Origin of the sequence: Fodinibius sp. Rm-B-1B1-1, assembly GCF_038594945.1 — a bacterium.
Lineage (GTDB): Bacteria > Bacteroidota > Rhodothermia > Balneolales > Balneolaceae > Fodinibius > Fodinibius alkaliphilus.
Genome location: NZ_JBCFYD010000002.1, coordinates 807,402 through 865,072, shown reverse-complemented (window position 1 = coordinate 865,072; position 57,671 = coordinate 807,402). Strand labels below are relative to the sequence as shown.

The following is a 57,671-nucleotide window of genomic DNA, read 5'->3' as shown; positions in this document are numbered from 1 at the left end:
CACGCTGCGATCGGCAATCGCATAAGGAATTTCCGGTTGTCCCTCATCCGGCGTTCCAAACACCGCCTCAATCATCGGACTATACCTTTCGATATCTGGTGTCATAATCAGAATATCCTCTGGATCAAGCGATGGATTTTTATCGAGCAAGGCCAGAAGCTGATCGTAAAGCACTTCTACCTCTCGCATGGGACTGTGGCAGTTATGTACCTGAATAGAGCTATCAATATGTTCAAGTTCCTCCTTTCCTTTTGATGGAGGATGGTCCTTAGTTACATCCTTCTGTATAACCTCAAATAAGGTATCTGTAGAATCTTTGGTATTTCCAACCTGAGTCCATTGTCTATTATCAGCTACCTTTTGCTCCGCCTTTACATATTTCGAAAACAGCGACATAAAATGTACGCCCTCTGTCCCGAATGACTGTAGTAATGGATTTTGAAAATCCTCGCTTGCTTTAGCTTTTGGATTGATAGCTAAATGGTAGAAATGGACTTCGGTACATTTCGACAGCTTAACCATCGTTTTAATAAAAGCCGGCGATGCTGATGAGACCCCAAAAACCGAAATGCGATCGGGTATACTGTCAGTGCCTAAATTACCATTATCAATTTTGTCCCAAAGTTCTTGTAACAGCTGTGCCCGATGCAAGGCATCGCCTTCATAATTATTTTCCCAGTAGGTCATTAACCGACACCACAACTGGGCCTGCCATTTTTCGGCCGTACTATTTTGAGTCGTATCTTTTCCCTCTTCCCAACCCAAAATCATTTGGGGACGATACATTAGATACTGATCGAAAACATCCGCAATTTTGGAAGCTAATTTCCAGGATCGCATCGCCTGCTGCTCCGGGTCTTCAGATCTGATATAATGGTGCAATTTCTCGAATTCATCCAAAAAATCGGGATCGCTCAATAAGTTCATCAGCGTCCACGTCATGGGACCACGATCCGACGGAAGATCTTCGGGGATGTCGGGATTACACTGCCGAATGAGACTCCATATTCGCTCGGAAGGAAATTCAAATGTTAGATTCGCTGCAATACCCTCCTGCCTGGCCATTCGCAGTGATAACCACTGACCAATACCATTATTCTGGACCACAAATGTCTCTTTGGCAAGTGGATTTTGAGGCTTTTGGTCATCCAGCTCATTAAAAAGCTTGTCGGCCAATTTTTCGAGTTCTGTTCCGTAATAGAATTTGAGCATGTAGCCTCGCTTGATCCAAAAATATCAGGGGTTAAAGTGCTATCAAAAACCGAAAAAACCGTACAAAAGTAAACCCAAAAGAGTAACCTTGTTTATGATCTTATCCTGTTATTAAATCCTTTTACCTACCTTCAATAAAAATCTCAAAATCCATAAACCAACCGGCTAAAAATAACCAGCAAATCAATACATTTTCCGCAGAAGGAGATTCCCTTGAAAAGCATATATAAACCTTCCTTGCTCTCCTATCATCTATTGGTTAATCTACTTTTATAAAACACTTATATACAGCATGTAAAAAGTAAGGGAGGAACCAGATTATGGAATCTGAAGAACAGAATAGAATTTTAGACTTTGGTGGTTTTCCCGGTCGATGGGAAATTATCCATTCGACCGCAGAAACTGATGGTGAGTATTTGGAGATGCGTTTTGAGATTAATTCAACAACTGGAGATTCACCCCCGGTGCACATCCATCCCAAAGCTGAAGAGAGTTATGAAGTATTATCTGGCACATTGGAGGTAAAAGTTAAAGGTGAATGGAAACAGGTACATACCGGCGAAAAGCACAGTGTATCTCCAGGCACTCCACATACATTTAGAAACAAAGAACCTGTGGAATTAATAAATGTGCACCAGCCTGCCCTTGAATACGAACGTTTTTTTCGAAGATTTCAAAAACTTGTTACCGAACAGGGCGTGAACTTACCTCCAAATAATTTTAAGTCATTCCTGCTATTGGGTATGCTATTTTCAGCCCACGAACAAGAGGTTATTTCCGTAAAACCACCACAGTTCGTTATGAGAATATTGTCAGGATTAGGTAAATCGCTGGGGTATCAACTCCCTAAGTAAATATTCATTTTAAATTTAAAGTTGAAGCAACTTATAATTTCATCATTTAAAATATACCAACGGGGCAATTGGCTCGACCCGTTGGTATATTTAATCTCAAGCTCACACAATTATTCAACCATAAAGACTTCAGCTGCTCCAGGAATAAGGGCATTTCTTGTGGCCCAAAGCGTGCCGTCATTTCCAAAGGTGATCGCAGTCAGTATGGGAATTCCTGAAGCTACTTCAACGCAGGTTCCTGCTTCTAAATCACACTTATTGATTGTCCCTCCTGCGAGAATCCCTGATCCTATCTCAAGTGCAAACCAGCTATTCTCATCAAGTTCTACTACATATAAATTTCCCTGATCGTCGAATGACATATCAATAATAGAAGTGAAACCTCCATCAAAAGCCTTCATACAATCCGGACCGGCACCGCACATAACATCCGAAGCATCAGGTGAAATCCGCCAGATATTAGACTCACCGGTTGGAGCGGGGAATCCTTTGAGTTCTCCAATATAATAAGAGCCGTCAGGTCCCACTGCTATACTGGTTGGAACAGGTTGTGCAGAGATTTCATCCGGTAATCCACAAATACCTGCAGGACCCATTGGACAACCTACAAGACTTTTGACATTGGATGTCGAAACCAGCTCGTTTGGAAATACAGCAACAACTTCAATATGACCCTGATTATCTATCCTGAGCAAATCATTACCTGCAGCATCTACTACCAATGCAGTCTGCCCATCGAAAGAATGGACATCAAAAGGATTGGAATCAATAAGTGTGGCACCGTCAGGATTATACTCCTGTTCAAAAGCAAAAAGATCAGCGATTACTCTATTTTTACCTTGTGAAACCCTGTAAAGGGCCTGTCCGGTTTCCTCACCTGGCTCTCCAGTCAATCCCTTTATAGCCCACATTGATCCGCGTCCGATTGGACTCATATCAGTAACTCCGGGCAGCGGTATATCGTCAGTACCATCAAGTGTTATTATACCCGCACCGGCATCTGCAACCAGTATGTCTCCGTTTGGCGCCGTAGTCAAGCTAAACAGCGGAGATACGAATCCTTCACTTTTTATCTTTTGTGAAGATCTGACTGGGGACTTATTTGTTTTACTTGCTAATCCACTAAAATTCCCACTACTCAAGAAACTGTTATGGTCTATCTTATTCAACGAAACCAGTTTTTCAGTATGAGAAGCGGTTTCAGCAGTATTTACCGTACTGTCAGAACATGATATCAGCAACAAAAAAAGACAGGAAAATATCAGAGATATTAAAAATTTCCCTCTCGTTCTATTTCGATAGTCATTCTCAGATGTTAGTTCACTCATAGTCAACCTCTCGTTCATTTGATTGTTATTATTTGAGGGGTGATAACAATCTGAATAGATGACTTAAGCACAGGCAGAACCCTTCATTACCATATAAATCTATTTTTGAATATATAATTTTGCTCTAAGTATAAAAAAATTAATGTCTTAGGCTTTAATTATACCTGCACTCATATTGCCCTAATAGAGATTTTATTCCAATAAGAACTACGGAATGAAGTTAACTCATAGATAAGAGTAGTTTTACACTATCGATTTCGTACTGCTTGGAGGTAATTCCGAATGCGATGGGCATTGACGCCAATATCACCACGGCCAATGCGTGATACTGAACGTACATCAATTTTACTTTCACTATTCGTTTGTGCAGTATCAACACGAATAACCACATCATCAATAAAACCAAACCACGGCAGCTTATCGTATGCTTCAATAATTCCAGCTTCTCGATCCTGTGCCACGATTTCTTCCCACGGCATCTGCTGTGCAGCAGTGAGGGCGCGATCAAAGGCCTCATTATATCCAACATCCAGGTATAACGTTTCGATATCAGGATAAGCTTCCCGCTGTATGTTTGCTTTTTCTGCGTCGCCGTAGGTAGTATCGTTGGACGCATCGGCACGCAATGGTACAATCGCTTTAAAGGTAGGGGGATTTTCAATATCCGTACTGATGTCATGGATAGGCGGATATTTCTGAGCCTCGGTGAACCAGTAGCCGATCGTTCCCATTACCCCAATGCTAAGAATCACCCCCAGTGCCACAAGTCCGGCCCCACCCATTTTGGGCTCATTCCTGCGGGCAAATCCAAATATCACTGCCAGTGAAAAACCGATAAGAGCTAATACTCCACTACCGGGCAGCAGCCACGTAAAGGCAGTGCCCAGTCCCCACCAATTCCACTGGTATCCATATCCCGCAAGTATTATTGTTATTGCAGCTGCGATGCTAAATCCAACACTTGCCAACGCCCATTTTGAAGTTGATTGCTGATACATACACTTATTATTGATTAGTTAATATTGTTTTAAATCTGCTTTTACTCTACCCCTAAACTGAACCAACACAACGGCAGATAATACGAAAAGCATTCCGATAATCTGGAAGCTGGTCAGAACATCATTAAAGATCCAAACACCCAGTAACGTTGCCACCAAGGGTTCTACAGTGGCGGCAATGGAAGCCCGGCCGCTTTCAACCATTGATAGTCCCACAGTGTATAAATAATACGCCAGTGCTGTAGGAAAGAATCCCAACCCCAAAATTTGCAGCCAAACATCTACAGATGCCAGCTGCTTTATTTCTATGGTAATTCCACTCGTTGGTAACATCACTATGGAAGCAAATACAAAAGTATAGGTGATGACGGTGAGTGGATGATACTTTTGGAGCGCGTGTTTGCCAAAAATGCTGTAAAACGCATAGCCAAAACCTGACCCCAGCCCTACTAACAGTCCATACCACGAAAGGCGATCTGCCGTAATGGGGAAAACCTTAATAACCAGTACACATCCCAATAGTGTTAAAACAAGCGCCCCAACCTTGCGCCCTGTCATTGGTTCACCAAAGAAAATACGTGACAAAATTATCACAAAAGCAGGTCCGGTATATAGTAAGATAACGGCTATTGAAAGAGACACCTCTTCAATAGCTGTAAAATAGGCCCAGTTAAAAAAGACGATGCTGAAAATCCCCGTCCCAATAAAGCTCATCGAATCTTTGAGATCTATTTTTAATAGTTTCGCATCTTTAAATCCGACAAACATCATAAGCATGGCTGAGGCGCTAACCACCCGAAGCGTTACGATTTGCAAAGCAGAAAAATCAGCTTGTGCAAGACGATCAATAAAAAGCCCAATAACACCCCATAGTGCGGCCCCCAAAAAGACGTAGAAATAAGCTAAGCGGTTTTTAGATAGAAACAATGATTTATTGATATTGTCCAGCAGTTTAAAAGTTGCACAGAGGATACACACTCTTGAACGAAGAATCCAACCGCACTTTTAATATTGTTACCTTTTGTTCTGTCCTTTAATCTCTGAATACAATTAAATAATGCTAAACAATTCCTGAAAAGTTTGATCTTATGAGTTGCAATTATAAATAAACTGCTGCATGTTTGCCTTTACTAAAAATTTAAACCTATACCGTATCAGAGTTCGTTAATGATTCAGCCGAAAACGGAAACTTCCGACGATCAAGCCCTCACTCTTTATAAAAACCTGCTTCTTCCCCGCCGTATTGAAGAGCGCATGCTTAAGCTACTGCGACAGAATAAAATCAGTAAGTGGTTTTCTGGTATGGGACAAGAGGCTATATCAGTAGGCGTCACCTCTGCCCTTTCCGATCAGGATTACCTGTTGCCTATGCACCGTAATCTGGGACTTTTTACTACTCGTGGTGTCGACCTATATACACTTTTTTGTCAACTTTTGGGAAAGGCCGATGGCTTTACGGGCGGACGTGATCGCTCGTTCCACTTTGGTGTGCCCGAAAAGCGCATTGTGGGAATGATCTCGCATCTCGCAGCCACCATGCCTGTTGCAGATGGATTGGCCCTTGCCTCGAAACTCCGCAACGAAGAATTTGTAGCCGCCAGCTTTTGTGGGGATGGTGGGACCAGCGAGGCCGATTTCCACGAAGCCTTAAATCTGGCAGCGGTGTGGGAACTCCCGGCTATATTTGTAATCGAAAATAATGGATATGGGCTCTCAACGCCCACCAGCGAACAATATGCCTGTGATGATTTGGTAGATCGTGCTAAAGGGTACGGCATGCATGGCGTAAAAATTGACGGCAATGACGTTTTTGAAGTTATGGATGCAGTTGCTGATGCTCGCAATCATGCCTTAAACAACGGTCCGGTATTTATCGAGGCCAAGACCTTTCGGATGCGCGGACACGAAGAAGCCTCCGGGACTTTTTACGTGCCCGATGAAAAGTTTGAACGTTGGGGCGAAAAAGATCCTATCGACCGTTTGGCCAGATGGCTAACATCAGAACAGGTTGTTTCGGGGGATGATGAGTTAGCTGCTATCCAGGATGAAGTTGATGAATCGTTTCTTCCCGAATTAGATCGGGCTCTTGAGGCTGATGAACCTACTTTTGATTTAGAAGAACAAACCGGACGAATTTTTACTCCAGTTCAACTACCGGATAAAACAGCTAATAGCGATTCTACTTCTGAAAAACGCTTTGTGGATGCAATCCAGTTTTCGCTGCGCCAAGCATTTGAGGAGAATGAAGACTTCCTCATTATGGGTCAGGATATTGCCGAGTATGGCGGCGTTTTTAAGATTACTGAGGGGTTTACTGAGCAGTTTGGCAAAGATCGAATCCGCAACACTCCTATTATTGAATCGGGCGCTCTCGGGGCTGCGCTGGGATTAGCCATGGAAGGATTTAAACCAATTGTAGAAATGCAGTTTGCCGATTTTATCTCCTGTGGATTTAATCAGATCATCAACAACATAGCCAAGGGACAGTATCGTTGGATGCCGCCTCTCAACATCACGATCCGGGCGCCTCATGGTGCGGGCGTTGGCGCAGGTCCGTTTCACTCACAGTCACCCGAAAGCTGGTTTATGCAACATCCGGGACTAAAAATTGTCGTTCCTTCTTCAGTGGATGATGCTCAAAACCTATTGTATAGCGCACTACACGATCCCAATCCTGTGCTGTTTTTCGAGCATAAAAAGCTCTATCGCAGTATTCGAGAGATTACACCTGATCACTGTATCCCAGAAGAACTCGGTAAAGCTAAGATTGTCCGTAAAGGAACCGATGCTACCATTATCACCTACGGAATGGGCGTACACTGGGCGCAGGAGATAGTCGATGAATACCAAGACCAAGGAGTTGATATTGAAATTGTTGATTTGCGATGCCTGGCTCCGCTGGATATGGAAACCATCAGCCGATCAGTAGCCAAAACCAATAAGGTACTGCTTCTGCAAGAGCCCTCGACTAAACTGGGACCTATGAGCGAAATTTCTTCCTTAATTACCGAAGAATGCTTCGAAGAATTGGATGCTCCGGTTATGCGCTGTTCATCACTGGATATGCCTGTGCCCTTTAGTCCCAAGCTGGAAAAACATTATTTGGCAGATAACCGGTTGAAAGATACTTTGAGCCAGCTAATCCAGTATTAAAAAAAGGAAGTATTTGCCCCTTTGGAAGTGGTGGATACTTAAAGATGACTTATTCGTCTTCTCCTTTAATTTGGTTAACAACTTTTCTGGCTTCTTCCTTAGAGTCGAAAAGTAGTAAAAACCGACCACCGGGTATTTTTGCTTTTATTACTGGAAAACTTGGGGATAGTATTTCCCCATCCTGTTTAACACCCAAAAAGTTATCAATGTTTTCCTCTGTTAGCTGTTCAAATTTAGAATGATATTCTTTTTTGAGTCGCACCAGTACTCGATACTTATCTACCTGTACTTCATCCTCTACTATTCTTGTTTGGACTATCATGTCAGGTTTAATCTCATAAAAAACCGTATCTCGTTCAGTTTGAGCCTGCGATTGAAATGAAATTATCATTAAAAATAAAAACAGTATTGATATGGCTTTTTGTCCCATAACTCTCCTTTTCGTTTTTAGTTGCTTTAACAGATTTTGACAGTGATAACCTCATAGCCTAAGACCAGTGCATCAACATCATTTATTAATCAATATGATGTGATATAATCTATAAAAAACGATCTCCAAACAAAAGAAGAGCTTATAAATAACGAATGCGACCACTATAGAAAAAGTAATCACCTACTACGATAAAGCAGAAGAGATATCAATTTCTCGGCACTCTTCAAACATCGAATCAAAGGCTTCGATGCGGTTAGACCAATCCAGATGACTGTTAATTTTTTGGAGGGATTCCTTAGGTAGAGGCTTGCTTTCTCCCGTAAGAAGATCCTTTAGATAGTGAAAAAGATCGTCTTCAGTATCATATAACACCGGAGCGTGTAATAGTGGTTTATGGAGGCTTTCAGGAATAAGTTCAGGATAATGTAAGCGATTGGGCACCAACGGATGGCAACCGCAATAGATGGCTTCCATAATAGCTACGCAAAAAAATTCATAGGTCGCTGTAGAGACAACGATATCACCGTTGTGCAATAATCGACTGTAGTTTTCCCGATCCTCGACATATCCAAAATGCGTAATATGGCGGCCGTATCGCTGCCAGGCTTTTTCGAATTCTTCGGGCTTTTCGTGTTGGGTATCCCCTGCCAAAATAAGATCAAAAGTAAGATCTATGTCATTTAATCGATTTAACACGCGAAAAAACATAGCCGGATTGCGATCGAACTGCCAGCGTTGATTCCACACGATAACCGGGTTGTTATTCTCTTCTCGATTATCGGCCTCTTGATCAAAGCGTTTTAAATCAAGCCCGGGATACAATACTACACTCTTTTCGGCAATCTTATCAACGGGATAGTAATATTTGTCGTCAGGATAATTCTCTAAAAAATCCGGAAGGGCTTTTAAAAAATCGTTCCGATGGAATTTCGAGGAGAAAATAAGCCGATCAGCCGAAAGCATACTCAAATAATTGAGATAGCAATAGGTTTGGTCGCGCTCCTCCCCCTCGGGCATGGGCTGAGTAAACTGATTCTCGTGCATGTACATCACCTTGGGAATATTAGCAAAGCGAGGATTCGTCAACGAGAGAAAAGCCGGTAAATTCGTCATACTACTTACTAAAAGCAGGTCAATTTCTTCCTCAATCTCCTGTGCCATTCCGGCCAGTACCACCGAATTACCGTGCATGCGCCACTTTCGTCCCTTATAACTTAGGTTAACCGGGATAATATTATGCTGAGAATACTGTTCCAATCCCTTTAAAAATGCTTTATGGGAACCGCTAAAAAACGGCTCTACAGCCAGAATATTCATTAGAATAAATAATTTATGAACTCAAGTAACTTTCTATTTGAGTTCTAATATGAAGTTATTCAGATCCTGAAACAAGTTCAGGATGACACGATAATAAAATATAAACAGTTACTTTTGATAATTATCGAAAGCGAGCTTCGATATCTTCAAGTGGAATGTATTCGAGTGCCGGTTTACCAAGGGGATCTTTATAGGGCTCATCGCAAGCAAAAAGCTGATCAAGTAGATTCTCCATTTCCATATCCGTAAGCTTTTTCCCCTTTGGAATAGCCGTCTTTGATGCAAAAGCGATTGCTAATTTACGGCGCTCATCAAACTCAAATTTTCCATCCAGCTCCCGGTATTGCTGCAACATGGACTTTAAAACGGATTGTTCATCCCCGACATCAATATCGGCTGGCACACCGCTAATCATTGCTGTGTTACCGCTCATCAGCTGAATGTTAAAACCCATACGCTGAATAATAGGATGCAGCTCTTCTAAAAGCGAAAATTCTGATGCTGAAAACTCCAGAGTTTGAGCAAAAAGCAGTTGCTGTGTACTGGGAATAGCAGCCTCTGTTGCACTCAATGCTTTCTCAAAAATAATACGTTTGTGGGCCGCATGCTGATCTATCATACACAATCCCGAGCGCGTCTGCGTTAAAATATAGCGATCATGAAGCTGCCAAAACCCCCTGTCCCGCATCCGTTTGGGTCGATCATCTTGATCACTTTTTGACTGCCTGTCTTTTGATGATTCTTCAAAATCATAGAGTTGCTGCGAAAAATTATTTTGATCTCCTTTCTGCGGCTTGGAGCGATCAAAGTTAATACGAGATGGAAATTTTACCGGTTTCTTTTTGCCTTTATTCTGCTGGGTATTCTTTGCCCCACCAAAATTAAAATCAGAAGAAAAACCTTTTGAAGATGAAAAGCTGCGATCACGATCTTCTCCCTCCGACACATCAGGCACCATAAATTCTTCGTGCAGTGCCTTTTTGACCACCGATTTCGTCAGTTTGATCACACTGCGTTCATCCTCAAATTTAACTTCCTCCTTGGCAGGATGAACATTTACATCCACCTGTTTAGGATCAATATCCAAGAAAATAGCATAAAAGGGATAATCTTTATCTCCTGTCCATGCATCATAAATATTGAGGATGACATGCGTTAAGTAGCGGTGCTGAATAGGTCGGCCGTTGACAAACAAAAACTGCTCCCCGCGACTGCGTTTGGTAAGCTTGGGATCGGCCAGCACCCCATGAACAGTCAAATAACTGGTCTCCTCCCGAAAGTGAATGAGGCTGGCCTTGTAGCTCTTGCCAAACATTTCGGTAATACGATCTTTAATACTCTGCTCTTTCGGCAGATCGTAGATAGTATCGGTATCGGCAATCAGGGTAAATCCTAAATCGGGATTGGCCAGGGCAGCTTGCTGAACCGTTTTGAGGATATGACGAAACTCGGTAGCATCCGTCTTTAAAAACTGTCGCCGGGCACGGACATTAAAAAAAAGATTTCGAACCTCAACCGACGTCCCATTTTCTACAGCTGCAGGCTCCATTGATTTTTCTTCGCTACCCCAAATTTCATATTTATAGCCCATCTCATCGCCGGGGCGTTTGGTCTTGAGGGTAACCTGGGCCACCGAAGCAATGGACGCCATCGCCTCCCCGCGAAACCCCAGTGTTCTTACTCTGAAAAGATCATTTACATCCTGAATTTTGGACGTGGCATGCTGCTCAAAACAAAGACGAATATCCTCCTTTCCCATACCACAGCCGTTATCAATAACTTGTATGAGTGTACGTCCCGCATTCTGGATGACGATCTTTAACTGGTCTGCACCAGCATCAATAGCGTTATCCAACAACTCTTTAACCACAGAGCTGGGACGTTGAATAACTTCACCAGCGGCAATTTTATTGGAGATTTCGGGAGGAAGTTGCCGTATTATAGACTGTTCAGATTCCGTTTGCTGACTCAAATGTCTGCGTTTCTTTTATTGATTTTGGGATTGGCGTGATGATACGAAAATATCGGCCTCGATGTAAGAATGATTTAGATCTACCGATGCATCCTACAAGAGGTACATAATGTAGATTACCAAACAAAGTCCTAAAGCATATAACATTACTGATCGACCCTGATGGTATTTTTTTCGAGTTCGTCGAATTTTGATGCGTTCACGGCGACTCATCTCTTTTTCAGGATCATAGTACCGGTATTGGTACTTGAATTTTTTGTTCTTGGGCCGGTATCCAAACATTCCTTTAATCATAACAGCAACCTTTTCTTATCTGGCGTTGTTTTATCAGAACATAATATAACCAGAATTTCATTCAATTTTTATCCGTTTCACCTCGGTTTGATAGCATGCAGATGGGGATTTTTTTTACTATACTTATCAATCCAAATTTAATCCGAACATTATTCCCTAAGTATTCATGAGTTACGAGAAAATCACAGCTCCCGAGAACGGTACAAAAATTAAAGTGGAATCCGACGGATCACTTGTAGTCGGAGATAATCCTATTATTCCCTTTATACAGGGTGATGGAATTGGTATTGACATTACCCCAACCATGCGCAAAGTGTTAGATAGTGCCGTGGAAAAAGCCTACAACGGTCAAAAGAAAATTGAATGGTTCGAAGTTTATGCCGGTGAAAAGGCAGTTGATTTCTATGGCGAAGGTGAATGGTTGCCTCAAGATACGCTTAATGCCATTGAAGATTATAAGGTAGCTATTAAAGGACCCTTAACCACTCCTGTTGGCGGAGGTATCCGATCGTTAAACGTTGCTATTCGTCAAGAAAAGGATCTTTTCGCTTGTGTACGTCCTGTTAAGTATTACAATGGTACGCCAAGTCCCGTAAAGCATCCCGAAAAAACAGATATGGTGATCTTCCGTGAAAATACTGAAGATATTTATGCAGGGATTGAATATCAGACGGGCACACCCGAAAACAAGAAGTTAAAGGACTTTTTAATAAATGATATGGGGGTTGACCAAATTCGATTCCCCGATACCACTTCGCTGGGAATCAAACCTATTTCTGAGGAAGGAACGAAGCGATTAGTTCGTTCTGCTATTGATTATGCTATCGAAGAAGGACGTGACAGCGTGACGCTCGTTCATAAAGGAAATATCATGAAATTTACCGAAGGTAGCTTCAAAGATTGGGGATATGAAGTAGCCCGTGAAGAATACGATGCTGAAGTGATTGGTGAAGGTCCGTGGTGTAAGTTGCCTAATGGAATTGTTGTTAAGGATGCCATTGCGGATGCCTTCTTGCAACAGATTTTAACACGTCCGGCAGAATACGACGTGATTGCAACGATGAACCTCAACGGTGATTACGTCTCTGACGCCCTTGCTGCCTGTGTAGGTGGTATTGGTATCGCTCCCGGTGCCAACATTAATTACAACACCGGATTAGCGGTATTTGAAGCAACACACGGCACCGCACCAAAGTATACCGGGCAAGATAAGGTAAATCCGGGATCACTCATTCTTTCAGGGGTTATTATGCTTAATTACCTGGGATGGGGCGAAGCTGCTGACCTTATTGAAAAAGGACTTGAAGCGGCAATATCAAGTAAGCGTGTAACTTATGACTTTGAACGACTTATGGATGATGCTACACTCCTGAAGTGTTCAGAGTTTGGTGATGAGATTATTGAAAATATGTAGTCTCTTGACCCTCATTCTTTATAGCCCACAAGGTCCCCCCGACTTTGTGGGTTTTTATTTTGTAATGCTTGCCATAACTAAGGAATAACTGAATACAGTCAAGGTTTAGTAACTCTCAATAGACTGGATACTTATCTTAGCTATATTAAAAAAGCCCACTGCTCTTTCGAACAGCGGGCTTTAATCAATCTGGTAGTAAACCTTTAGTTAAACTCGTAACGTAATCCGAACTGAATCTGCCATCTGGAGGCCAGGTTAAACTGATCGGTGTAGGTGTTTTGTAAGTCAGTATCAAAACTATAGGTTGGATTTTGACTTCCATCCACAGAAATACCAACAGGCTGCGTGTTAACCGGTGCCTGCCGCACGCCCCAATCTGAGTTAATCAGGTTACCCACGTTGAGAACGTCCATGCTAAATTTGAGCGCATTATTTCCAAGATTTAGGGCCTGCAATACGCGCAGATCCCACCGGCTGTTCCAGGGGCTTAAGATTGCATATTTTTCCATATACTCACCCCGGTGACTGCTCAGGTAATCATCCTGTTCAATATATTCATTGAATGCACTGCGCTGCGCTTCTTGTTGAGTAGCATCTCCACTGAAGTTATAGCTGGTAAGCTCAGACTCTGTAGGGATATACATAAGGTCATTGAGATCTGAACCATCGCCGTTGGCATCCCCGGAATAGGTGTAGCTGTATCGGCCGCCTTGGTTATATTCAAAAAACAGTGAAACGGTAGTTGCCCACATGCCATCGCCGTAGTTAAAGGTTTTGTTAAGCTGACCTACAAAACGATGTTTATTTCCATATAGTGATGGTGCCAATTCTGGTTTGTTTACATTACCAAATGCGGGATTACGGTCAAAAGCATCACTTGAAATTTCAGCCTCAATCGAGCTCAAATCCTTGGAATCCAGATAGTTATATGCTAATGAAGCAAAAAGTCCATTATCGAACCGTTTCTTTACCTCGGCCGTCCAGTTAAAACTGTAGCCTTTGTTGGTGTTTGTAAACACATAGGCATTTTGAGCCGGCCCCCCAAAGGCTCCTACCCTATTACCATCTGGGTCTTCAGCATAATCAGAAGGCAAATAATAAGCCCGGTTATCTGGTCCGTTAAGGTTTCCTGATGGAGGTCGGAAGCCATAATTTCGGACAATGGCTCCGTTAACATCTTTGGTATAGATTATGTCGGTCGATAGTAACCATCCACCTTCAAGCGTTTTTTCTATACCCAGGTTGCTTCTCCATACCTGTGGGAAATCAAAGTCGGGCGAAGTTACCTGGTAGAAACCGGCGCCTGGATTTGCTACCTGGTTTCCAATCCACACAAATGGCAGACGTCCTGCAAACAGTCCTGAACCACCACGAAGCTGAAGGGTTTGGTCACTAAAGACATCCCAATTAAAGCCAAACCGAGGCGAAAACAACGGATCCTGATCAGGTAGCTTTGTATGATCAAACTGAATGGGGTTTCCATCTTCATCGTAATACGTAAGGTCGGGGGCATAACCACCAACTCTTTCGATATTTTCCCGGATTTTTTCTTTGGTATTAAAGTATAAAGGCAGATCCATTCGCAAACCGAACGTAAGGGTAAGGTTATCTTTTACCGCCCATTTATCCTGAGCATAAACAGCCCATTGCCCAACGTTGGTTTCAGCTAAGGCCCAGCTGTCGTTGGCGTTATTTGTTTCAAACACATCGCGAGCATTTTGTACGGCTGGATCGAGGGCTCCATTATTAATTACACTTTGGAAATCCTCAATTGGAATTCCAGCTCCTGAAAATGTACCTCCGGGTTGACCAATATAATAGGCACCTAAGTTGAATGAATTATCAAACAAAAAAGCCTCGAAAGAACTACCTATCGTTATCGTATGGTCATTGGCAAAAATATCGAAGTTATTGGTAGCCTGGAAGACTTTTTGATCCAGACGATTGTGGATAGAAAATGGCTCATGCCCGGCAACAATATATCGAGAACCATCTTTAGAAATATTTACCACCGGAAATGGCTCACTAAACGGATCGCGGCTGTCATCAAAATGGGTATAACCAACCTGAAGCTTGTTGGAATACTTGTTGCCAAAAAGCGAACGAAGCTCTACGATACCTGACTGAATATCATTGTTGATCCGGTAACCGGAGTTATAAAACTGGAGTGTTGTCGCGTCCGGCCCCCGGCGTCCTATGGCAGAAGGGTGGGCATTCTGCTCCCGGAAAGCATCCAAAAAATTATACGTAGCAGTAAGGGAATGCTTTTTGTTAATATTCCAGTCGAACTTTAAAATTCCTTTGTTATTATCGGTATCGTGCGAGTATCGTTGTGCTGGCCCGGTTTGATAACCATAACGAGACTCCAGTAGATTGCTCACCATCTCAAGATCACTCTCAAGCACTCGTGAGACATTTCCCGTTCCAATTGCACTTGGACTGTCAGCCGCCAGGAAGTTTGTGCCTAAGTCTCCTCGTCGTTCCAATTCAAAATTGGCAAAGAAAAAGAGTTTGTCTTCAACGATAGGTCCACTCAGGCTTATTCCTGACTGTAACTGGGTTAAATCGGGCACAAAAATATCATTTCCACTTACGGTACCACCGGTAAAATCTTCATTTCGGTAATAGCTAAATGCAGAAGCTTTAAAAGTGTTGGTACCACTTTTTGTTACGGCATTAACAGCCGCACCGGTAAAACCAGACTGTGTTACATCATAAGGAGCAACCGATACCTGAATTTGATCGATAGCATCCAGCGAAATGGGCTGAGCGTTTGACTGTCCGCCCGGCGTAGCGGCATCCAACCCAAAGGGATTATTAAAGATAGAGCCATCCAACGAAAAATTATTATACTGATCATTACGCCCCGCAAAAGAATTACCATCCGATGACGGAGATAACCGGTAGATATCTTGCGCAGAGCGTGTAATCGTAGGCAAATTTTGTAGCTCCGCATTATCAATGGTTGTGGCCGCACCCGTACGGCTGTCATTAATATCTTCGGTCCCCGCTGTGACTACTACTTCTTCAAGTCCTTCAACATTTTCAACAAGCTGAAAGCGTACGCTATGGGTTTTGCCGAGCGTCAACGTTATTTCATCCTGTCGTTGAGGCTCAAATCCAACAAAGCTTGCTGTTACAGTATAAGGCCCACCAACTCGTAAGTTATTCAGGGTGAACCGTCCATTTGTCCGAGTAGAGACTCCACGTTCGGTACCCGAAGGTTCGTGGATGGCGATAACATTTGCTCCAGGCAAAGGTTCGCCATTCTGATCAACAACAATTCCCTCAATAGAAGCGGTCGTAACCTGTGCATGCACGCTATCAGTGACGGATAACATCACCAATCCGCATATAGCAAGCGGCATTAAAACATGTAGAAGTTTCTTCATTTGTAAAGGCTATTAATTAGAGTTAAGAAATATGATGAGATGTAAAATCTCTTAAAAATAAGGGAGGTGAGATAAAATTAACAATAATTTAATCTCTAAATTTCTACAGAAAATAGAAAAGAAAGGCGATCTTAAATGAAAAGAGAAATAAGAACCTTGCTTAAAACACAAGGTCCTTTAGAAAAAAAGATTAGAATTTTGCGAAAGCTTTAGAATTTTTCATCAAATTCCAGGCCTTTTCATGTCCCCCCAATCGTTTGCCGATTCGTTCAATAAGCTGATCTTTGGGAACGCTGATTTCTGTAAATCCACGAACACTTTCATATCCTTCGACCGTTTGAGTATCAATATTTTTGGTTTTAACCAACGGTTGCACTGCCCTGGGTGCCTTTCGTAAAGCCATCAAAAATCGTGCTTCTTCTAATCCTGATCCACTACCTTCCTCAACAGCAACTTCGGAGCGTATTTCTTCCAGCTTATCCGATACTGACGATTCTAACTGTTTTATCGCCCAAGATTTTGCTTTTTGAACGGCAGCAGCAGAATCAGTATCAATAGCTGTAGCATAAGCCAAGAGCTCCGTATCATTGGATACAAATTCTTGCTGAGGATACCAGTTGGGATATTGAGATACCTCTTGTTGCTTATTCTCTTGTTGCTGAGAAACCTCACCCGTCCCAGAACACGAAATCAGTAACCCAGATAGTGATAAAATGACTAAGAAATAAAAAATACGTTGCATTGAATAAAACTTAATCTATTGGAATTGTAATGTTTTTATTTTTCCGCTCTGAGTTTGTATTTCAATAGTTAATTTATTCTCAGACTCAGAATTTTGGACTATAAGATGCTTCAAAGATTCCAGATCTTCAACTTCTTGATTGTTTACTTTTAATATTTGTTGTCCCTCTGTAATACCGATTCGAGCCGCTGTTGAACCATCAACAACATCCGTGACCAATATCTTATATTTATTACTCTTATCCTTCTCTCCTATCGCCATGGCCCGAAAACCTAAATCAAATTCGGCAAACGAAACATCATTCAGCTTCTTTCGATCCTGACTACTTTTATTATCCTTTTCAAAATTTTGTCGTTCGGGTTTAACGGAATCTTGATCATTAGGAGGGCTTTCGGACCTGTTGGCCAACTCCTCTTCATTACGCTCCAACATTCCCAGTACTACCTGCTTACTCATTTCTTTCCCATCCCGTAATATTGCCAAGTCAACAATCGCACCGGGATTTAACACAGCAATTTTCTGCTGAAGTTGATTCGATTCATTAACAGTCTCACCATTCACCCGCAATATTACGTCATCACTGCGGATATCATGCTTTGCAGCCGCACTGCCCGTAGCAACTCCTGATACATATACTCCACGTATACTATCCATATCCAGCATTTCCGCCATTTCAGCATCAACACTAACAATAGTAACCCCCAGTAATGCACGGCGCACGTGTCCATATTCGATAATATCCTCGGCCACTTTCGAGGCCAAGTTAGACGGCACTGCAAAACCATAGCCCTGGTAATTGCCGCTTTGGGATGCTATAGCCGTGTTAACACCAATGAGCTCTCCGCTTGTATTTACCAAGGCACCACCACTATTTCCCTTATTAATGGCGGCATCCGTTTGAATAAAACTTTCTACCCGCATTTGATCATTAATAATTTGAACATCTCGGCTAAGCGCACTCACAATACCCGCAGTAACGGTAGATCTGAGTCTAAACGGATTGCCAATAGCTAATACCCACTCTCCTACTCTTACCTCATCAGAATTTCCAATAGTAATAGCTGGTAATCCTCGAGCATCTATTTTAAGAACTGCTAAATCCGTCGTAGGATCCTGTCCTACAATTCGTCCCTGAAATGTTCGCTTATCGTTAAGTACAACTTCAATGTTATCCGCTTCTGCCCCATCAATAACATGATTATTGGTCAAAATATAACCATCCGTACTAATGACGATACCAGAACCAACCGTTCGGGCTCTTCGCGGAATAATATCTCCCCAAAAACTATCCTCATCATGAAACTCATCATCTGGCATATCGCTCTTTGAAAATGGCACACTGGCCTCAATGTAAACAACCATCGGAGTAACCCGCTCGGCCACCTGTTTAAAAAGAAATCGGGCATCTAACTTTCCCAGTTCTTCATCGGTAAATAGTGGCTGTGAACTATGTTTTACTTCCGTAACCTCTACATCGGCTCGATCATCTACCGGATTATAAAAGCTAAATATTGCAAATAAACTGCCAATAATAATACCAATAAGGATTAGCAGAATCCCTGTTAAATAACGATTACTTTTTTTCATAATCACTCCTGCAGTATTTGTTCAAAAATAGCATCCGATTTTCGAGCTTTGAGGCCCTCTACATGATACTTTAAATAGCGATCAAGGTAATTAATAAGCTGTTTTAGTTCTCCGGTATCAAAATTTATCTCAAATAATTTAGAACTTTTGGCCATCAACGCAATTTTTATAAATCTGAACTGCTTAGGGGTCAGCTTATAAGAATGCGAAGAAACCTGTTTGTTAGTAATTAAACCCGATTCGAGGTTTAAATAGTTCGTTTCATCCTTCTGGGGATTAACTTCCAATTGTAATCCAATCCCTGTAAGCTCGGCCAATCGAATTTGAATGTAGGGAAAAACTTTGGGGGGATGTAGTTGAGCCGAATCCAACCAACACAACAGGTTTTTAGAAAAATCAAACAGTGGTTTATTGATTTCATTGTCGTGCAATAGCTGACTAATTAACTCAATAGCCGAGGTCATCGTTGCCATTTTCTCAAAATCGGCACGTAGATTTTTGTTTTTAACCGCGTAACTGGCTTCAGAAAGGATTTGAACCGACCTTGATGACTTATAGTAATAAACAACATCCAGAATATTCCCGATCTCGATAAGTCCGGAAAATTTACTTTTGGGCTTTTTAACACCACGAACCATCAGGGCTATTTTGCCATGTTCATGGGTAAAAGCGGTAACAATTTTACTGGATTCCTGGTAATCAACAGATTTAAATATAATAGCTTCGGTATGGGTAATCATTCTCTATCCATTATAATCGTAACGTTGGATAAAGAAGTATAGAAGCTTTATAACTTGAATACCAGTTTTATTAATTCCCAGATCCCGTTAGTTGAATAGAATTAACCCGGTTATTTTGGAATGTTGATTCCTGAATTAACTGTAACTTCTGTGTGGATTGCTGAAGAATTGTTTGAAATTGAGAATCCTGATTGGAGAACTGATCTTCAAAATGCAAAATATCGTCGCGATCAATCCAAGGATCAACAGAACTACGCTGTGGTGCTGACGTTGATGGGGATTGTCTTTCTACATTGCTGCCAGCAAACTGTGTGGCAGAAACTTCAGTATTAGCTGATCCTCCTGTTGCACCGGCACTAACTTGATTGATGCCTTGTGTGGATGTCGGCGTAGTAGCAGATGCCGGTGATGAAGCTGTCATTGTGGTCGTGGTCTGCTGTGAATCAACCTTTTCCTCTCCAATAAACAACCAAGCACCACCCGCCGAAACAGTAAGGGCAAGCGTCGCAGCAACAGCATACTTAAATATAGGTTTTACAGAGCTGTTATTACTCCGATTCTTTTCCGCCTGTTCGGCAGCTTTTTGCATTATAGATTCCTGAACATGAGATGGAGGCTCGACCTCGGGCAGCCGGTCGAGTTTTTTGAGCGTCTGACGCATACTTTCGACTTCAATAAGGAGATCCTCATCCTCCATCATCTCCCGTTCCATAAGTAGTTCTTCAGAAGGATCCATCTCCTTCATCAGATACCGAATACAATCATTATCCTCGTTCCGCATAACTGTTTTCTTCTTGTTCTTTTTCTTTATCAAAAAGTTTTCGAAGATTTATTAACGCATACCGCATACGTCCCAGTGCAGTATTAATGGAAACATCTGTAAGTTCTGCAATTTCTTTAAACGGCATTTCATAATAATGTCGCAACATAACTACTTGACGTTGTTCCTTTGGAAGCTCGTCAATATGACGCATTAAACTGCTTTTTGCCTCATCTTTTTCGAGCTGTTCCTGTGCGCTGACCAAATCTTCATCAGGCAAACGATCATAGAAATCAGTGTTTGATTCCTTATCGTAGTTAGAACTAACGTCTACAAACCGTTTTTGTTTTCTTAAATAATCGATTGTTGCATTATGAGCTATACGCATCACCCAGGCAATCCATTTGCCCTGTTCATTATACGTGTCATCCATTTTGGTGATGACTTTCGTAAACGTTTCCTGGAAAATATCATCAGCCGTCCCGCCATCCTTTACCATACTGTATATATAGGAATATATCTTCGTCTGATGACGATTCATTAACTCGCTGAATGCCTGTTCATCACCATTTTGGCGATAAAAACGAACAAGATCTTTGTCATCCAGCTGTTGATATTTCTTACTTATGTGGTTTGACTGTTCGAGCTTCATAATAACCTCGTTCCTGATTTAAGAAATATTAGTCATCGATGCAACAAGTATTTATCTACTCCCTGCATTTTGACCTTATCCATCAATCAGAACAAAATTTTAATTAATAAGAGTTCATGTCCTCGTGTTAGTAGGTACTAACAATTACAATAAAAGTTTGTTCCTCATCGGTTAAGGTCTGTTTCTCATCCATGCTATTTCTATGGTAATTGTTGGCCTGCCGATGATCTATAACATGTTAATGTTACATGGTAATTTTATCGCAATTATTATGCCGTAACCCAAATATCTGACAGAATGCATTAGTAAAACTAATAATGAGCAGTTTTCCTAACCGAGTATATATTTTTTACACTTCTTCAGTCTCATGAAAGTAAGCATAAATCTTTTGCCCCGTCTTATCCCCTATCTCGTGTTGGAGCTGCTCTAATGGGGCTTCTCGCACTGACTTTACCGAGCCGAATTCTTTGAGCAGCTGCTGAGCTTTTTTCTGTCCGATGCCCTCAATTTGAGTGAGCTCTGTTTTGATAGTCCTTTTAGAACGTTTCTTACGGTGGAAAGAAACCGCAAACCGGTGCGCTTCATCCCGTACTTGCTGCAACAACTTCAGTGCCGACGATTTTTTGGGGATCATAATGGGATTAGACTTGCCAGGGACAAACACCTCTTCAAGACGCTTTGCCAAACCAATAATCTCACATTCTCCATAAAAACCGATCTCTTTCAGTGCTTCAATTGCGCTGCTGAGCTGTCCTTTCCCCCCATCCACCACAATTAAATCAGGAATTTGTTGTTTCTCATCCATCACTCTTTTATAGCGACGACTGAGCACTTCTTTCATCGAAGCAAAATCATCAGGCCCCTCCACCGTTTTAATATGGAATCGCTTATACTCACTTTTCTTGGCACGTGCATCCACAAAACAAACCATTGAGGCTACCGGATCGCTACCCTGCAAGTTTGAGTTATCAAAACATTCTATACGACGAGGCAGCCGCTGCAAGTTAAGTTGTTCTTTAAGCTCTTTAACAGAATGTGGAATACGCTTTTGAGCAGCCTTCTCTTTTTCAAGCTTCCGTTCTCCGAGCAGATATTTAGCGTTGGAAAGGGCCATGCGAATCATCTTGGCTTTGTCCCCGCGTTGTGGACGATGAATTCGAACTTTCTTGCCCCGTTCTTCCCAAAGATATTGTGCCAGGGGCTCTTCATTGACTAATTCATCACTTACATACACTTCATCGGGAATTCCACCAGCATGTTGTCCCGTGTAATAATCCTCTACAAACGATTGCAACATCTCTCCTTTTTCAAGATGCTTAATGTTTTTCAAAAATCGATGAAATTTACTAATGAGTTTTCCTTCCCGCACTTTAAATAACACGCCGCAGGCTTCGTTGATCTCTTCATCTACTTTAACAGCAAAAAGATCACGATCCACCTTTTTATCGGCCACCATTTTCATTTTTTTGCTATATTTTTTGACCGCTTCATAGCTATCGCGAATACGAGCTGCTTTTTCAAAGGCAAGCGCATCAGATGCTATCGACATCTCTTCTTTTAAATCCCGAATAAGCGCATCAGTGCGCCCGTTAAGCATGCGCTCAACTTTATCAATAGTCGACTGATATTCTTCCAGATCCCAATCACCAGAACAGCTCTCAAGGTAATCATCAAAACAGGAATGCCACTTCGGCGCCCCCTTTTCGCGATTCACATTCTTACGAGACACCGCACAGGTACATAAATCAAATGCCTTACGGATAGTATCGAGCATGCGCTTCATGTGGGTAACGCTGTCATACGGACCATAATATTTGCTACCATCGTTAATAACCGTTCTTGTGGGATAAACCCGTGGACGCTCATCATTTGTCACACAGATATAGGGATAGGTTTTATCATCCCTATATAAAATATTATACCGCGGATGATGTTTTTTGATGAGATTATTTTCGAGGATAAGCGCCTCAGCCTCCGAGTCCGTAACAATTACTTCCAGGTCATCAATCTTGCGAATCATCACGCGAATACGTCCATCGTGATCGCTGGAGTCTTGAAAATATGACCGCACCCGATGCCGCAGACGTTTGGCCTTACCTACATATAACAAACGATCTTTTTTATCCTTAAACATATAGACTCCCGGTACAAGGGGAAGATTATCGACCTTCTCTTTAACATCTACCGTAGATTTTTCTTCTGTGCTCATAAAAAGATGAAATTTCAACGCTGTTTTAACGACTGCTAAACATATTGATCCTAATGCTGGAATGTAACCAGAACAGATTTTTTAAAATAAAAATTTATTCTCCAATCCTTTCGAACGCACATCCAAAATCATTAGTTTCTCGGTGATAATCTAACAAGTATTGTAAATTGATCCCATAGATGCTTCAAACTCAAACACAACCGAATATCACTATTATTTACGAGGACGACCACCTGCTTATTATTGATAAACCAGCCGGGGTACTTTCGCAAGAAGATCATACCGGGGATGCTGATGTGCTCAGTTTGTGTAAACAGTATTTGAGCCGCTCTGCAAATAACACTCCCTACTTGGGGCTGGTCCATCGGCTCGATCGCCCCGTCAGTGGATTGATGCTGCTTGCAAAAAATCGTTCTGCTGCTGATAGCCTATCGCAACAAATTCGGGATCGTACGCTACAAAAAACCTACTGGACCATAACTTCAGGGAGTCCGCCACAAAACGGCGTGTTAACCCATCATCTTTCTAAAGATCGTGATACTAATATTGTGGAAGTCGTTCAAGCCGGCCAACGGAAGGCAAAGGAAGCTATTCTGTCGTTTGCAAAGTTGGAGCAAAATGATGAGTTGAATCTCCTGTCAGTACATCTTCAAACCGGACGCCCACACCAAATTCGCGTGCAGCTGGCGCATGAAGGGTATCCTATCTGGGGCGATTATAAATACGGCAAGGATCAACCCGATGGACGAAAAATGGCGCTACGAGCTGTGGAGTTGGTTTTCAACCATCCGAAAACCAACCAGGAAATTCGATTTGAGTTGGCCCCTCCATCCCAACACCCGTGGACCCAATTTGCAATAGCTCATAAATGACGGCATGAAATCTGATCAAATTAGCAAAACGGCCGCCTTTCTTGCCATCAAGTTTTATGGACTCACGCGTATCCCCGCCTTTCGAAATCTTTTCGATGATTCAGTAATTACCTTTTACGATCGGATGGTAGCACATTTACCGGCACCGTTGTGTTATTATCATTATTGGCTCAAGTTCAGCTGGATTCGCAAACTATACCTTTGGTCAGAAGAGTTACTACTACCAGGCGATCTGCTGCATGTTATTGCCCGCAAGTGGTATATCCGACAGCAAATAGCATCCCATAAAAAAGAAGGATATGAACAGATTATTGTCTTAGGAGCTGGATTCGATGATCTTTCCTACAGTTTTGCTCAAAAAGGCTGGGATTGTTTTGAAATTGATGTTCCCAAAATGGCCGACTACAAACGAGATTTTCTAAACAGATGTTATTCTACTAATAAAATACCTGATGTTTTGGGTTGCTATCTTACCAATAGTAATCCTCATTTGCCCTTTAAAGAATCGGCAATTGATCCCCATAAAAAAACAATTATCGTTGCCGAGGGTTTTTTTGATTATGTAACGACTGATCTGACAAAACAAATTCTCTCTCAAATTAATCAATATTTTGAGCCCGCTCCCCTGCTAATTACAACGCACTTTGCCTTGGATGAGCTTCCTGCACATCACCGGTGGACATTTGAAATAGGAGTTAAATCCGTCGGTGAACAGCTGCAACTGCATAAATCAATCGACGCTTTTCGAAATTTGCTTAGCGAACACGATTTTAACATTGAGAAACAATATGATCGGGCTTCTGTTTCATCAGAATTGCAGTTGCACACGGGAACTTCTCTATCGGTTTTAAAGGGATTTTATGTATTAGTTGCCCGCCAATTGCAACAGGTTACTTAGATTCATAAAAAATTAGCGGGTAATTGGAACACATTATTTTACTACTGTGTTGAGGATATAGCATTTCTCAAATCTAAAACGTTGCAATACGAGCCGGTAGCATTATGAATGGCAAACTTACGAAATCTGAGGCTCTGGAGCTGATAACGCCTGTTATTGATAATGAGGCAAGTGCCGAAGAACGGGAGGCTTTCATGGCATATATTGCCCACGACGACGAAGTAAGACAGGAGTATCAAGCCATGAAAGCCTTGAAATCTGTAGTTCGTTCTCGATGTCCGAGCGCCAAAGCTCCCGATAGTCTCAAAAAATTCTTGTCATCGTTATGTAGTTCTGAATTATCAGAAGCTGAAGCCCCTCCCATCTACGATGTTCCATGTAAGCAGACAGTAAGTTCTCATAACAACCCGGAACAACCCGGTGATGACCATGACTTCTCAAATTGGTGGTATTTTGCTACTGCGGCAGTCGTATTAATTACCGCTTTGCTTTGGGGATCCATGAGTTATTTTAACTCCACAGCAAATTCTTCGGTCTATAATCTTGAAGAATATGCCTACCAGCACTTTACAAAACATGACGGCAGACTCGTTTCTCCTACCATATCAACAGCAAGTTTGGGATTTGCAGAAATTCAATTGGCACAAGATTATGATATGCCCATGACCATTCCTGAATTAGAAAAAGCGGAGTTTAAAGGAGTGGTTTATGATGAATTTGTACCTGGCTACAGTGCTCCATTGCTGGAATATCACTTATCGGAAGAAGATCAATATATCTATATTTTTGCCTTTAGGCTTGATAAGATGGAAGAGTTTGGCAAACTGGTACGCAATGAAGAGGCGGTAAATACTTGTACCAAATCTCAAGATTTTCATGTCCGTAATGTTAATGGCAAGCATGTTGTTTCCTGGAAGTGGAATGACATTTGGTATACCGCCATCTCCAATCATGATGGTAATACACTGGCTTCTCTCGTAAAACCGCTTGGATATACTAATCGATGATTAAAAGTTGATTTGAGCCGTAAGTACCGGGGCCACCTGATTATTAACAACAGCAGAATTTACGTTCACTGAAAACTGCCTGCCTCCCGAATTATACTCCTCAACTGAACTTTTCAAACTAATTAAATTATAGATAAAGCCTCCCAAGATAAATGCTTCTCCGATGAGCATTTTGGTGTCGGTCAGCGATACTTTTTTATCATCGATATTTAAAGTTCTTTCAAAACGATGGCCAAATATTTCGCTGGTAGCGTCAATCATCAAAATAGAACCAACAGCTCGTGCTCCCATCCCAATAACACCGCGGGGATAGTCTTCAGCATAAAAGTTACCAGTAGATGCCCCCGCCACAATGCCATAGATGGTGAGGTACGCCCCAACCTTTTGAATATTATCATTATCAAAAAGAGCCACCGCCGATATGCCCGTGCCAATAGACAAAACAGTATTTGTTAGGGCAATACTCCTTGCCTTCGAAACGCTTTTTTGTCCATCACCGGCAAAGGGACGGTTGATGCCAACTTCGCTTTGTGCTTGTACAAGTAGTGAGAAGCCAAATAGTAATAGCAGTAATAAAATTGTTCTTTTCATAAGAGCAGAATATGAAAATGCTTTGCCAAAAAAGAAAAGATTCGTTACGAATCCTCATCAGAACCATTCTGATCAACCGAATCAGTAATAGTATCTTTCTCTATAAGATCGCTTGAAAGCTTTTTACTGTTATTTGCCCCCAACTTTCGCAGCTTATCGGCCTGACCAATAAGATCCCCCCGACCTGTTTTCAAGCGATTCATTGCCTGATCGTAACTCTCCTGTGATTGACGAATGCGCATACCAATCTCCTCCAGGCTCTCTACAAAAAGCACAAATTTGTCATATAGTTTTCCACCACGTTCAGCAATTTTCTGGGCATTTTTTGTCTGATATTCTTGCTTCCATACACTGTCGATTGTTGCTAACGTAGCCAGCAATGTTGATGGGCTTACGATTACAATATTTTTGTCGAAAGCATCATAATAAAGGCTTGAATCATGCTGCAGCGCTACGCCAAAAGCAGATTCAATGGGTACGAACATGAGTACAAAATCGGGACTATTGCCACCGTACAGCTGTTCGTAATTTTTGCTGCTCAATCCTTTAACATGACTCCGCAGCGAATTAATATGCTGCTTCAAATATTGCTGTCGTTCCTGCTCCTCCTCGGCGGAACTAAACTGTTCATATGCCTTGAGTGATACCTTTGAATCGATCACAAGCCGCTTGTCATCGGGCAAATAAACGACTACATCCGGATAGAGGTTACGCCCATCCTCACTGCGATGATTTTCCTGGATTTCGTACTCCCGGCCTTTCGTCAACCCCGACTTCTCAAGGATACGCTGCAAGATCACTTCTCCCCAACTACCCTGGGTTTTGGTATCACCTTTAAGCGCCTTCGTTAAATCTTTGGCCTCTTGCGCCATCTGTTGATTCATCTCTTTCAGGTGCTCCAAATGCTGTTTCAGCGAACTGCGCCCTTCAATATCTTCTTTGTGCGTCTCCTCCACTTTCTTTTTGAACTCCTCCATCTTTTCGCCCAGCGGCTTCAACAGCTGATCCAACTTCTCCTTATTCTGCTCAGTAAACTTCTGGGACTTTTCCTCGAGAATTTTATTCGCCAAGTTTTCAAACTCATCCTTAAAACGATCCTGGAGATTCTCCATCTCCTCTTTTTGTTCACCCAGTCGCTCTTTTAGATTTCGGTAATCCGCATTGAGCTCAGCAAGCTGTTTCTCTGCTTCATTGGCCCGACGGTCGGCCTCTTTTTCTTCTTTCTGAACCTCCTCAAGCTGGACCGATAGATTTTCGTTGCGCTCCTCCAGCCGCGAGATGGTTTGCATGGCCTGGTCGTAGTCCTGCTCTAAGGTTACGACCTCCTCCCGGCTCAGTAGCTGATTGCTTTTATTCTGAAAATGAGCGATAGCATAGCCTAAGATAAGACCAACAATCAGTAAGAGAATAGAAATTAATTCCATAAAAGTTAGTTGGAAGTTAAAATATTGAAGTTAGATATTAGAGCCGGATGTCGGACATTGGAAACCCAGGAAGATATGGAAATATCACAGTTCTGGCATCCACTTTCCAGTAACTTACAAAGTTACTCTGACAACATATTGGCATCCCGTTGTGACAAGTTTCAAACTTGTGTTCAAAATTTTAAGAACCAGGCACTTAATTATTGACGAAATCTAACTCAAAATACCATGTCAAAATATACTGCAACTACAAACTGGTCGCGTGATGGCCAGACATTCACAGATAATAAATACTCAAGAGTCCACAAATGGAAGTTTGACAGTGGCCAGGTTATTCGCGCTTCCGCCTCTCCCAATGTAGTTCCCACACCCTATGCGGATCCCTCTGCCGTTGATCCCGAAGAAGCTTTTGTGGCGGCGCTTTCCAGTTGCCATATGCTCTGGTTTTTATCTATCGCTGCCAAAGCCGGTTTTGTTGTTGAGCAGTACGTAGATAAAGCAACAGGCATCCTATCGGAAGATGATCTTGGCAAACAAGCTATCACTCAAGTAACCCTCTTCCCGCATGTTACCTATAAAAATGGTCATGCTCCAAGTCCTGAAGAGAATCAGAACATTCATGAACAAGCAGGCAAACAGTGTTTTATTGCCAATTCCGTAAAAACCAATGTCGAGATAGAATCATTAATGAGTGAAAAATCTGTGACATAACCATAGTGACTTTCGTTCGTACGATCATCCTTAGGTCACTCAAATTTTAATTTTAAAGCAAAAATAAAGACATGCAACATCGCAACTGGAAATGCCCAAAGTGTAGTAACCGCAACTTTAAAACCGGACAGGTCTCCGGAACCGGTGGATTCTTTTCGAAGTTTTTTAATATCCAGAATCAGAAGTTTACCACCATTACCTGTTCGCAGTGCCATTACACGGAGATGTATAAAACGGCTTCCAGTACCCTGGAAAATGTTCTGGACTTTTTCGGTAACTAACAACCACTGGATGTCCAAGATCTGCTGGCCGAACTCACATAAGATTCTCTTTCACACCAACGCGACCAACTCTTTGACAACTTTGATCAACGCTTTTTACTGCATCATTAAATTTGGGGTCCTTCTCACAAAATAGTTTATTTATCGGTGCTCATAATCTTCTAACCAATATATTGATATGAATTTACGACCTCCATTTCGGCTTTTATTTGCATCCATTGTTATCGTTTTCTTGTCTGTGGGATGTCATTCCGGCGATAAATCCCCAGATAAAAGCCCAACCTGGAATACTGTGCAAGACAGCACAGATCGGGTTCTCACTATTCAGGGCGGACTCAAAGGCCCCGAATCGGTGCAGTACGATTCGGAACAAGACCTGTTTTTCATCTCGAATTTTAACGGAGATGCAGCGGCCGATTCCAATGGATTTATCAGCCGGGCACAACCGGATGGCACTATCGATTCGCTGAAATTTATAACCGGCACCACCGCCCATCCCCTGCATGGCCCGCGTGGAATGACGATTAAAGGCGATACGCTTTTCGTTGCCGACCAAAAAGGCATTCACGGCTTCAATCGTCATTCCGGTACCCATATCTCCTTTATCGATTTTACGGATTTTGAGCCTGGTTTTCTGAACGACATTGCCCTCGGTCCGCAAGGTCAACTGTATGTTACGGACAGTCGCAAACCCCAGCTCTATCAAATATCAGGCAAAACTGTTTCAATCGCCGTTGATTCCCTTTCTCATGTCAACAACGGAATCATGCTTGATGAGGCCAACCAGCGGCTGGTGATGGCTGCCTGGGAGGACGGAAAAACATTTTTAACGTGGCAACCAAGCAGCAACACACTCGACAGTGCCGGCACCGGCCTCGGCGGTAATTATGACGGCATCGAACCGATTAGTAAAAATAGTTTTATCGTTACCAGTCAAGCCGATTCAACGCTGCAGCTGATCAAGAATGGATCGGGGCAAATTTTCGTGAACGTCCCCGGCAAACCTGCCGATATAGGCGTTGATACCAAACGGAACCGGGTAGCAGTCCCATATATTGCCCTCAACCGAGTAGACATCTGGCAACTGCCCAATCAAGAATGAACCTTTTTGCTCTCATTTTGTTTATTAGGTGAAATTCAACGTCAAAAAAATTATTTCCTATGAAAGTAGAAATTTGGTCTGATGTCATGTGCCCCTTTTGCTATATCGGTAAGCGCCGCTTCGAAAAGGCGATGGAGAGTTTCGAATATTCAGATGAGGTAGAAATCATTTGGCGGAGTTTTCAACTGAATCCCGATATGGAAACTGATCCCGAAGCAAATATTAATGAATACCTCGCTGAAGCGAAGGGGTGGTCGTTGGAGCAAGCTCGACAGATGAATAAACGAGTTACCAATATGGCGGCCGAAGAGGGACTGGAATACAATATGGAGCAAGCAGTTGTAGCAAATTCATTTGATGCCCATCAACTTGTGCAATTTGCTAAAGATCGCGGCAAAGGAAGCGAAATGGAAGAAGCATTATTTAAGGCCTATTTTACAGATGGCAAAAATACGGCCGAGCATGCAACCCTGATTGAACTTGCCGAAAATATTGGCATCGATCCGACAGAGGCAAAGAGTATTTTAGAGAATAATTCATATGCCAATGCCGTAAAACACGACATCCAACTTGCCAAAAATATTAACATTACAGGCGTGCCTTTCTTTCTCTTTAATCAAAAGTTTGCTGTTTCTGGAGCTCGGGAAACGGAAGTATTCTTGAAAGCTCTTAAACAGTCGTGGAATGCACAGCTCCAAGAAGATCCTCAGGAATAATGAACATACTTTTGTCTGTATAAATTACGTTAACACATTGCGATGCATTCAGAAGTCATTATTCGCAAAAAAATTTAAAATGACTTCCTTTTTGGATCAGATTTGTTATAATTAAAAACAGACTTGGCTAATAACTTACAGACGGAATTATGACTGGATCACGACTTAAAGCACTGTTGGTGTACGCTTTGCTCACACTGATAACGACTCCTCTCCTTGCTTTTGGCACTTCTAAGCCCAATAAGTTGCCCACGCTTGTCAACTATATGCAAGAAAAGGGATTTGATATTAATCCTCTGTTAGAGGATTCCCGGTTTGAAATTTATGAAGATATTGCAGAGCGATTTAAAAAATCCGCCGAAAAGAAATCGCACACGCTCGACTCATATAAAAGAATACTCGGATTTGATAGTAAGGCCCGTCAATTAGATCAGTTTATTGAAGAACATTCAGAACAACTTAATAAAGCAGAACAGCAGTACGGGATTTCTGCTTCGGTCATTGCCGCAATCATTGGTATTGAATCTGATTTTGGTAGAAATATTGGCTCCTATAATCCTTTTAATGCCTATGTATCGATGTATGCTAACGAATATCGACAAGAGTTTGCCAAGGCACAGATTGTAGAGCTTCTTGAATTTACAGAACGCCATAATATTGATGTATTTGAGCTAAAGTCCAGTTACGCCGGAGCTATGGCCTACGCTCAGTTTATTCCCTATTCGCTTAATAAATGGTTTGTTGGCGATGATATTTTTGACATGACCAACAACATCATGTCGGTGGCAAACTACTTAGCATACTTCAAGAAGCGCACTGGAGACATCGAAACAGCCGTCTTGCGATATAATCCCAGTAGCTTATATACACAGGCCGTTCTGGACCTTGCCAAACAGGCTCGACTATAAATCCAAGTCTGGGGCTTTATTATATATACATCGTTGTTAGCTGATCTGATGATATGTAGCTAACTAAATCTCTGATATTGTGAACGCAAAATTATACTCCACTCTCTTACTTGTAATCCTCATTGGTGGATGGGTTGTATTAGATGAGGGATTTACGTTCACAAACACCGAAAACTCGAAATCAGTCCCCTGTCAACAACCTCTCACCTACCAGCTTGGAGATATCGATTCCCGATTTGATATTTCAGAGCACGAGCTCATTGAAGTACTTGAAGAAGTAGAAGCCCTATGGAGTTCTGCCCTTGGAAGAGATGTTGTAGACTTTTCTGAATCAGGAACAGTGTTAGTCCACTTGATTTACAGTGAGGAACAGCAGCGTACCGATGCTGAGCGGCAGTTTTCAAATCGAATTAAAGCTAAAGAACAGGAAGAAGAGGTGGCACGTCGTGAGTTTGACCGACTATCTAAGCGGTATGAACAAAAAAAGCAGGACGTCCAACAAACACTTGAAACGTACAATGAGACTGCTTCAACCTATAATGAATTAGCCCAAAAATGGAAAGGGAAAGAAGCTACATCAGAAATTATAGCCAAATTTAAAAAGCTGGAACAGCAGATAAAAAATCTTGAAGCTGATTTAAAGCATAAAAAGAAAAATCTGCAACAACTTCACCAGCAAGCAAATAACAAGACCGAACAACTTAATCGCTTGGTTAACGAATACAATCAGTTGATTGATGAATATAACGAGCGATATAGTGAACCTCGACGTTTTGACCAGGGACGATTTGTTAAACAAGGAACACAGGAAGAAATTAATATTTACCAATTTAGAAATCGGGCTCAGCTTAAGACCGTATTGGCCCACGAGGTAGGCCATGCTCTTGGTTTGAAGCATGTGTCGAACCCGAAATCCATTATGCACAAAATGATGGCTGAACAAAATATGGGGAACCTTCAGCTTACCGATGAGGACATTACTGCCCTTCAACAACAGTGTAATTAACGTTTAATGGATATCATCAAAACAAAACGACTAATAATTCGGCCCCTTACCCCAAATGACACCTCTTTTATTTTAGAACTACTGAATGAACCCGCTTTCCATAAATATATTGGTGACAAAGGAGTACGAACAGAAACAGATGCCTTAAATTATCTCAATAATGGTCCCATTGCCAATTATACCAATTTTGGCTACGGACTTTATCATGTTACAGAAAAGACCTCAGGGGTATCTGTCGGAATCTGTGGGCTCAAAAACCGGGCAGCTCTTGACATCCCTGATTTAGGATATGCATTTTTAAGTAGCAGTTGGGGTCATGGGTATGCCACCGAAGCAGGCTCTGCGGTCGTTAACTATACCAAACAGCATTTAAATATTGATCGAATCGCCGCCATCACCCATCCAGAAAATAAAGGATCGATTCGAGTGCTTGAAAAAATTGGATTTACTTTCCAAAAAGAGGTTTATTTGGATGATTTTGAGGGCCCAACTTCCCTTTTTGAAATCGATCTTAATTAGTCACTTACCTTTGCAGTTATTCTTTCGCATTGTACATTACCAATGCGCTACAAAATTAACTAAAAAGTATTCGCTATGGCCCAACGTAAAATAAAACCTGCAGAGGTTGTTAATCTTTATTCACTACCCAGCGACCTGCCCGACGATGCTACCCTTGCCCTGATGAAAACGCAGGATATGGAGGTCATACGGATGATTTTACCCAAAGAAAAAGATGTTACCGAGCACAGCGTAGACGGACAAATATCGGTGCAATGCCTGGAAGGGAAAACGGAATTTTATGTTGAAGGAGAGAAACACGTATTAACCAGCGGCGACTGGTTATACCTGAGTCGCAATCAGGCGCATTCATTAAGTGCTATTCGTGATTCGATCCTGCTTATCACCATTTTATTTGTGAATAAAAGTGACGAAGAGGAATAGCCAACCCATTTCGATCGTAATATTCAGATTCGTATTTTGAACGTCACTTTCGTGCATCTTCAATAAATTAGAATGGATCCCGTTACCCACGGATTAATCGGTGCTTCGGCATCACAATCAGCAAGTACCAACGATCAGCTTTGGCCGGCCTCCCTTATTGGGTTAGTTTCGGCCATGCTGGCTGATTTAGATGTATTTATTACTTCTGCTTCTGATCCCCTTCTCAACATCGAGCTGCATCGACAATTCTCGCACTCTCTTATTTTTATTCCCATTGGAGCCCTCATTGCTACTGTTCTTTTGTGGTATTTCCTTAGGCACAAATTAACGTTCAGACAGATATATGGCTTTAGCCTTTTGGGATACGCTACCGCCGGCCTTACTGACACCTTAACCAGTTATGGCACCAAGCTCTATTGGCCCTTTGTAGATGATCGATTTGCCTGGAACCTGATGTCGGTTTTTGATCCACTTTTTTCAGCAGGTATATTCGCTTGCGTGGCCATCACCCTTTATAAAAAAAATCCCAGGATAAGCTGGCTTGTCTGGGGATGGATAGCGCTGTATTTATCTATGGCTATTATACAGCAGCAACGCGCAAAACAGGTAGCCCAATCTATTGCCCAGCAACAAGGTCATACGATCGATAGATTAGTTGTAAAACCTACACTTGGCAACCAGCTTTTATGGAGCATCCGGTATATTCATCAGGATACTTTGTATGCACACGGTGTTCAGTTGGGGCTATCTGGAAATTCACAAATTTATGATGGTGAATCTGCTCCTCTCCTAAACTGGAAACGGCAATACGCCCCCTTTCGGGGTACAACTCTTTACCAGGATATTAAACGATTTGATAAATTGTCGGAGGGATTCCTGATCAAACATCCCCATGAAAAAAATGTTATTGGGGATGGACGCTATGCCATGCTCCCAACTCGGATGAGTCCACTATGGGGTATAAAAATTGATTCAACTAATCCTGATAAACACCTACCATTCAAGACATTTCGTGAATCAACATCTTCACTTAGAAGTACGTATCTCAATATGATACTGGGAAAAGAAAATCCATAAAATAATCATTGGGGAATCCGTGTAGATGCCCTTATCTTACCTGATTCATTTTCACCTTTCAGCTTACCAATTCCCATGTTTAATCTCGGCACATATCAAACGCTAAATGTAGCTCGAATTACCGATCACGGTTATTTTCTTCAAAATACATCAAGCAAAAGTGATGACGTAGTTTTGCTTCCCAATAAGCTGGCTTTTCGTGATCTCAAGAAAGGAGAAAATGTGCGTGTTTTTCTTTATAAAGATGGAGAAGAACGGCTAACGGCCACTATGCAGGAGCCGAAGATTACGCTAAACAACTTTGCCTACCTCACTGTTAAGGCTGCTCCACAGCACGGGGCGTATCTCGACTGGGGGTTAGACAAAGATCTCTTTGTTCCCCACCGCGAGCAAATTGGCTCCATGCGTGAGGGCGAATCTCACCTGGTATGCATGTATCTCGATAAAAAAACAGATCGTCTCGCTGCCAGTGCTAAGTTGGATAAGTTTTTGGATAACGAAACCATCACCGTAGAAGAAGGCGATGAAGTTAATCTGTGGATATGGGCAAAGACTGATTTAGGCTACAAAGTTATCATCAATGACAAACACGAAGGACTGGTCTACCACGATGAGTTTTACCATGATATTGATACCGGGGATCAAACCAAGGGCTATATCAAACAGATTAGAGATGATAACAAAATAGATGTCACTCTGCGTCCCATTGGATACGAAAAAGTCACTCCCAATGCCGAATTTATTCTACAACGACTCAAGCAACTGGGTGGGTACATGGACCTGCATGACAAAAGTGATCCGGAAGAAATTCACAATCGACTTGAAATGAGTAAGAAGACCTTTAAGAAAGCAATTGGTCAACTTTATAAAAAAGAGATTATTCGTATTGAGGATGACGGTATTTACCTTGTTAAATAATACCTGTCAAGGTACCGGCATCTAAATCATTTCTTTCATTTCAAAAGGAACATTCTCTACTCTCGATCATATAAACGGCTAATTATCACCGTAACTAATTGGCCAAACTATGATCGATGAATTCATAAACAAAATGGAAGTGTATGTTGCTATAGGGATTGATTTTATTATTGCTCATCTTATGACTATCGAAGGTATTGTAACACTGGTTTTCGGACTTTTCTTCTTAGGATTGATCTCTCAACTCCGATCATAAAAAACTGAATCGAATAAGCTTTCATCCCAAAAATGCGATTAATAATTCGGCTAATACTGTATCTACAATTTTTATAGATATATCGCTCTAAAACATTGAATACAAGTGTTTTGCAAGGATCATCTAATAATTTTCTCCAACAGACTGTCGGCCCATACTTAATCATAAGGTAAGTATTATCAACAACTTAAAGTAAATTTCACTTTTACCCGTATTTATAGGTAAAATTAAAACTAAAAAGAGCATCTCCCCTTCTTTCATATACCTTATGCAGGTACGTTTTCCTTAGGGAAAATGCTCTTTTTATGTATTGACGTATCACCTACAATGGTACATCAAATTCAATTATTTTTTCGTTGTTCTTTTGGGCTCTTCACGCTTGGTATCAGCAGCTTTTTGAGAACGTTTGGGCTGGGATTTTTTAGCCTTTTTTCCGGTTTTGGGATCCATAGTATTGCTCATTAATGATTCAACCTAACCTTATACCGCCATGGTATCAGCATAGGTCTCGGGGATAGTTCTTATCCCTTTTCTAATCATAATTTACATTCATCAATACAATATAGTCTATCAAGAAACACCCCATCCGCTGTAAGATCTCTCATTACATCCATCCTTTCCTCCCCACTAAATACCCATCCCCCACTTTACCAAATAACCGACGCTCATCGCTAACAACGCAGATAACAATGTTCCAACTAATACATATTCGGCAAATGTTCGGCTCTCAAAGTCTTTGAAACGCGTTACCCCTTTTGCTGCAAGAATAAAGCCTATGGCCGTATATTGATTTAGTAGTACAAACAGAAATACAAATATACGTTCAAGCAACCCGATAATGCGACCGGTGTTATATTCCTTCTGATCTACTTCGGTACTCCTCCCCAGTGATTTTAATCCCATAAGTTTTAGCAAGTACCGCAAAAAGATATTGGCCTCATTTAATATCAGCAGCAAACCAAAAAGAAAAAGTTGTACCGTAGTTACCGCAGCTGGTGTTAAAGATGAATTCAAAAATATCATCTGATCGATACCGCTAAGAATACTGGTCGCCAGGCTATTTGCTGACAGTTGAAAGAGTGGGCTGCATAAGATACCAACGGTTAAAAAGTGGAGCAAAAACAATAAAAGCCTATTTTGATTAAACCTCCCTGTATTTTGCTCCGAAAGCCATAATAACGCAGGATGGCTGATTAGGTAGATAGCCAATAAATACCATCCCAAACTAAATTGTAAAAACAACAGGCTTACTAAAGGAATAGCTGATATAATCCAAATATCCCTCTGGGTTATTCCCCTATCTTTTGAAATAAGCCGCAGTCGAGCTATAAGAATAAGGGTTAAAACTCCTAAAAATATTGAATAATTCATTTTGTTATATATTGATTTAAAAATGAAGCGATATTATCACTCATATCATCAATAACATCCAACATGCCAGCTTCTTTATTCTTATAAAAAGCTGGCTTTGAAATGCCTACAGCCTCGGAAATTTCTTTGTAATCATAGCCCTGCTTAATCATCTCTAAGATCGTTAAGCGTCTTTTGTTCCAGCTTCGCATTTGTCCCGATATAAGCTGCAAGCTGCTATTTATAATCTTCAGCTCAGTAGAATTATCATCGACTATTGAGATATGAAAAAGCTCTTCGTTCTCCTTTAGATAATCAATTCCTTTTCGGGCTACATGAAAGGCCGGCCCATCCATCCCTATGGCTTGTTCCTTATTAATCGGTGTATCAAGAGGTCCAACCCCCAGAGAAAATCGTACCTGAACGGGGTGAAGGCGTGCCATAATCGTTATTATATGCTCAAAAACAGGCATTGCATCACTAAAAACAGCCTGAAATTCATCCCCCAGTGTTATGGTATATGGCGATGTAATACAATCTGACATTGCATCATTGATACCTTCTAATACATCAGCAAGATTTTGCTGTAGTACTTCTCTGTCTTTTGGGGGAATGGATTGAGAATCTTCCACATCCCCTATTAACACTAATACCTTTTCCATAACTTTTTCTTTTTATATAACCATTTTGGTTTAAAATATCAATATTTAACTATTATGGTTTAATAAATAGTTTTTAAACTATATGGGTTATATGAACGGGTAATATATTTTCGTGTATAAGGATTGTTTAAATTCTATTTTCTACCAAATGGTTACTATTTTAAGGTCGCTTAAAATAACACGGTGGCAAATCAATTAATCAGAAATATACCATGAGCAAGTCGTTAGGATCGTCAAAATTATTCAAAATCGTTATCCCCCTATTTCTATTTGTTCTCTTGGTAGGGGCATTTTCTGACTGGATCATTGAATGGATGTGGCTTGACAACCTGGGGTACGATCAGGTCTTCTGGACTATTAAAGTAACGCAAGCCTTGCTACTGATATCGGCATTGGGTGTAGCATTACTCTATGTGCTACCCAATATGAGTCAACTGGGTAAGAAGTTTAGTACCATGCATTTTGGGCAATCGCCGCTGGCGCAACTAAAGTTGCACGAGATAGACCCTAAGAAAATAAAAACGGCTTTCCTTGGAGCTGGCGCCGCCATAAGTGTATTCTTTTCACTGGCGTTTTTTATGCGTTGGGATACGTACTTCCGGTTCCACTGGAGTGAGATGTTCGGCGAAGTTGATCCTATCTTTGGTCATGATATTGGCTTCTATATATTTCGCCTCCCGTTTATTGAGCTCATCCAGAACAGCCTTACCTCTCTGGTGTTTTTCATCACTGTTGGTACTATTATTCTGTACATCTACTCAGGTGCACTTTCACTTAAATCTATTCGTAGCATAAATGCACCAAAGGGTATAAAGAAACACATCTTTATCAATTTAGGCGTTTGGCTACTATTGCTTTCCTGGGGTTACTATCTGGAACGTTATAATCTGCTTTATAACAGTTCGGGGGCATTGTACGGCGCCTCCTATGTGGATATGAACGTAAAGTTGCCCGTCATCTGGATCTTATGCGGACTAACTTTTATCATGAGTCTGCTTTCATTTTTCCAAGTGTATAAAGATCGCTTGAAATGGATCATTTATACAGGAGCCGCTACCATTATCATAGGAGTGGTGGGCAATGGTTTTCTGCCGGGAATGATCCAACAATTTGTTGTACAGCCCAGTGAGCTACAACTCGAAGAGCAATACATCGAAAATAGTATAGAGCAGACCCGCAATGCGTATGCGCTGGATGAAATGAAAACACAGCCTTACAGTGCCCAGCCAGCTGAAGAAATGGGATGGAATGCCATTGATCGCAATGAGGAGACAGTTGAGAATATCCGACTGTGGGATCCGCGCCTACTAATTCAAACCTATCGTCAACTGCAGGAAATCAGGCTCTATTACCAGTTTTACAATGTTGATGTCGACCGCTACCACTCCAACGAAGGATATCTACAAATGATGGTAGCAGCCCGCGAACTTTCGGAACAAATGCCCGAAGGGTCAGACACCTGGGTAAACCGTCGATTACAATATACTCATGGCTATGGACTTGTAATGAGTCCCGTAGCACAAGAGGGATCACAGGGTGATCCACGCCTTACCATCAAGGATATTCCCCCGGTAAGTGACATGGATTTTGAGGTTAATCAACCAGCTATTTACTACGGAGAACACAATAACGATTACAAGATCGTTAATACGAATGTTCGTGAGCTTGATTATCCGCAGGGAGATGAGAATGTCTATACCAACTATCAAGGCAGCAGTGGTGTCCCTATTGGGAATATTTTTACACGCCTGCTTTTTGCATGGAATTTTGGGGATATGAACATCCTCCTTACGGATTATATCCATGACGATAGCAAAATCATTTTCTGGAAACGCATTCAAGATCGGGTCAAAAATATTGCTCCATTCCTTCGTCTTGAAGACGATCCTTATTTAGTACTTGATAATGGCAAGCTATATTGGATACAAGATGCATATACCACCTCATCCAATTACCCTTACTCTGACCCGTTCAATAACTCATTTAACTATCTTCGCAACTCAGTTAAAGTGGTGGTCGATGCATATAACGGCTCAGTAGATTTTTATACCTCCGATGAGAACGACCCTATTTTAAGTATGTACGAGGATATTTTTCCGAATATGTTTAAACCTATTGATAACATGCCGGGTACGTTGAAACAGCACGTCCGATACCCAATCTACTATTTTAAAGCTCAGTTAGACAAGTATAACAAGTACCATATGACTGATCCCCAGGTGTTTTATAATAATGAAGACCTGTGGACTCGTCCCAATGAGAAATATGGTGGACAATCCATTAAAATGGAGCCCTACTATGTACTGACAAAGCTGCCGGGGCAAGAAGAGTTGCAATATTTATTGATTAGTCCGCTCACTCCCAATAACCGTGACAATATGATTGGGTGGATGGCAGCGAATTCAGATTACCCGAACTATGGAGAGGTATCGGTTTATCAATTGCCCAAAGATCGTCTCATCCTGGGACCAGCCCAGATTGAGGCTCGTATCGATCAGGATACCGAAATATCACGTCAGCTTGCCCTCTGGGATCAACGGGGATCGCGCGTGATTCGCGGTAACCTAATGGTTATCCCCATAGAAGATTCATTTATATATGTGGAACCGGTCTTCCTGATTGCAGAAGGGGTCGATATTCCACAGCTACAGCGGGTTATTGCTACCACAGGTGAAAAAATAGCCATGCAGCCAACGCTCTGGCAATCAATTGAAGCGCTGTATGGAAAACGTGATGAGCGTATTGCAACTACAGGTGTTGATACTACAACAACACTACCGGAACAACCCCAAGCTACGCAAGATTATTCTGAACTTCGAAACTTGTGGAACGAGGCCCATCAAGCGTTGAAAGATGGAAACTGGGAGGAATTCGGTCGAAAAATGAAAGAAATTGAAGATCGGATAAATTAGTAAGTAAAAATGAGGACTCGTTAAACGGCGGTAACCAGCCGCCGTTCAGCGGGCCTTAACCATTGTAGCTGATTACCCAATTACTTTTCAAGTGTAAAGTGCAGCGCAAATTTTGTACCCGGATTGGCATTACTAAACTCCGCCTCAGCATTTAATTGCTTCGAAAGGGTTCGAATCAGCTTTATTCCCAGTGATTGAGGATTTTCGAGATCAATCTCTTGGGGAATGCCAATACCATCATCAACAATTGATAAATAGATGTCCTCATCCCTCCTATCTACATCGATATTGATCGTTCCTTCATCTTTTTCGGGATAGGCGTGTTTAAATGAATTGGTGATAATTTCATTCAAAATGAGTCCACACGGAATCGCTTGATTAATGGTCAGTTCAACCGGATCAATAGTTAGATTTACCTCAATATCTGACTCCTGCGGTTTCATAGAGGCAAGAATCACATCCGTCAATTCTTGTAAGTACTGCTCCAGGCAAATCTCCGATAGATTCTCGTTTTGATAGAGCTTTTCATGAATCAAAGCAATAGAGTTAACACGCATCTGGCTTATTTCGAGCACATCCTTGGCCTCATCAGAGCTTGTATTTAAAGCCTGAAGCTCCAATAATCCTGTTATTACAGCAAGATTATTTTTTACACGGTGATGGATCTCTGCTAACAAAACCTCTTTTTCTTTTAGCGATTTTTTAACCTTTTCCTCGGCCTGTTTACGTTCTGTGATATCAACATAGGTTCCAAAAATGGCGACTGTTTTACCATGGACAATAACCGGCACCCCATAGATAAGCACATCCACATAACTGCCATCTTTAGCCAGACGCTTTCCAGAATTAAATGTGGTTTTACCGTCAAAAATTGCATTTGATATACTATGGGCCTCCTCTTTTTCCTCTTCGGGAACAATAAGTTGATCGAGATCCAATCCCTCAATCTCTTCGGTCTGATAACCAAAGGTATCACTAAAAGCCTCATTAACTTGGCGAATCTCCTGACGCTTATCCAGAAGTGTAATGGGAATCGGGGAATTTTGGAATAACTGACGGAACATTTCTTCATTTTTGCGAAGCTGTTCCTCAGCATCATAGCGTTCACTAATATCACGGGCAATAGTAATCACTACCTCATCACCAAAATAATTACCACTACTAATCACAACTTCTTGTGGAAAAACCTCTCCGTTTTTACGCTTTCCCCACCATTCAAAACTTTGAGCTTCCCCATTCATAGCCCCTTTAATACGTCGTTGCATTTCATCCAACTTCACCTTACCGGGCGCAGCCAATGCTTTTGGCTTTTTACCGATAAAGAATGATTGATCATAACCATACATATCTACCGCACCGGAATTAACTTCCAAAAAACGCCCATCTCCATCTTGGATGTATACCGCATCACTAATAGAATCGAACAGGTTCTGGAAGGTTTCGACACTGGACCTATACTTCCGGAAGATCTCTTTATCCTTAGTAATATCAACCAATGTACCTACAATAGCGGGTTTTCCCTGATACATCGTCTTCGACCCATAAAGGCTGGCGTCGATAACTCGTCCCCCTTTGGTTATGCCCTTAATTTCATATTCTTCTTCCGCTTCGGGATTCCCACTTAAGCGGTCTTCTATATTGGCAAGTATCAGCCCCTGGTCATCAGGATGAACCAGTTCTTGTGGTTTAAACTTATCAACAATCTCTTGTTGATCATATCCAAATATTTCTGCAAAGCGAGGATTCACATATTTAAACCTCCCACCCTGAATTAAGAACACACCCACCAATGATTTTTCAGAAAGTTTACGAAATAACTGTTGCGACTCTTTTCGTTCTGTAATATCCGTAACCAGCGAATGAACAGAATGAAGGTCATCATTTTCATCAAAAACCAAGGAATTGTACCACTCACAAATAATTGTTTCCCCCTCTTTGGTGAGCGACTTCCCTTCTACTGAATAGTGAGTTTTATGCTCTTCTATGGCATTAGCCAAATTCTGACGGGCTTCCTCAAGCTCATCAGCCGGTATCAATTTTTCCAGAAAATCTTCCCATCCAACAACCTCATCTTCTCGCCACCCAAAAAGCTCTTCTGCTTTTTCAGACCAATTTTTAATACGCCTGTCAGCTCCCCACTCGATTCTTGCTAAAGGAAAATTTGATTCATGCGTAACAAACTTAGGATATTCTATTCTACGCTCTTTATTTTCTTCAACTAATCTACTCACATCATGGGCAATGGCAATTTTTGCCGGTTTGTTTTTATGATAAAAAGTGTGATAAGTATACTGCACATAAACTTTTTCGCCATTTTTCTTATGCTGAACCCAAATTTTATCGACACTCTTTTTATTATCAGGGAGACCATCAATTAGTTCAGTACGCTTGTATTTTTCTCCCAGGTCATATACCGACATCGCAAGAAATTCATCCCTGCTGTAGCCATAAAATTCGACTGCTGCCCTATTTATGTCTACGATTTCAAGAGTTTGATGATCAAGAATAAAGATAGGTTGATCATCAAAAAATGAGGATTGGGGATTATCCATTTTATATAGAAACTAAAACTGTCCTTATTTAGCTAAGCCACCGCCGATTATCGGTTCATAATCTATAATTCTTAATCAATAAATAAAACTACCATTTTTTGAATTTCAAAAATACCCAAAATCTTCCTGTGCCTCTTTTTTAATTTTTATATCTTTAGAAGCTCAAATTATAGTAATAATTTTTTCTAAACGCAGTTTAATTATTGAATGGCTGAACAAATAACTATTACATTTCCTGATGGGAGCGAAAAGAAATTTCCAAAGGGTGTAACCGGATACGAAGTTGCTGAATCTATTTCAAAAGGTTTAGCTCGCGAGGCGCTTAGTATTACGCTGGACGATGAAATCATGGATTTAGATCATCCTATTAATCGTGACGGTACCATTACTATTAATACGTGGGATAGCGAAGACGGGAAGTACACCTTCTGGCACTCCTCGGCACACGTTTTGGCAGAGGCCATTCAAGAACTGTATCCCAACGCAAAGTTTGCCATTGGCCCCCCCGTAGAAAATGGCTTTTATTATGATATCGATTTCGGGGATCAAACCATTGGTCAGGACGATCTCGAAGAGATTGAAGAAAAAATAATTGAACTGGCCCGGGAGAAAAATGAATTTTCTCGTAAGCCTATTTCTAAAGAGGATGCGTTGGAGTTCTATAAGGATATCGGAAATGAATATAAGGTTGAACTCATTGAAGATCTTCAGGACGGCGATATCACATTTTATGAGCAAGGTGATTTCACAGACCTTTGCCAAGGACCGCATATCCCTGATACGGGACGTATCAAAGCTGTAAAACTTACAAGCCTTGCCGGTGCTTACTGGCGCGGTGATGAAAATAACGAGCAGCTCACTCGTATTTATGGAATATCTTTCCCCAAACAGAAGTTGCTCAATCAATACATTGAACGAGTTGAGGAAGCCAAAAAGCGCGACCACAAGAAGCTTGGCAAAGAGCTCGGTATTTATATGATTGATCAGATGGTTGGTCAAGGCTTACCCGTATGGCTGCCCAATGGAACGGTGCTCCGTAGAACGCTGGAATCATTTCTACGCGAAGAACAAAAGAAGCGTGGCTATAAAGAAGTTATCACACCACATATTGGAAACTTAGAATTATATCGTACCTCCGGGCACTTTCCCTACTATCGGGAGTCTCAGTATAATCCTATCCAAATGAATGATGAGGACGAAGGATATCTGTTAAAGCCAATGAACTGCCCACACCATCACCGCATTTACTCGAACGAGCTGCGCAGCTATCGGGATCTCCCCTTGCGGTTAGCAGAATTCGGTAGTGTATATCGGTACGAACAATCCGGAGAGCTAAACGGGCTTTCACGCGTTCGAGGATTTACCCAGGATGATGCTCATATCTACTGTACACACGACCAGCTCAAAGACGAGATCATCAACGTCATTGAACTAACCGAGCTTGTATTTGGTACTTTTGAGATGCCGGTTGATATTCGTCTTTCCTACCGAGATGATAACGATGACAAATATGGTGGTGCTACGGAATATTGGGATCGCGCTGAACGTGAAATTAAAGAGGTCGCTGATGAGATGGATCTTGACTATACCATTGGCCGGGGCGAAGCCAGTTTTTACGGCCCCAAAATCGACTTTATTATTCGCGATGCCATTGGCCGAAAGTGGCAACTGGGCACTATACAGGTTGATTATGTGATGCCAGAGCGCTTTGACTTAACATATGTCGGTTCTGATAATGAGAAACATCGTCCGGTCATTATTCACCGGGCTCCCTTCGGCTCTATGGAACGATTTACAAGCATTCTTATTGAGCATTTTGCCGGTGATTTTCCGGTATGGTTGGCACCACAGCAGGTGCAGGTTATTCCTGTATCGGATGATTTTAATGAGTACGCTTTTAAGTGTGCATCAAAACTAAAAGAACATGATGTTCGTGTTGAAGTTGATACTCGAAGCGAACCTATTGGTGGAAAAATTCGCGATGCTGAAACGAGCAAGATTCCATATATGTTAATAGTAGGTGGTGATGAAGAATCCGACGGTACCGTATCGGTTCGTCGCCATAAAGAAGGTGATATTGGAACTTTTGATTTTTCTAAATTTCTTTCTAATCTCACTACCGAGATTGATAACAAAGAAGTACCAAATCATTAGTCTTAAATTCTAATAAAAACAAATAGAGGTAACTTATCGCAAAAAGAAGACGACGACGTCCACGGGGCAACGACGATCGCCCTAACTCCAATGAGGAAATTCGAGCATCCAAAGTACGGGTAGTACATCCCGAAGATGTAGAAAAAGAGCACGAGATTGTTCCTATTGATCGGGCTCTTGAAATTGCCGAATCATACGGACTTGACCTTGTTGAGGTAGCTCCGAATGCCAAACCCCCGGTATGCAAGGTGCTTGATTTTGGCAAGTTTATGTATAAAAAGAAGAAGCAGGAGAAAGAAGCCAAAAAGAAGCAGCATACTGTTCAGGTTAAAGAGCTTCGGTTCCGTCCTAATACTGACGACCATGACTTGGAATTTAAAACACGTCATGCTCGTGAATTTCTCGAAGGTGGAGATAAAGTTAAGGCTACGGTTCAATTCCGAGGCCGTGACATGCTCTACACCGAAAAGGGAGAAGAACTACTTCAGGATTTGGCTGAAAAATTAGATGATGTTAGCGAGATTGAATCCAAACCAAATATGGAAGGTCGCCGAATGATTATGATGTTGGCACCTACCGGTAAAGGCGGTTCATAGTGTTTTAAAATACTTTCAAATTTTATAAGCTTACTTTAGGATACTATCGCTTCAAGCGATAGTATCCTTTTTGATTTAACACGAATATAGATTTTTCATTGATTTAATTGTTTAATCTGTATTGGTAATTGCTTATCTTCGAAGCCATAATTCCAAGAAATTCTTAAAAGGGTATTTCGTTATGCCAAAAATGAAAACACATAGTGGGGCAAAAAAGCGTTTTAAGAAAACCGCTTCCGGTAAGTATATGCGCAAAAAAGCTGGAAAGGCTCATATCCTCACAAAGAAAACAAGTAGAAAGAAGCGCAAACTCGGCAAGGTAACTGAGGTTAATGACACTCAGAAAGACAATGTCGAACAGATGCTTCCATATAGCTAATAAAATCAATACTAACTCTTAAACATTAGACAAAATGCCACGATCAAGAAATAAGGTGGCTTCCCGTCGCCGTCGCCGCAAAATTTTAAAGCAGGCGAAAGGTTACTGGGGCAAGCGTAAAAATGTTTATAAGTTTGCGAAAAATACGGTTGAAAAAGGGATGCTGTATCAGTATCGCGACCGCAAAGTTCGCAAACGTGAATTCAGGAAACTCTGGATCACACGCATTAATGCTGCTGCCCGTCAAAACGGTACTACCTACTCGCGACTGATGGGAGCCTTAGGACAGAAAGATATTCAGATCAATCGCAAGGTCTTGGCTGATCTTGCCGTCAATGATCCGGAGACATTCACCGCTATTGTTGAAGAAGCACAAAGCTAATAGCGTGTAATGATTTTAAAAGCCGGTCCCCTCGTATCTTCGGGAGGATCGGTTTTTTTATTTCCCATTGATGGGCTTGCTCGAATTAGATAGATTCAACTATTTCTATCCCAATACGCCAACCGTAATTATAAAGCGTGTTGCCTATTTCAAATTTAGCTGAAATCATTTTCGAAATATTATCATGCTCGACGATATTGCATCTTTAAAAGAAGAAGTAACAAATTATAGCATTGCCAACAAAGACGAGTTAGAATCTTTCCGTCTGGAATTTCTGTCGCGAAATGGCAAAGTGCAGGATATGTTTTCGCGGATGAGTGAAATACCTAATGAAAAAAAGGCGGAAGTCGGGCGGGCAATGAACGAGGTTAAAAACCTGGCTCAGCAAACGTTTGATGAGGCTAAGGCTCGTTTAGAACGCGAAGAAGCGGCTGATCTTGATGCGACCGATGATATTACCCTTCCCGCAGCGCCCTATTCGCTGGGCTCATACCATCCTCTTACACAGACCATGGAGGAGATGAAAAATATTTTTTACCGTTTGGGATTTTCCATCGCTGACGGCCCGGAGATTGAAGACGACTTCCATAATTTTACGGCATTAAATTTTCCACCCAATCATCCAGCCCGCGATGAGCAGGATACCTTTTTTGTCGAAAAAAATGAGAACGATCAAGATTTGGTGATGCGTACACACACCTCTCCTGTTCAAATTCGGTTGATGCAGGAGCAGGAACCGCCCATTCGTTCTATTATGCCTGGACGTGTTTATCGCAATGAGGCAGTTTCTCCAAAATCTTACTTCCTCTTTCATCAGGTTGAAGCTCTTTATATCGATACTGACGTAAGCATTGCCGAACTCAAAGAAACACTCATTAGTTTTGCCAAGCTCATGTTTGGCTCTGATGTAAAATACCGACTACGTCCCGGATATTTCCCTTTTACTGAACCCAGTTTAGAGATGGATGTTTGGTGGGAAACCAATAATCCAAATGATGATGGAAAATGGCTCGAAATTTTAGGTTCGGGCATGGTTGATCCCAACGTGCTAAAAGCAGTAAATATAGATCCTGAAGAATATACCGGCTTTGCCTGGGGTATGGGTGTTGAACGTATTGCCATGCTTCGTCATCAAATTGATGACATACGTATATTTTATAACAATGACGTTCGATTTTTGGAACAATTTCATTAAATAGAACACGGATAACGCGGATCAAAGCAAGGTATGCATTGTTACATCTGTAGATAGCCGCCTTATCTGCATCATCCGCGTTCTACTAAAAATTATTTGTAGCTACATGAAGATTTCTTACAACTGGCTCAATGAATTTATTGATCTCGATCTCTCACCGGAAGAAACGGCCGAGAAGCTGACGCTTATTGGCTTAGAGGTAGAAGAAGTAACGCAGTTTGGAAGTAAGCTCGAGGGCGTTGTCGTTGGAGAGGTGCTCGATGTTAACGACCACCCCAATGCAGACCGCCTGCGTATCTGTCAGGTTGATATTGGGTCGGAACAGAACCAGATCATTTGCGGGGCCGATAATGTGGCTGCCGGACAGAAAGTGCCCGTGGCAACTGTTGGCACTACCCTTCCTATAGAAACTGACAATGGAGAACCCTTCATCATTCGTAAGGCAAAACTGCGTGGAGAAAAATCAAACGGCATGATCTGCGCTGAAGATGAGCTTGGACTGGGCGACGATCACAGCGGTATTATGGTTTTAGATAACACACTTACACCTGGCACACCGCTCCATGAAGCTATTGACTTATATCAAGATTATATTATTGAGATCGAAATTACCCCTAATCGTCCTGATGCTACCTGTCACCTTGGGGTAGCTCGCGACTTGGCCGCTGCGCTTGATCTTAAACTAAACAAACCTTTTGATACCGAATTTGATAAGACAAAGACACTGGATGATATCGATATTACGATTGAAGCACCTAAAAAGTGCCACCGCTATGTCGGTAAAATGGTAAAAGGTGTTACAGTTGAAGAATCTCCTAACTGGCTTAAAAATCGATTAAAAGCCATTGACGTACGCCCCGTAAATAATGTCGTTGATATCACAAATTATGTCATGTTCGAATTGGGGCAACCACTTCATGGTTTTGATGCCAACACAATTAAAGGTGATAAAATTGTGGTCAAAGATTTCGATGAGGAAATCGAATTTGAAACTCTTGACCATATACAACGAACCTGCTCAGCTGGAACACTTTTTATCTGTGACGGGGAAGAACCTGTAGCTATGGCGGGTATCATGGGCGGTGTAGACTCAGAAGTCAGTAAAAATACAACAAATGTTCTCATTGAGAGCGCCTATTTTGATCCCGCTACCATCCGAAAAACAGCCAAAGAACAAGTATTGCAATCGGATGCCTCATATCGATTTGAGCGTGGCGTAGATCCCCAGCTCCAGCGCATTGCAGCTGAGCGAACAGCTAAACTTATTGCTGATATTGCCGATGGAACTATTGTAGATGCCTGCACTGATGTACATCCTACCCAAACGGAACAAAAGGAACTAACGCTTCGGAAATCGTACGTCAACCGTTTGTTAGGTACCGACTTTTCTATCGATAAAATTGAAGACATTCTATCGGGATTAGAGTTCACATTACTGGATAAGGATGAAGAAACCCTTTCTTATGCTATTCCAACCTTCCGTCCCGATTTGGAACGTGAGGTAGATCTCATTGAAGAAGTGGGTCGGCTTTTTGATTACAACAACATCCCCACGCCTAAACACGGCAAATTTACATCACCGGAACCGCTAACAGAATGGGAACAACTAAAAAACAAGGCAAAAGAAACAGCTAAGGGGATGCGATTCCGTGAAATTTATTCGAACTCGCTGATGCCGGAAGATGATGCAGCGTTGTTGGGGGATCTCGATGACATGATTCATACGCTCAATCCCATATCTACAGATATGACCACGCTCCGCCCTTCCCTGCTATACGGTTTCTTGTCATCGGTGGCCTATAACTTTAACCGCAAAGCCACGCAAGTTCGATTTTTTGAAATTGGTAATGTTTTTGAAAAGGCTGATGAAGGCACCTACCATCCAAATATAAAGGAACAAACCAATATTCTTTTTGGATTAGCCGGATTTAGAACTATTGAACACTGGAAAACGGATCCCAAACATTTTGACGTTTTTGATCTTAAAGCTTCCGTCGAAAGTTTTCTCGATCAGCTGGATGTGCTGGATGCTCTTACGCAACAATCGAATGATGAGAACGAACTCATCTATACTTTTGAGGATAAAAAAGTGGGACGAATTTTTGAGATCCCCAAAGCATTACGAGATCACTATGATATCGAGCTTCCTGCTTTTGCAGCCGAACTCTCACTTACAAATATTCACAACGTTCGCACCCAGGTTGGAACCGGCAAGTACGAACCGGTTTCAAAATTTCCAGCTTTCGACTTTGACTTTGGCGTCGTTGTAGACAGTCATATTAAAGCAGGTGACCTGCTCAAAACGATCCGGGAAACAGCCGGATCGTCTCTTCAAGAGCTTGATGTATTCGACGTTTTTGAGGGCGAATCGTTGGGAGAAAATAAAAAGAGTATTGCCTTTAGACTTTCTTTCCTTGATAAAGAAAAGACTTTGACTATCAAGGATGTAGAACCTATTATTAATAAAGTTCTAAAGGAGCTGGAAAAAACATATTCAGCTAAACTTCGACAATAATTCCGGATCGTGTTATCAAACGAAAGTCCATACCAAGAGCAATTTCATGAGCTGCTCGACGAGATTCGTGAAGAGATTCAATCTCTGAATGATGAAATCAAGGAGCTTAAAAAAGAAAACAGTGATTTGCGTTCCAAGCTCAAAGAAATCCAAGATGGGCAAACCGACATTTATTCGGCCATTTCGGAATCGGAGCGTCTTTCGCTGCGGCACCAGGTATTGGGGCTCATATCTAAAATTGATAATCATTTGGAGGATAACGAATGAAATCAATCAAAGTCACAATACTTGGCAAAGAGTTTCCGCTTAAAGTTGAGGATTCCGAAGAGGAAGCCATGAAGCGGATTGCCGGATATGTTGATGATAAATTTCGTCAATATAAAAAGGAGCTTAACAAACAGCCGGATACCACTATTATGACCCTTGCTGCCCTCAGTATCGCTGAAGAACTTTTTGAAGAGCGTAAACGCAATCGGGAACTCAATCAACAGGAAGATAAAGTTCTCCAAAACGTTAATAAATCTCTTGAGAGTTTTCTCGAAGAAATCCGAGAATAGGTGCTTAATCCAATTCTGATAAGGGCGTTATTTTCCTTACTTTAACAGCTTCATTTTCAAAGCTATTTTGGGATTCAACATTCGAACATGTCTAAGAATTTAGTCAATATACTTTTTGTAGGTGATATTGTCGGTGAGCCCGGCCTTAGCCTTCTTGAAACCATTTTACCAAGTCTCATTGATAAACATGAGGCTGATTTTGTTATTGCTAACGGCGAAAATTCACATAAAGGAAAAGGGATTAACCGATCCATCATAAAACGTCTTTATGATCTTGGCGTACATGTTATTACGGGGGGAAATCACTCCTTTGCAAAGTGGAAAGTTTTTGACTACATGAAAGAGGACGGCAATATTTTGCGTCCTATGAATTATCCCCGTGGAAATCCTGGTTATGGGTTTGGGACCTACGACATTCCCAATACCGATTTTAAAATCGGTGTTATTAATTTACAGGGACGTACTTTTATGCAGGATATTGATTGTCCCTTTAATACTGCCGACTGGGTTATTGATCGTATTAAAGAAGAAACAGATTTTATTTTTCTTGATTTTCATGCCGAGGCAACAGCCGAAAAGCTTGCATTGGCATGGGATTTAGACGGTGATATTTCTGTAATGGTTGGAACTCACACACATATCCCAACAAATGATGCACGGATTTTCCCACATGGTACCGGGTATATCAGCGATGTGGGGATGACTGGCTCGTTTGATTCTGTGCTGGGTATGGATAAAAATGTATCAATGAATCGTTTTAAATTAGGTACCCCTCATCGTTATAAATTAGCAAATGGGAATAATCACCTTTGTGCTATTCTTGCTAAAGTAGATCCAGAAACATCTAAATGTGAGCATATAGAACCCATCATTTATCCGGAATTTAATTCGAGTAATATTGAGGGGTAATAAGATATGTCCGTAATTCTGGAAGGCCAACATATTACCAAACAATATAAAACGGAGTCTGGCGATGGTACACTTACCGTATTGGATAATACCTCCATCAGTATTGAAGAAGGCTCGGTGTCTACGGTCGTTGGCGTTAGCGGTAGTGGAAAAAGTACACTTTTGCATATCCTTGGAGGATTAGATCATCCCAATTCTGGAACGGTGCTTTGGAGAGACAACTCCATTTATGATATGGATCGTCAATCATTGGCACATTTTCGAAACACCAATTTAGGTTTTGTTTTCCAATTTCATCACCTTTTGCCAGAATTTACAGCTCTTGAAAATATTATGATGCCGGCTTTGATTAACGGAGATTCTTCTGAAAAGGCTGGTGAAAGAGCTAAGTATCTGTTGAACGAGTTTGGGATCCCTGACCGGGCAGAACACCGCCCTACACAACTTTCTGGCGGCGAACAGCAACGTGTAGCCATGGCACGTGCCCTAATGAACAGTCCCGATCTAATTTTGGCCGATGAACCCACAGGTAATTTGGATGAAGAAAATACTGACATTATCCTTGACTACCTGTATAACCTTAGAGATATAGAAAATGTGAGTATACTATTGATCACTCACGAAAAGGGCATTGCCCAGCGATCCGATAATGTATACCAGCTGTCTAAAGGAAAATTAGAAGCTCTTTAATTTTACTATCATTTAAAACAATTATATTTTCAGCTACGTCTGAATTTAACGATAACAAGCTTAAACCATGAGTAAGAAACAAGTAAAAGAAGAATTAGAACAAGACGTTCTATTAGAAACATTTTCTAAAGCGCAAAGCTTTTACGATCAAAACAAAAACAGCGTTATAGGTGCAGCCATTGCCCTTGTCATCTTAATCGGTGGTTCGGTAGGATACTATTACTATTCTGAGGCTCAAGAATCTGAAGCTCAGCAATTAATGGGTCAAGCTACCCAAGCGTACCTGCAAGGTAATTATGAGGAAGCTCTGAATGGCTCAGATGCTGATTTTACTGTTGGATTTGAGCAAATTATAAATAATTATAGCATGACAGAAGCTGCTAATCTTGCCCAATATTACGCTTCGGTAAGTGCTTTTAAGCTTGGAAATTCTCAAGAGGCCTTACAGTATATTCAAAATTATGAGGTTCCTGAAGGAATTATGGGCGTTGGTCCCCTCTCCTTTCATGCGGCTATACATACCGAATTAGGTAACCATGCCCAAGCTGCGGAACTCTATGTTAAAGCAGCCGAATGGGATGTTAATGAGTCTACCACACCATATAATTATTTAGAAGCAGCTAATGCCTATCACGATGCTTCGGACAAAGAAAGAGCACAAGAGTATGCTCAAAAAATTGTTGATGAATACGATGATAGTGATCAGGTAACACAAGCTGAACAGCTATTGGGTATGCTGGCTGTTGCAGAATAATTCGCAGCCAAAGAATTAAAGGCGACCGTATACAATATGGTCGCCTTTTTTATTTTGAGTTTCTTCGCATTAACCGTAGGCAGTCGAGTGGCTACATTATATAATAACGCTATATTTTACCTTCCCGGCGGATTATAATCCATATCAACCCATGCCTGCTTCTTACCACTTTCTATCACTTTATGAGTGAAATGAACGCCGATAGCACCATCATAAACCGTGGGAAAGTCTAATGCTTTTGGATCGGGTTCTTCTCCTTTAATCCGAGCAGTAATAGCATCAGCAACATTTGAATAAATATTTGCAAAAGCTTCAATGAAGCCTTCCGGATGCCCCGGTGGAATACGATTTACAACCTTTGCCTCATTAGAGAGATAGGTGTTTCCTCGTTTATAAATTTCTTCCGGTTTATCGGGATACTTAATATTCAAATAGTTTGGATTTTCCTGGTGCCATTCCAGCGACGCTTCATCCCCGTAAATACGAATGTTTAAATCATTTTCTTCCCCTACTGAAATTTGTGAACAATACATCACTCCTCGAACATCACTTTCGTAATGCACCAACATGTTGGCATCATCCTCAAGCGAACGCCCTTCTACAAAAGAAGTAACATCAGCATACAACTTTTTAAGTCTGAGACCGGTAATATATTCAACAAGATTTTCGGCATGGGTACCAATATCAGCCACAGCAGAAGAAACGCCTGCTTTCTGTGGATCGGTTCGCCATGCAGCCTGTTTGTTCCCTTCCTTTTCTATAGGTTGAGATAACCATCCCTGCGGATATTCAACCACAACCTTCCGAAGGATGCCTAATTTTCCATTTCGGACCAGTTTCCTGGCTTCTTTTATCATTGGATAGCCGGTATACGTATGCGTTAATGCGAAAATCACATCATTATTTTTAACAAGGCGACACAATTCTTCCGCATCCTCTATTTTATTGGTCAGAGGCTTGTCGCACACTACATGAATACCCGCTTCTATAAACGTCTTACAGACATCGAAATGCAGGTGGTTTGGGGTCACTACCGACACAAAATCAATGCGCTCTTCGGGAGGCAACTGTGCTTCTTTTTGGGCCATCTTCTTATAAGATCCATATACCCTATTTTCGGCTAAATTAAGATCTTGACCTATTTTTCTCGATTTCTGGGGATCGGAAGAAAACGCTCCACCAACCAGTTCAATTTTGCCATCTAACGCAGCGGCCATACGGTGGATTTCTCCAATAAAAGCTCCGGGCCCGCCACCGACCATTCCGTAACGGATTTTTCGATTTAAATCCATAAAACAGTAATTAAATTTGTACTCAAATATTTGATTTAATAAGTAATTTTAGTCGCAGTATCACAACATGCAAGGGACTGTAAACAAAAAGGGAAGGTTAATCATATCCAGCAATGATCAAATTTTATCCTCCAAACCCAATTTATCCAATGCTTCCTCCGAACAGCCCTGCCAACCAAATGCCTGATTACCCATATAACCAATATCTTCAATCCCAATCTTACTGGACCAAAATCCTGAGGCAACCAAATCCCTAAATTGATTAAAGAAGTTAACGCCAGGTTTCATTTCCGGTTCTGCTTCATCGGGATAAGCAATTTGATCCAGCATCTCTTTTTGTTCGTTTTTTGAACATTCGATAAACCTATTGTTAAACTGTTTTTGGCACTGCAAATCTAACCATTTGAGTCCTCCGCGTATGGGCGTTTGATTCTCAGGCTGGTCTAACATCATAAAATCAATAAACTCTGGTACCCCCGCCTCTTCCGCATTGCCAGATCGTTCATCAGCCGGGATAACTAAATTGGCTAACTGACGCACCGTTTCAAATTCATGGTCGGTAAAGAATTGGGTCTCCCAGTGTTCCAGGTCTTCTTCAGTAACATGTTTCCAAAAAGGATGCTCCTCTGCTTTCTCTTTGGGAGCTGTAGTACAACCTGTTAATGCAAACGTTGCCCCCAACGTACCAAGCGATAATGTTTTTAAAAGTTCTCGTCTGTCCATCGTTTTTGAATTAATTTAGAGATTTCTTTTTTCCATCTGATCCACAATATATTCAGAAGCCCGCATTGAAAGAGCCATAATAGTCCACGTTGGATTTTTATGCGGCTGCGAAACAAACGATCCTCCATCAGTTACAAACAAGTTGTCTACATCATGAGCCTGACAATACTCGTTTAATACCGACTTCTTGGGATCATCCCCCATACGAGTGGTCCCTACTTCATGAATAATTTGGCCAGGGTTAGTAATACCATATCCATCTTCTTTAGAAGGCATATCTCCCATTGCCTCACCTCCCATTTCATCAATAATATTGCGGAAGGTTTCCTGCATGTGTTTAACCTGTTTGTACTCTTGGTCACTCCAGTTGTAATTAAATCGAAGGACCGGTATTCCCCATTCATCCACCATATCAGGATCTATTTCGCAGTAATTGTCTTCATAGGCAATACTTTCACCTCGGCCTGAGAATCCAACCATCGATCCATAATAGCATCGATAATCGTCTTTTAATTCTTTACCATAACCACCAGATCTTTTAGGACCATCCTGAAAAAGATCATTATAGTTTTGAATACCACCCATAAACCCATAGCTGGGCATACCTCGTCCACCCCATAATTCTACATGATATCCACGGGCAAAATCAAGATTGCTGTTATCCTTCCACCATGGAATATATAGATGCATGCCGCCAGTGCCGTCTTCATTATGTGCTGGCATATTCATTAAATCAGGAATAAGTCCCATAACAGACGTACCGGTAGAATCCATTAAATACTTACCCACTACGCCACTGCTATTCGCCAATCCGTTAGGAAAATCTGACGATTTGGAATTCAATAACAATCGCGCAGATTCACAGGCACTTGCCGCCAATACCACTACCTTGGACTTCACCTTATACTCTTTTCCATTCTCTTTATTCACATACGAAACTCCCGTAGCTTTACCATCTTCGTATGTAACTTCCCGAACCATGGCATTATTGATAATCTCAAGGTTACCCGTTTCCAGCGCGGGAGGTAGTAGTACTGATGGACTGGAAAAATTGGAATGCGTAGAGCAGCTTCGATTACACTGACCACAATAGTGACAAGCAGCACGGCCGTTGTGTGGTTCCGTGAGAATAGATAGACGGGATGGGATGCAGGGAATATCCATATCGTCACAGGCATCTTTAATTAAATGCTCATAACATCGAGGTTCCGGCGGATCCATATAGATGCCTCCCGGTGCATTGGGAATTCCTTCATTCGTGCCAAAAATACCAATCAGTCGATCCAAACGATCATAATATGGTTTAACGTCTTGATAGCTTATCGGCCAGTCATCCCCCATTCCATCTTTACTTCGAGCCCGAAAATCATCCGGACCAAAACGCAGAGATATACGTCCCCAGTGATTAGTTCTGCCACCAAGCATCCGTCCCCGAAACCAATCAAACTCAGTGCCTTCAGTAGTAGTATAAGGCTCCCCTTCTATATCCCATCCGCCAAAGCAGGCATCAAATTCCCCGAACGGCTGCCGGCGGGTAGGACCGCCACGCCGCGGGGATTCATAGGGCCAGTTAAACATGGCAAAATCTTCTGAATCGAACCAGCCGCCTGCCTCCAACATTAACACATTTGCTCCGGCTTTTGTTAATTCATGAGCTGCCATCCCGCCACCAGCTCCCGATCCAACGATACATACATCGTATTCTTCTGCGCTTTCTATAATCTGCATAAAACGTTAACTATTTAAACTTTTAATTGGCAAAACCTTCTACTGAATTGTGGTGGCCCAAAGATGGTCTCCTCCCCGCTGGAAGAAGACCATACTATAAGCTGCTTCAGACCTATCTTTTTCTAATTTTGATATTTCGGAACCACACATCATTTCCGTGATCCTGTAGGCCGATGTATCCTTCTTTGGCTACATCAGCAAAACCGGGAAAGTCATTGAATTTACTGTTAGCCACCATTTCTTCCCAATCATCAGTCCAAAGATGATACTCAAGTACTTTTTCCCCGTTCTGGAAGTGAACTACGGTCCCCTGGTATACTAAAATGCGTGCTTTATTCCACTCACCATACGGATTAGCATTTTGTGGATCTGCAGGAACCATATCGTAGAGAGCCGCGGCCTGACGATTTCCATCCTCACCAAGCTCTGCATCGGGATGATTTTCATTATCCAGAATCTGAAATTCAGGAGCTGCTTTCCAGATTGGTTCACCTTCATCACATAGCTCTTCGGCCAGATAAAAAATGCCGCTGTTACCCCCTTCTTCTACCTTCC

53 protein-coding genes (2 of these 53 cut by a window edge) are annotated in these 57,671 nt (G+C 41.6%); 28 read left to right on the top strand and 25 right to left on the bottom strand.

Annotation, left to right across the window (positions count from 1 at the left end; genetic code table 11):
• Positions 1-1,212 carry the 5' end (the start) of an exodeoxyribonuclease V subunit gamma gene (recC, locus tag AAFH98_RS11105; protein ID WP_342522782.1) on the bottom strand. 2,025 nt of this gene lie to the left of the window's left edge, so 1,212 of the gene's 3,237 nt are visible here — the first part of the coding sequence; its start codon is at positions 1,210-1,212; its stop codon lies off the left edge, out of view.
• 320 nt (positions 1,213-1,532) lie between these two features.
• Between recC and AAFH98_RS11100 the strand changes: the two genes are divergently transcribed.
• The gene (locus tag AAFH98_RS11100) at positions 1,533-2,066 is read left to right on the top strand and encodes a cupin domain-containing protein (RefSeq protein WP_342522781.1); all 534 of its coding nucleotides are present in this window, start codon (positions 1,533-1,535) and stop codon (positions 2,064-2,066) included.
• 110 nt (positions 2,067-2,176) lie between these two features.
• Here AAFH98_RS11100 and AAFH98_RS11095 read toward each other — a convergent pair whose 3' ends face one another.
• The 3 genes from AAFH98_RS11095 to AAFH98_RS11085 form a co-directional block, all read right to left on the bottom strand.
• Positions 2,177-3,394: a ScyD/ScyE family protein gene (locus AAFH98_RS11095; RefSeq protein ID WP_342522780.1), complete on the bottom strand. Its 1,218-nt coding sequence runs from the start codon at positions 3,392-3,394 to the stop codon at positions 2,177-2,179.
• 248 nt (positions 3,395-3,642) lie between these two features.
• Positions 3,643-4,392 carry a DUF1499 domain-containing protein gene (locus AAFH98_RS11090; protein WP_342522779.1) on the bottom strand — a complete coding sequence of 250 codons (750 nt, stop codon included), beginning with the start codon at positions 4,390-4,392 and terminating at the stop codon, positions 3,643-3,645.
• A gap of 18 nt (positions 4,393-4,410) precedes the next feature.
• The gene (locus AAFH98_RS11085) at positions 4,411-5,319 is read right to left on the bottom strand and encodes a DMT family transporter (RefSeq protein ID WP_342522778.1); all 909 of its coding nucleotides are present in this window, start codon (positions 5,317-5,319) and stop codon (positions 4,411-4,413) included.
• Between the two features lie 240 nt (positions 5,320-5,559).
• Here AAFH98_RS11085 and AAFH98_RS11080 point away from each other — a divergent pair, with 240 nt between their 5' ends.
• A complete protein-coding gene (locus AAFH98_RS11080) occupies positions 5,560-7,545 on the top strand; it encodes an alpha-ketoacid dehydrogenase subunit alpha/beta (protein ID WP_342522777.1) in 1,986 nt (661 codons plus the stop codon).
• 49 nt (positions 7,546-7,594) lie between these two features.
• Here the strand turns inward: AAFH98_RS11080 and AAFH98_RS11075 are convergent, their stop codons facing one another.
• From AAFH98_RS11075 to AAFH98_RS11060, 4 genes are all read right to left on the bottom strand, one after another.
• The gene (locus tag AAFH98_RS11075; RefSeq protein WP_342522776.1) at positions 7,595-7,936 is read right to left on the bottom strand and encodes a SecDF P1 head subdomain-containing protein; all 342 of its coding nucleotides are present in this window, start codon (positions 7,934-7,936) and stop codon (positions 7,595-7,597) included.
• A gap of 225 nt (positions 7,937-8,161) precedes the next feature.
• Positions 8,162-9,295: a tRNA-queuosine alpha-mannosyltransferase domain-containing protein gene (locus AAFH98_RS11070; protein ID WP_342522775.1), complete on the bottom strand. Its 1,134-nt coding sequence runs from the start codon at positions 9,293-9,295 to the stop codon at positions 8,162-8,164.
• A 121-nt stretch (positions 9,296-9,416) separates the two neighbouring features.
• Positions 9,417-11,267 (bottom strand): DNA mismatch repair endonuclease MutL, encoded by a 1,851-nt coding sequence (mutL, locus tag AAFH98_RS11065; RefSeq protein ID WP_342522774.1) that lies wholly within the window; start codon positions 11,265-11,267, stop codon positions 9,417-9,419.
• A gap of 93 nt (positions 11,268-11,360) precedes the next feature.
• The gene (locus tag AAFH98_RS11060) at positions 11,361-11,561 is read right to left on the bottom strand and encodes a hypothetical protein (RefSeq protein WP_342522773.1); all 201 of its coding nucleotides are present in this window, start codon (positions 11,559-11,561) and stop codon (positions 11,361-11,363) included.
• A gap of 166 nt (positions 11,562-11,727) precedes the next feature.
• On the opposite strand from AAFH98_RS11060, the gene icd reads away from it, so the two are divergent.
• A complete protein-coding gene (gene icd, locus AAFH98_RS11055) occupies positions 11,728-12,975 on the top strand; it encodes an NADP-dependent isocitrate dehydrogenase (RefSeq protein ID WP_342522772.1) in 1,248 nt (415 codons plus the stop codon).
• Positions 12,976-13,178: 203 nt separating this feature from the next.
• On the opposite strand, the gene AAFH98_RS11050 is transcribed toward icd, so the two are convergent.
• The 7 genes from AAFH98_RS11050 to uvrC form a co-directional block, all read right to left on the bottom strand.
• A complete protein-coding gene (locus AAFH98_RS11050) occupies positions 13,179-16,367 on the bottom strand; it encodes a TonB-dependent receptor (RefSeq protein ID WP_342522771.1) in 3,189 nt (1,062 codons plus the stop codon).
• 190 nt (positions 16,368-16,557) lie between these two features.
• Complete coding sequence (locus AAFH98_RS11045) at positions 16,558-17,109, bottom strand: hypothetical protein (RefSeq protein ID WP_342522770.1); 552 nt, start codon at positions 17,107-17,109, stop codon at positions 16,558-16,560.
• A gap of 15 nt (positions 17,110-17,124) precedes the next feature.
• On the bottom strand, positions 17,125-18,696 hold the full coding sequence (locus AAFH98_RS11040) for a trypsin-like peptidase domain-containing protein (RefSeq protein WP_342522769.1): 1,572 nt from the start codon (positions 18,694-18,696) through the stop codon (positions 17,125-17,127).
• 2 nt (positions 18,697-18,698) lie between these two features.
• Positions 18,699-19,436, bottom strand: a complete 738-nt coding sequence (recO, locus tag AAFH98_RS11035; protein ID WP_342522768.1) for a DNA repair protein RecO — start codon at positions 19,434-19,436, stop codon at positions 18,699-18,701.
• A 70-nt stretch (positions 19,437-19,506) separates the two neighbouring features.
• Positions 19,507-20,217, bottom strand: a complete 711-nt coding sequence (locus AAFH98_RS11030; protein ID WP_342522767.1) for a hypothetical protein — start codon at positions 20,215-20,217, stop codon at positions 19,507-19,509.
• Positions 20,201-20,848, bottom strand: coding sequence for an RNA polymerase sigma factor (locus tag AAFH98_RS11025; protein ID WP_342522766.1), 648 nt, complete (start codon positions 20,846-20,848; stop codon positions 20,201-20,203). The genes AAFH98_RS11030 and AAFH98_RS11025 overlap by 17 nt, the downstream gene beginning before the upstream one ends.
• A 349-nt stretch (positions 20,849-21,197) precedes the next feature.
• Entirely contained in the window at positions 21,198-23,057 is a 1,860-nt protein-coding gene (gene uvrC, locus AAFH98_RS11020) for an excinuclease ABC subunit UvrC (RefSeq protein ID WP_342522765.1), read from the bottom strand.
• Positions 23,058-23,236: 179 nt separating this feature from the next.
• On the opposite strand from uvrC, the gene AAFH98_RS11015 reads away from it, so the two are divergent.
• The 3 genes from AAFH98_RS11015 (at position 23,237) to AAFH98_RS11005 (ending at position 25,834) form a co-directional block, all read left to right on the top strand.
• Positions 23,237-23,929, top strand: a complete 693-nt coding sequence (locus tag AAFH98_RS11015) for an RluA family pseudouridine synthase (protein ID WP_342522764.1) — start codon at positions 23,237-23,239, stop codon at positions 23,927-23,929.
• A 4-nt stretch (positions 23,930-23,933) separates the two neighbouring features.
• On the top strand, positions 23,934-24,827 hold the full coding sequence (locus AAFH98_RS11010; protein WP_342522763.1) for a class I SAM-dependent methyltransferase: 894 nt from the start codon (positions 23,934-23,936) through the stop codon (positions 24,825-24,827).
• A 104-nt stretch (positions 24,828-24,931) separates the two neighbouring features.
• Complete coding sequence (locus AAFH98_RS11005; RefSeq protein ID WP_342522762.1) at positions 24,932-25,834, top strand: anti-sigma factor family protein; 903 nt, start codon at positions 24,932-24,934, stop codon at positions 25,832-25,834.
• Here the strand turns inward: AAFH98_RS11005 and AAFH98_RS11000 are convergent, their stop codons facing one another.
• The gene (locus AAFH98_RS11000; protein ID WP_342522761.1) at positions 25,835-26,425 is read right to left on the bottom strand and encodes a hypothetical protein; all 591 of its coding nucleotides are present in this window, start codon (positions 26,423-26,425) and stop codon (positions 25,835-25,837) included.
• A gap of 44 nt (positions 26,426-26,469) precedes the next feature.
• Positions 26,470-27,849 (bottom strand): DNA recombination protein RmuC, encoded by a 1,380-nt coding sequence (locus tag AAFH98_RS10995; protein ID WP_342522760.1) that lies wholly within the window; start codon positions 27,847-27,849, stop codon positions 26,470-26,472.
• Between the two features lie 228 nt (positions 27,850-28,077).
• Between AAFH98_RS10995 and AAFH98_RS10990 the strand changes: the two genes are divergently transcribed.
• Complete coding sequence (locus AAFH98_RS10990; protein ID WP_342522759.1) at positions 28,078-28,560, top strand: OsmC family protein; 483 nt, start codon at positions 28,078-28,080, stop codon at positions 28,558-28,560.
• A 35-nt stretch (positions 28,561-28,595) separates the two neighbouring features.
• Here the strand turns inward: AAFH98_RS10990 and AAFH98_RS15125 are convergent, their stop codons facing one another.
• On the bottom strand, positions 28,596-28,859 hold the full coding sequence (locus AAFH98_RS15125; protein ID WP_342522758.1) for a hypothetical protein: 264 nt from the start codon (positions 28,857-28,859) through the stop codon (positions 28,596-28,598).
• 160 nt (positions 28,860-29,019) lie between these two features.
• Between AAFH98_RS15125 and AAFH98_RS10980 the strand changes: the two genes are divergently transcribed.
• From AAFH98_RS10980 to AAFH98_RS10940, 9 genes are all read left to right on the top strand, one after another.
• Positions 29,020-29,943 (top strand): SMP-30/gluconolactonase/LRE family protein, encoded by a 924-nt coding sequence (locus tag AAFH98_RS10980; RefSeq protein WP_342522757.1) that lies wholly within the window; start codon positions 29,020-29,022, stop codon positions 29,941-29,943.
• 59 nt (positions 29,944-30,002) lie between these two features.
• Positions 30,003-30,659 carry a DsbA family oxidoreductase gene (locus tag AAFH98_RS10975; RefSeq protein ID WP_342522756.1) on the top strand — a complete coding sequence of 219 codons (657 nt, stop codon included), beginning with the start codon at positions 30,003-30,005 and terminating at the stop codon, positions 30,657-30,659.
• A 149-nt stretch (positions 30,660-30,808) separates the two neighbouring features.
• Positions 30,809-31,567 (top strand): lytic murein transglycosylase, encoded by a 759-nt coding sequence (locus AAFH98_RS10970; RefSeq protein WP_342522755.1) that lies wholly within the window; start codon positions 30,809-30,811, stop codon positions 31,565-31,567.
• A 79-nt stretch (positions 31,568-31,646) separates the two neighbouring features.
• The gene (locus tag AAFH98_RS10965) at positions 31,647-32,573 is read left to right on the top strand and encodes a matrixin family metalloprotease (protein ID WP_342522754.1); all 927 of its coding nucleotides are present in this window, start codon (positions 31,647-31,649) and stop codon (positions 32,571-32,573) included.
• 6 nt (positions 32,574-32,579) lie between these two features.
• Positions 32,580-33,092, top strand: a complete 513-nt coding sequence (locus tag AAFH98_RS10960) for a GNAT family N-acetyltransferase (protein ID WP_342522753.1) — start codon at positions 32,580-32,582, stop codon at positions 33,090-33,092.
• Positions 33,093-33,167: 75 nt separating this feature from the next.
• Entirely contained in the window at positions 33,168-33,515 is a 348-nt protein-coding gene (locus tag AAFH98_RS10955; protein ID WP_342522752.1) for a cupin domain-containing protein, read from the top strand.
• A gap of 72 nt (positions 33,516-33,587) precedes the next feature.
• The gene (locus AAFH98_RS10950) at positions 33,588-34,592 is read left to right on the top strand and encodes a metal-dependent hydrolase (protein WP_342522751.1); all 1,005 of its coding nucleotides are present in this window, start codon (positions 33,588-33,590) and stop codon (positions 34,590-34,592) included.
• A gap of 75 nt (positions 34,593-34,667) precedes the next feature.
• Positions 34,668-35,510: a CvfB family protein gene (locus AAFH98_RS10945; RefSeq protein WP_342522750.1), complete on the top strand. Its 843-nt coding sequence runs from the start codon at positions 34,668-34,670 to the stop codon at positions 35,508-35,510.
• A 109-nt stretch (positions 35,511-35,619) separates the two neighbouring features.
• Positions 35,620-35,766 carry a hypothetical protein gene (locus tag AAFH98_RS10940; protein ID WP_342522749.1) on the top strand — a complete coding sequence of 49 codons (147 nt, stop codon included), beginning with the start codon at positions 35,620-35,622 and terminating at the stop codon, positions 35,764-35,766.
• Positions 35,767-36,393: 627 nt separating this feature from the next.
• Here the strand turns inward: AAFH98_RS10940 and AAFH98_RS10935 are convergent.
• Positions 36,394-36,780 (bottom strand): hypothetical protein, encoded by a 387-nt coding sequence (locus AAFH98_RS10935; RefSeq protein WP_342522748.1) that lies wholly within the window; start codon positions 36,778-36,780, stop codon positions 36,394-36,396.
• 353 nt (positions 36,781-37,133) lie between these two features.
• On the bottom strand, positions 37,134-37,778 hold the full coding sequence (locus AAFH98_RS10930) for a SatD family protein (protein ID WP_342522747.1): 645 nt from the start codon (positions 37,776-37,778) through the stop codon (positions 37,134-37,136).
• 212 nt (positions 37,779-37,990) lie between these two features.
• On the opposite strand from AAFH98_RS10930, the gene AAFH98_RS10925 reads away from it, so the two are divergent.
• A complete protein-coding gene (locus AAFH98_RS10925) occupies positions 37,991-40,690 on the top strand; it encodes a UPF0182 family membrane protein (RefSeq protein ID WP_342522746.1) in 2,700 nt (899 codons plus the stop codon).
• Positions 40,691-40,770: 80 nt separating this feature from the next.
• Here AAFH98_RS10925 and AAFH98_RS10920 read toward each other — a convergent pair whose 3' ends face one another.
• Positions 40,771-43,242, bottom strand: coding sequence for a PAS domain S-box protein (locus AAFH98_RS10920; protein ID WP_342522745.1), 2,472 nt, complete (start codon positions 43,240-43,242; stop codon positions 40,771-40,773).
• A 207-nt stretch (positions 43,243-43,449) separates the two neighbouring features.
• On the opposite strand from AAFH98_RS10920, the gene thrS reads away from it, so the two are divergent.
• From thrS to AAFH98_RS10865, 11 genes are all read left to right on the top strand, one after another.
• Positions 43,450-45,396, top strand: coding sequence for a threonine--tRNA ligase (thrS, locus tag AAFH98_RS10915; RefSeq protein ID WP_342522744.1), 1,947 nt, complete (start codon positions 43,450-43,452; stop codon positions 45,394-45,396).
• A gap of 35 nt (positions 45,397-45,431) precedes the next feature.
• Complete coding sequence (gene infC / locus AAFH98_RS10910; RefSeq protein ID WP_342523463.1) at positions 45,432-45,992, top strand: translation initiation factor IF-3; 561 nt, start codon at positions 45,432-45,434, stop codon at positions 45,990-45,992.
• A gap of 181 nt (positions 45,993-46,173) precedes the next feature.
• Complete coding sequence (gene rpmI / locus AAFH98_RS10905) at positions 46,174-46,371, top strand: 50S ribosomal protein L35 (protein WP_342522743.1); 198 nt, start codon at positions 46,174-46,176, stop codon at positions 46,369-46,371.
• A gap of 34 nt (positions 46,372-46,405) precedes the next feature.
• A complete protein-coding gene (rplT, locus tag AAFH98_RS10900; protein ID WP_342522742.1) occupies positions 46,406-46,753 on the top strand; it encodes a 50S ribosomal protein L20 in 348 nt (115 codons plus the stop codon).
• A gap of 184 nt (positions 46,754-46,937) precedes the next feature.
• Positions 46,938-47,948 (top strand): phenylalanine--tRNA ligase subunit alpha, encoded by a 1,011-nt coding sequence (gene pheS / locus AAFH98_RS10895; RefSeq protein ID WP_342522741.1) that lies wholly within the window; start codon positions 46,938-46,940, stop codon positions 47,946-47,948.
• Positions 47,949-48,054: 106 nt separating this feature from the next.
• Positions 48,055-50,463 (top strand): phenylalanine--tRNA ligase subunit beta, encoded by a 2,409-nt coding sequence (pheT, locus tag AAFH98_RS10890; protein WP_342522740.1) that lies wholly within the window; start codon positions 48,055-48,057, stop codon positions 50,461-50,463.
• Between the two features lie 9 nt (positions 50,464-50,472).
• Positions 50,473-50,730: a hypothetical protein gene (locus AAFH98_RS10885; protein WP_342522739.1), complete on the top strand. Its 258-nt coding sequence runs from the start codon at positions 50,473-50,475 to the stop codon at positions 50,728-50,730.
• The gene (locus AAFH98_RS10880; protein ID WP_342522738.1) at positions 50,727-51,020 is read left to right on the top strand and encodes a cell division protein ZapA; all 294 of its coding nucleotides are present in this window, start codon (positions 50,727-50,729) and stop codon (positions 51,018-51,020) included. Before AAFH98_RS10885 ends, AAFH98_RS10880 begins: the two co-directional genes overlap by 4 nt.
• Before the next feature lie 87 nt (positions 51,021-51,107).
• Entirely contained in the window at positions 51,108-51,929 is an 822-nt protein-coding gene (locus AAFH98_RS10875) for a TIGR00282 family metallophosphoesterase (RefSeq protein WP_342522737.1), read from the top strand.
• A gap of 6 nt (positions 51,930-51,935) precedes the next feature.
• The gene (locus AAFH98_RS10870; RefSeq protein WP_342522736.1) at positions 51,936-52,619 is read left to right on the top strand and encodes an ABC transporter ATP-binding protein; all 684 of its coding nucleotides are present in this window, start codon (positions 51,936-51,938) and stop codon (positions 52,617-52,619) included.
• A 67-nt stretch (positions 52,620-52,686) separates the two neighbouring features.
• Positions 52,687-53,373, top strand: a complete 687-nt coding sequence (locus AAFH98_RS10865) for a tetratricopeptide repeat protein (protein WP_342522735.1) — start codon at positions 52,687-52,689, stop codon at positions 53,371-53,373.
• Positions 53,374-53,489: 116 nt separating this feature from the next.
• On the opposite strand, the gene AAFH98_RS10860 is transcribed toward AAFH98_RS10865, so the two are convergent.
• The 4 genes from AAFH98_RS10860 to AAFH98_RS10845 all read right to left on the bottom strand — a co-directional run.
• Positions 53,490-54,665: a Gfo/Idh/MocA family protein gene (locus AAFH98_RS10860; RefSeq protein ID WP_342522734.1), complete on the bottom strand. Its 1,176-nt coding sequence runs from the start codon at positions 54,663-54,665 to the stop codon at positions 53,490-53,492.
• Positions 54,666-54,782: 117 nt separating this feature from the next.
• Positions 54,783-55,388 carry a gluconate 2-dehydrogenase subunit 3 family protein gene (locus tag AAFH98_RS10855; protein WP_342522733.1) on the bottom strand — a complete coding sequence of 202 codons (606 nt, stop codon included), beginning with the start codon at positions 55,386-55,388 and terminating at the stop codon, positions 54,783-54,785.
• Positions 55,389-55,403: 15 nt separating this feature from the next.
• A complete protein-coding gene (locus AAFH98_RS10850) occupies positions 55,404-57,116 on the bottom strand; it encodes a GMC family oxidoreductase (protein WP_342522732.1) in 1,713 nt (570 codons plus the stop codon).
• Between the two features lie 112 nt (positions 57,117-57,228).
• On the bottom strand, positions 57,229-57,671 hold the 3' portion of the coding sequence (locus AAFH98_RS10845) for a 3-keto-disaccharide hydrolase (protein ID WP_342522731.1). Its footprint extends 346 nt past the window's final position; only the last 443 of its 789 coding nucleotides appear in the window; its start codon lies off the right edge, out of view; its stop codon occupies positions 57,229-57,231.

What these genes read in the sequence shown, in the direction of transcription:
- AAFH98_RS11100 (WP_342522781.1), top strand. Translation starts at nt 1,533, where the DNA reads ATGGAATCTGAAGAACAGAATAGAATTTTAGACTTTGGTGGTTTTCCC.
- AAFH98_RS11095 (WP_342522780.1), bottom strand. Translation starts at nt 3,394, where the DNA reads ATGAGTGAACTAACATCTGAGAATGACTATCGAAATAGAACGAGAGGG.
- AAFH98_RS11090 (WP_342522779.1), bottom strand. Translation starts at nt 4,392, where the DNA reads ATGTATCAGCAATCAACTTCAAAATGGGCGTTGGCAAGTGTTGGATTT.
- AAFH98_RS11080 (WP_342522777.1), top strand. Translation starts at nt 5,560, where the DNA reads ATGATTCAGCCGAAAACGGAAACTTCCGACGATCAAGCCCTCACTCTT.
- AAFH98_RS11075 (WP_342522776.1), bottom strand. Translation starts at nt 7,936, where the DNA reads ATGATAATTTCATTTCAATCGCAGGCTCAAACTGAACGAGATACGGTT.
- AAFH98_RS11070 (WP_342522775.1), bottom strand. Translation starts at nt 9,295, where the DNA reads ATGAATATTCTGGCTGTAGAGCCGTTTTTTAGCGGTTCCCATAAAGCA.
- AAFH98_RS11060 (WP_342522773.1), bottom strand. Translation starts at nt 11,561, where the DNA reads ATGATTAAAGGAATGTTTGGATACCGGCCCAAGAACAAAAAATTCAAG.
- icd (WP_342522772.1), top strand. Translation starts at nt 11,728, where the DNA reads ATGAGTTACGAGAAAATCACAGCTCCCGAGAACGGTACAAAAATTAAA.
- AAFH98_RS11050 (WP_342522771.1), bottom strand. Translation starts at nt 16,367, where the DNA reads ATGAAGAAACTTCTACATGTTTTAATGCCGCTTGCTATATGCGGATTG.
- AAFH98_RS11045 (WP_342522770.1), bottom strand. Translation starts at nt 17,109, where the DNA reads ATGCAACGTATTTTTTATTTCTTAGTCATTTTATCACTATCTGGGTTA.
- AAFH98_RS11040 (WP_342522769.1), bottom strand. Translation starts at nt 18,696, where the DNA reads ATGAAAAAAAGTAATCGTTATTTAACAGGGATTCTGCTAATCCTTATT.
- recO (WP_342522768.1), bottom strand. Translation starts at nt 19,436, where the DNA reads ATGATTACCCATACCGAAGCTATTATATTTAAATCTGTTGATTACCAG.
- AAFH98_RS11030 (WP_342522767.1), bottom strand. Translation starts at nt 20,217, where the DNA reads ATGCGGAACGAGGATAATGATTGTATTCGGTATCTGATGAAGGAGATG.
- AAFH98_RS11025 (WP_342522766.1), bottom strand. Translation starts at nt 20,848, where the DNA reads ATGAAGCTCGAACAGTCAAACCACATAAGTAAGAAATATCAACAGCTG.
- uvrC (WP_342522765.1), bottom strand. Translation starts at nt 23,057, where the DNA reads ATGAGCACAGAAGAAAAATCTACGGTAGATGTTAAAGAGAAGGTCGAT.
- AAFH98_RS11015 (WP_342522764.1), top strand. Translation starts at nt 23,237, where the DNA reads ATGCTTCAAACTCAAACACAACCGAATATCACTATTATTTACGAGGAC.
- AAFH98_RS11010 (WP_342522763.1), top strand. Translation starts at nt 23,934, where the DNA reads ATGAAATCTGATCAAATTAGCAAAACGGCCGCCTTTCTTGCCATCAAG.
- AAFH98_RS11005 (WP_342522762.1), top strand. Translation starts at nt 24,932, where the DNA reads ATGAATGGCAAACTTACGAAATCTGAGGCTCTGGAGCTGATAACGCCT.
- AAFH98_RS11000 (WP_342522761.1), bottom strand. Translation starts at nt 26,425, where the DNA reads ATGAAAAGAACAATTTTATTACTGCTATTACTATTTGGCTTCTCACTA.
- AAFH98_RS10995 (WP_342522760.1), bottom strand. Translation starts at nt 27,849, where the DNA reads ATGGAATTAATTTCTATTCTCTTACTGATTGTTGGTCTTATCTTAGGC.
- AAFH98_RS10990 (WP_342522759.1), top strand. Translation starts at nt 28,078, where the DNA reads ATGTCAAAATATACTGCAACTACAAACTGGTCGCGTGATGGCCAGACA.
- AAFH98_RS10980 (WP_342522757.1), top strand. Translation starts at nt 29,020, where the DNA reads ATGAATTTACGACCTCCATTTCGGCTTTTATTTGCATCCATTGTTATC.
- AAFH98_RS10975 (WP_342522756.1), top strand. Translation starts at nt 30,003, where the DNA reads ATGAAAGTAGAAATTTGGTCTGATGTCATGTGCCCCTTTTGCTATATC.
- AAFH98_RS10970 (WP_342522755.1), top strand. Translation starts at nt 30,809, where the DNA reads ATGACTGGATCACGACTTAAAGCACTGTTGGTGTACGCTTTGCTCACA.
- AAFH98_RS10960 (WP_342522753.1), top strand. Translation starts at nt 32,580, where the DNA reads ATGGATATCATCAAAACAAAACGACTAATAATTCGGCCCCTTACCCCA.
- AAFH98_RS10955 (WP_342522752.1), top strand. Translation starts at nt 33,168, where the DNA reads ATGGCCCAACGTAAAATAAAACCTGCAGAGGTTGTTAATCTTTATTCA.
- AAFH98_RS10950 (WP_342522751.1), top strand. Translation starts at nt 33,588, where the DNA reads ATGGATCCCGTTACCCACGGATTAATCGGTGCTTCGGCATCACAATCA.
- AAFH98_RS10945 (WP_342522750.1), top strand. Translation starts at nt 34,668, where the DNA reads ATGTTTAATCTCGGCACATATCAAACGCTAAATGTAGCTCGAATTACC.
- AAFH98_RS10940 (WP_342522749.1), top strand. Translation starts at nt 35,620, where the DNA reads ATGATCGATGAATTCATAAACAAAATGGAAGTGTATGTTGCTATAGGG.
- AAFH98_RS10930 (WP_342522747.1), bottom strand. Translation starts at nt 37,778, where the DNA reads ATGGAAAAGGTATTAGTGTTAATAGGGGATGTGGAAGATTCTCAATCC.
- AAFH98_RS10925 (WP_342522746.1), top strand. Translation starts at nt 37,991, where the DNA reads ATGAGCAAGTCGTTAGGATCGTCAAAATTATTCAAAATCGTTATCCCC.
- AAFH98_RS10920 (WP_342522745.1), bottom strand. Translation starts at nt 43,242, where the DNA reads ATGGATAATCCCCAATCCTCATTTTTTGATGATCAACCTATCTTTATT.
- thrS (WP_342522744.1), top strand. Translation starts at nt 43,450, where the DNA reads ATGGCTGAACAAATAACTATTACATTTCCTGATGGGAGCGAAAAGAAA.
- rpmI (WP_342522743.1), top strand. Translation starts at nt 46,174, where the DNA reads ATGCCAAAAATGAAAACACATAGTGGGGCAAAAAAGCGTTTTAAGAAA.
- rplT (WP_342522742.1), top strand. Translation starts at nt 46,406, where the DNA reads ATGCCACGATCAAGAAATAAGGTGGCTTCCCGTCGCCGTCGCCGCAAA.
- pheS (WP_342522741.1), top strand. Translation starts at nt 46,938, where the DNA reads ATGCTCGACGATATTGCATCTTTAAAAGAAGAAGTAACAAATTATAGC.
- pheT (WP_342522740.1), top strand. Translation starts at nt 48,055, where the DNA reads ATGAAGATTTCTTACAACTGGCTCAATGAATTTATTGATCTCGATCTC.
- AAFH98_RS10880 (WP_342522738.1), top strand. Translation starts at nt 50,727, where the DNA reads ATGAAATCAATCAAAGTCACAATACTTGGCAAAGAGTTTCCGCTTAAA.
- AAFH98_RS10875 (WP_342522737.1), top strand. Translation starts at nt 51,108, where the DNA reads ATGTCTAAGAATTTAGTCAATATACTTTTTGTAGGTGATATTGTCGGT.
- AAFH98_RS10870 (WP_342522736.1), top strand. Translation starts at nt 51,936, where the DNA reads ATGTCCGTAATTCTGGAAGGCCAACATATTACCAAACAATATAAAACG.
- AAFH98_RS10865 (WP_342522735.1), top strand. Translation starts at nt 52,687, where the DNA reads ATGAGTAAGAAACAAGTAAAAGAAGAATTAGAACAAGACGTTCTATTA.
- AAFH98_RS10860 (WP_342522734.1), bottom strand. Translation starts at nt 54,665, where the DNA reads ATGGATTTAAATCGAAAAATCCGTTACGGAATGGTCGGTGGCGGGCCC.
- AAFH98_RS10855 (WP_342522733.1), bottom strand. Translation starts at nt 55,388, where the DNA reads ATGGACAGACGAGAACTTTTAAAAACATTATCGCTTGGTACGTTGGGG.
- AAFH98_RS10850 (WP_342522732.1), bottom strand. Translation starts at nt 57,116, where the DNA reads ATGCAGATTATAGAAAGCGCAGAAGAATACGATGTATGTATCGTTGGA.